Here is a 55,764-nt window from a genome sequence, read left to right on the forward strand (position 1 = left end):
GGTTCGACTCCTTCCAGCGGCGTGGCCGTGCTGCCGGCGCCGCTGTGCGCGGCCACGCCGCTGGAAGGAGTCGAACCGCTGTACGCGCCGCACGCCGGCATCCTGGTCTACACGCGCGAGCTGGGCGCGCGGGTGGCGCCGGGCGACGCCATCGCCGACCTGATCGACCCGGTCAGCGGCGACACCACGGTGATCCGCGCCGGCGTGGCCGGCGTGTTCTTCGCGCGCAGCGCGCACCGCCACGTGATCCGTGGCATGAACGTCGGCAAAATCGCCGGCGCCCAGGCCTACCGCGCCGGCGACCTGCTGAGCCAATAAGATGACCACCAAAAAATTCAAGCTGCCGCACACCTTCGTCCTGCTGTTCATCATCCTGGCGCTGATCGCCGGCGCCACCTGGCTGGTCCCGGGCGGCAAGTACGACACCCACCTGGTCAACGGCAAGCAGCTGATCGACCCGGCCAGCTTCCACTACATCGCCAGCGCGCCGCAGGGGCTGACGGCGCTGATGAAGGCGCCGATCAACGGCTTTGTCGACGCCGCGCTGATCATCGGCTTCGTGCTGATCGTCGGCGGCGCCTTCGCCGTGCTGCAAAAGACCGAGGCGGTCGACTCGATGATCAAGTCGCTGGCGCGCGCGCACGACAGCTCGGTGTTCATCCAGCGGGCGCTGATCCCGGTGTTCGTCACCATGTTCTCGATCGGCGGCGCCACCTTCGGCATGAACGAGGAAGCCATACCGTTTATACTGATTTTCGTGCCGCTGGCGCTGGCCTTGGGGTATGACACCATCACCGGCGTCTCGATCCCCTTCCTCGGCTCGCAGGTCGGCTTCTCGGCCGCGTTCCTCAATCCGTTCAACGTCGGCATCGCGCAAGGCATCGCCGGGGTGCCGGTGTTTTCCGGCTGGGCCTACCGGGTGATCGTGTGGGTGATCGCCACCGCCGTCACCATCGTGTTCCTGATGTGGTACGCCGCGCGCGTCAAGAAGACGCCGGAACTGAGCCCGACCTGGGCGCTGGACCAGGACAAGCGCCGCGAGCAGCCGCACGGCCTGGGCGAATTCCACGGCATGACGGGGCGGCACAAGCTGGTGCTGGCGATCTTCGTCGGCTCGCTGATCGTCATGGTGGGCGGCGTGGTGGGCTACGACTGGTACATCCACGAAATCGCCGCGCTGTTCCTGACGATGGGCATCGTCATCGGCCTGGTGGGCGGGCTCGACTCGAACCAGATCGTCGAAGGCTTCATCCAGGGCGCGCGCGATTTGGTGGGCACGGCGCTGGTGATCGCACTGGCGCGCGGCACGATGATATTGGCGCGCGACGCCCACATCATCGACACCATGCTACATGCGCTGATGCCGCTGGTGCAGTCGTCCAGCCCGATCTTCTCGGCGTGGAAGATGTTCGGCATCCAGACCGTGATCAACTTCTTCATCCACTCCGGCAGCGGCCAGGCCGCGCTGACGATGCCGATCATGGCGCCGCTGGCCGACCTGGTGGGCGTCACGCGGCAGACCGCGATCCTGGCGTTCCAGTTCGGCGAATTCACCACGCCGATGATCCCGACATCGGGCATCACGGTCGGCGTCCTGGCGCTGGCGCGCATCCCCTGGATCACCTGGGCCAAGTGGATGGTGCCGCTGCAACTGATCTACGCCGTGCTGGCGCTGGCCCTGCTGGTCCCGCCCTGCCTGATGAACTGGCAATAAAGCAATTTGGGGTCAAGTCTGACATTCGGACACGAGCTCTTCCGTAGCGGCCGCTACGGAAGAGCTCGTGTCCGAATGTCAGACTTGACCCCACTGTTTTTAGTTGCTGTAGATATTCGGGAAGTAGCGCTCCATCAGCGTCGCCGGCCGGGACGGCGCGGTGAAGCCGTACTGCGCGTACAGCCCGTGCGCGTCGCCGGTCGCCAGCGTGAAGCGGCGCAGGTTCTGCAAATCGGCATGCGCCAGCACCGCCTCCACCAGCTGCTTGCCGTAGCCGCGCCCGCGCACCTCCGGCAGCACGAACACGTCGACCAGGTTGGCGAAGGTGGCGCGGTCCGTCACCACCCGCGCGAAGCCGACCTGCCGCCCGTCCAGGTAGGCGCCAAAGCACAGCGAATGCTCGATCGCCCGCTCCAGCACCGCCAGCGGCATGCCGATCGCCCACGTCGACTGCTCGCTGATGAATTGATGGATCAGCGGCACGTCCAGGTCCGCTTTGTTGGTGCTGATGTGCAGAGTCGTCATGATTTCGGTGGGCAAAATGGTAATGTTGACATATTTTTGAGCAGCTGGCGGTTTATAATCGCTGCTGACATCAATCACCGCACACGCCTGCCCCACTATGACAGCACAACTTTCCAAAAAAAGCGAAGCCTGGTCGGCCCGTTTTAACGAACCCGTCTCGGACCTGGTCAAACGCTACACCGCTTCGGTCTTCTTCGACAAGCGCCTGGCCAAGGCCGACATCCAGGGCTCGCTGGCCCACGCAGAGATGCTGGCCGCGCAGGGCATCATCAGCGCCGCCGACCGCGCCGAGATCGAGCGCGGCATGGCGCAAATCGCCGCCGAGATCGAAGCCGGCCAGTTCGAATGGCTGCTGGACCTGGAAGACGTCCACCTGAACATCGAAAAACGCCTGACCGAACTGGTGGGCGACGCCGGCAAGCGCCTGCACACCGGCCGCTCGCGCAACGACCAGGTGGCCACCGACATCCGCCTGTACGTGCGCTCGGCCATCGACGACGTGCTCGAGCTGCTGGCCGCGCTGCGCGGCGCGCTGACCGACCTGGCCGAGAAGAACGCCGACACCATCATGCCCGGCTTCACCCACATGCAGGTGGCGCAGCCGATCACCTTCGGCCACCACATGCTGGCCTACGTCGAGATGTTCGGCCGCGACGCCGAGCGCATGGCCGACTGCCGCAAGCGCGTCAACCGCCTGCCGCTGGGCGCGGCCGCGCTGGCCGGCACCACCTTCCCGATCGACCGCGTGCGCGTGGCGCAGACGCTGGGCTTCGACGACGTCTGCCACAACTCGCTGGACGCCGTCTCGGACCGCGACTTCGCCATCGAGTTCACCGCCGCCGCCTCGCTGATCATGACCCACGTGTCGCGCATGTCGGAAGAGCTGGTGATCTGGATGAGCCCACGCGTGGGCTTCATCGACATCGCCGACCGCTTCTGCACCGGCTCGTCGATCATGCCGCAAAAGAAAAACCCGGACGTGCCGGAACTGGCGCGCGGCAAGACCGGCCGCGTGTACGGCCACCTGATGGGCCTGTTGACCCTGATGAAAGGCCAGCCGCTGGCCTACAACAAGGACAACCAGGAAGACAAGGAACCGCTGTTCGACACCGTCGACACCGTGGTCGACACGCTGCGCATCTTCGCCGACATGGCCGGCGGCATCAGCGTCAAGCCGGAAGCGATGCGCGCCGCCGCGCTGCAGGGCTACGCCACCGCGACCGACCTGGCCGACTACCTGGTCAAGAAAGGCCTGCCGTTCCGCGACGCCCACGAAGCCGTGGCCCACGCGGTGCGCGCCTGCGACGACCTGAAGATCGACCTGTCGGAAATGTCGCTGGACCAGCTGCGCGTCTACTCCACGCTGATCGACGACGACGTGTTCGCCGTGCTGACCTTGGAAGGCTCGGTGGCCGCGCGCGACCACGTGGGCGGCACCGCGCCGAACCAGGTGCGCAAGGCCATCGCGCGCGTGCGCGAACAGCTGGCCAAATAAAGGCCATGGCGCGCCCGACGCTCACCTACCGCAAACCGCAAGCGGGGCGCGACTACTGGGTCATCGACGACATCCTGCCGAACGCGCAGGAGGTGGCCCAACGCTGCTTCGCGCGCGAGGACTGGGAGCTGGGCGCGCCGCACCGCCCGGAACCGTGGCCAGGCATGCGCAGCAAGGGCGCGCTGCTGCCGGACGAACTGGCGCGGGTGGAAGCCTGGGTCAAAAAGGTCACCGGCGCGAAGAAGCTGTGGCAGGAAGCCACGCCGCAGGGCAGCACCCTCAACCACAACTACGTGCAGCTGGTGGGCGGCATCGAGTCGGGCCCGCGCCCGCACACCGATTCGCTCAAGCTGTGCCGCTACGCCGCCGTGATCTACCTGTCGCCCGATCCGCTGCCGGCGGCCGGCACCTCGTTCTACCGCCTGCGTTACCCGGACGGCACGCTGGGCGGCAACTACTGCAGCCCGCCGCACGCCAACCTGCGCGAGGCGCTCGGCGTGACCAGCCTGCCACCGCAGGCCTGGCACGAGGAGCAGCGCATCGACAACCGCTTCAACCGCATGCTGCTGTACCGCGCCAACCTGGTGCACTCGGCCAGCGGCTACTTCGGCTGCGACCACGGCGACAAGCGCATGACCGCAGTGTTCTTCTGGATGGCCTGAGCGGCCAGGCCGCCTACTGCGTCACGATCTTCGACAGTACAGAGAACGCCGCGCCGGTCTGGTTCTGCTCCAGCAGGATGGTCAGCTCGGTGTAGGTGCAGATCATGTTGACCAGGTTGATCTTGTCCCACGCCAGCTGCTTGAGGATGGCGTGATAGATGCCGGGCGTGCGGCTGGTGTCCGGATTCAGGTGCAAGGTCACCGCGTTCAGGTTGTCCTGGCGCGCCAATAGCCGCTCGCCGGCGAACACCTCCTCCACCATCGTGGTCAGCACGCGGCTGCTGATGACCATCACCTCGTTCACCCCGCGCGTGACCGTGACGAAGGCGCCGCGCATCGGCTCGGCCTTCGACAGCAGCCGCCGGTGGCATTCATTGGTGCTGTCCGAATAGCGGTAGGTGTACTCGGTCAGCTCGGTGCGGGTGGTCAGCTCGCCGGTCTTCTGCGCCAGCGCCAGCGGCTGGTTGCTGGCCTCGGGCAGGCGCTCGGCCACGCGGCGCAGCGCCATCACCACGGCCGCCTGGCCGACCGGCTTCCACATGTCGCTCTCGAGCTGCGGCTGCAGCTGGCGCGCCAACTCCGACAGATTGATCAGATTGCGCCGCAACCCTTCGGTGAGAAACGACGAATCCATGACGATGCGTTCAACTTTGGTAGCAATCGACAGCATACAAGCTCCCCCTGTCCGCGCGCCGGCGGACAAAAACTCAACTAACAGCAGGCGCTGCGCCGCGCGCCGCGCCGTGGTCGGCGCCCGCGCGGCGACGCAAACCGCTGCCGGCGCCCCGGATGGAGGCGCGGCGGCAGTCAGGATGCGGCAAGCGGTGACAAATGGAGGACGATGCTAGAGCGGTGGCGGCGCCGTGGTGTGGGCGGCGCGCAGTGCGCGGGCGGAACTGACATTGTGCGTTGGGTGTGCGGTCATTATTTTCTTCCTGTGGTTCCCGTTGCGCTTGTTACCAAGGGTCGTGCCCTGCGCTTTTTATATGCCAGTCACGAACCATAATTCGCGCTGGCGTCAATTAGTTTAATTCGCAATATTAGAATTCTGCAACCACGATTTGCTGAAAAATTGGGCATAGTGTTGCGTAGCCACCGAAAATAGAGCCCTGTGCCTAGTTCGTTGTTGATATAAGACAAAACGCTCCTATCGTGCGCAATCCTGCCGTCAACTTCTGGTATGCCAGCCACACCGTCCTCCGCGCCAGTGTCTCATTTCAGACATTTTTTTCTTCCGCGACTAATTTTCCAAGTTTTTTGACTTCGTGAGCGCGACAGGAATAGTGTCGCCCCTACTCGCCGTTTTAGCCGCACCAAAACGCCGCGCGGCCAACCGCCGCCGCGGCGCCGGGAACGCCGAGTTGGCCACCATCCCGGCCAAGGCCGCACCTAGCGAAAACAATCAGACCCCATGGAGAAGAGATGAATTTACGTATGACCCTACTCGCTGCATCCGTCGTCGCCGCATTGCCGATGATGGCGTCCAACGCAGCCCAAGCGGCGGCACAGCTCATGTCCGCGCCGGTGGCCCAGTCCTCTCCACAAGAGAGCGCCGGGCTGGTGGCCAGGATGACCGCGCTCGACAGCCAGCGCGGCCTGTCCGCCGACCACAGCTTCCGCATCGCCAGCCAGCACCCGGGCGTGGTGGGCGAGAAGATCACCCGCGCCGACCACACGTACAAGGGCCTGCGCGTGTTCGGTTCGGAATCGGTGATCGTCACCAACAGCGCCGGCGACATCATCAGCGAGTCGGTGGCGGACCGCCGCGCCGCGCTGGACGCGCCGGCCGCCGCGTCGCACGGCCGCTCGAGCACGGTCGCCCCGGCCGACTGGACGCCGACGCTGGGCGCCAACGACGCCATCGCGCTGGTGGTCAAGGCGGTCGCGCCGAGCGGCACCCACCGCTGGCAACCCAGCGCCGAACTGCTGATCTATCCGGTGATGAAATCGGTGCGCGTGGCCTCGGCCGTGAACAAGGCCGAGTCGGCGCTCAACGCCATGGACCTGGAGGAAGTGGTCGACCACTACGAGCTGGCCTACTACGTCAAGACCCGCATGGCCGACAAGGGCCGCTTGGTCTACTTCGACACCATGGTCAACGCCAAGACCGGCGCCGTGATCGCCCAGTGGAAGGCGCTGCAGACCGTGGTCGGCACCGGCAACAGCCAGTACAACGGCCAGGTGCCGATCCAGACCTCGCTGTCGGGCAGCACCTACAAGATGCTCGACTCCACGCGGGGCACCGGCGGCACCTACGGCGGCATGGCGATCACCAACGCCAACCACAGTTCGGCCGACAGCCCGAACGCCGGCAGCATCTACACCAACACCAGCAACACCTGGGGCGACGGCCAGCAATACATCAACGGCGGCAGCACCACCAACGCCAACGGCCAGACCGCCGCGGTCAACGCGCTGTGGGGCCTGATGAACACCTACGACGCGCTGAAGAACGTGCTGGGCTGGCAGTCTCTGGACGGTAACAACACCGCCACCTACATCGCCGCCCACGTCGACACACAGTACGACAACGCCTTCTTCGACCCGAGCTGCAAGTGCATGTACATCGGCGACGGCTCCAGCTTCTACAGCCTCGGCTCGATCGACGTGATCGGCCACGAGATGTCGCACGGCGTCACCGACGCCACCTCCAACCTGACCTACTCGGGCGAATCGGGCGGCTTGAACGAGTCGAACTCGGACATCGGCGGCGAGATGGTGGAAGCCTACGCGCGCAACGGCGGCACCGGCACCGTGATCCCGGCCTCCGGCAACGACTGGATGATGGGCAAGGAGATCAGCAAATCCGGCCAGCCGCTGCGCTGGATGTACAAGCCAAGCAAGGACGGCAGCAGCCCGGACGCCTGGAGCAGCTCGATCGGCAGCCTCAACGTGCACTACTCCAGCGGCCCGAACAACCGCATGTTCTACTTCCTGTCGCAGGGCTCGAACGCCAGCTCGACCAGCGACTACTACTCGAAATACCTGGTCAAGAGCCCGGCCGCGATGACCGGCATCGGCAACGACAAGGCGTTCCGCATCTGGTTCAAGGCCAACACCACCAAGTTCACCTCGTCGACCAACTACGCCGACGCCCGCAACAAGGTGCTGGCCGCCGCCACCGAGCTGTATGGCGCGGGGTCGAAGGAAGCGATCGCGGTGCAGCGCGCCTACGCGGCGATCAACGTCGGCGCCGACATCGACGAAACCGGCGCCACCGGCGGCGTGTCGATCACCACCCAGCCGTCGAACGTGAGCGTGGCAGCCGGCGCCACCGCCTCGTTCAGCGTGGGCGCCAGCGGCGGCACCTCGCCGTACACCTACAAGTGGTACCGCAACGGCGCCGTCATCAGCGGCGCCACCTCGGCCACCTACTCGCTGACGGCGCAGGCCACCGACAACGGCGCGGTGTTCAACGCCGTGGTCAGCGACTCGTCGTCGCCGGTCAAGACCGCCACGTCGGGCAACGCCACGCTGACCGTCGGCAGCACCGGCGGCACCACCGAGCGCGTGACCAACGGCGGCTTCGAGTCCGGCATCACCGGCTGGAGCGGCACCACCGGCGTGATCGGCAACTACAGCGGCCAGACCGCCTACGAGGGCAGCAAGTTCGCCTGGCTGGGCGGGAACGGCACCACCGCCTCGGAGACCATCACCCAGGCCGTGACGATCCCGTCGACCGCCACCGCGGCCACGCTGACCTTCGCGCTGCACATCGACACCGCTGAAACGGGCAGCACCGCCTACGACAAGCTGGTGGTGACCGTGAAGAACAGCGCCGGCTCGGTGCTGGGCACCCTGGCCACGTACTCGAACGTGAACGCGGCGACCGGCTATCAGGTCCGCACCTTCAACATGCTCGCGTACAAAGGCCAGACCGTCACGCTGTCGTTCGCGATGAACGAGGACTCGTCGCTGCAAACGTCGTTCGTGGTGGACAAGGTCAGCCTGATCACCCAGTAAATGTGGTAAGACAGTCCCCGCCTGACCCGACGGGGCTGTTTTTTTGCCGGGGCGGCAGTCCATCGCCGCCTCGTTTTTTTCCTGGCTGAGCAAGCGATGCAGTTTCATCTCCAAGTGCAGGGCGGACCGTCAGGCCCGCAAACCATAGCGATCGACGCCGCCAGCGAGGCGGAGGCGATCCGCCAGGCGGCGCGCAACGGCTGGCGCGTGCTGGCCATCGGCAGTACCGAATCCATGGGTGCGGGGGCGCGTGCGTCCGCGCGCCCGGGCCAGCAGGCCTTCCCGCTGCTGCAATTCAGCCAGGAGCTATTGGCCCTGCTGGAGGCAGGCCTGAACCTGGGCGAGGCCACCGCCACCTTGCTCAACAAGGAAACCCGCAGCGGCGCGCGCGCCACGCTGGCCGCGATCCAGCGCTCGCTGCAGCAGGGGAAAAGCTTCTCCGACACGCTGGCCGATTTCCCGGCCGTCTTCCCCGAACTGTATGTCGCCACCGTGCACGCGGCCGAGCGCTCGGGCAACCTGCCGGAGGCGCTGGCGCGCTTCGTCGGCTACCAGCTGCAGTTCGACGCCATCCGCAAGAAGCTGGTCTCGGCCGCCATCTACCCGGCCATGCTGCTGGTGGTGGGCACGCTGGTCACGCTGTTCCTGATGGGGTATGTGGTGCCCAAGTTCAGCGTGGTGTACGAAGGCTCGGGGCGCGAGATCCCGTGGGCCTCGCGCATGCTGCTGTCGTTCGGCCAGGCGCTGGCCGCGCATCCGTGGCTGTGCGCCGGCGCGCTGGCCGGCGTGTTGCTGGGCGTGGTGCTCGGCCTGGGCAACGCGGCGCTGCGCGGGCGGCTGGTGCTGGCCATCCTGCGCCTGCCGGTGCTGTCGGCCAAGGCCGCCGAGTTCCGCCTGGCGCGCTTCTACCGCGCGCTGTCGCTGCTGCTGCACGCCGGCATACCTTTATCGAAGGCGCTGGCGATGACCAACGCCATGCTGCTGCCGGCCCAGCAGGTGCAGCTGGTCCAGACGCGCCGCGCGGTGGAACAGGGGCTGCCGTTTTCCACCGCGCTGGAACAGAACGCGCTGGCCACGCCGGTGGCGCAGTCGCTGCTCAAGGTCGGCGAGAACACCGGCCGCCTGGGCGACATGCTGGAACGCTCGGCCAAGTTCCACGACGAGGAATTCGCGCGTTGGGTGGACTGGGCCTCGCGCCTGCTGGAGCCTGTGCTGATGACGGTGATCGGCGTGGTGATCGGCGGCGTGGTCGTCTTGATGTATATGCCGATCTTCGAGTTGGCCGGGAGTCTGTCATGAACGCACGCGAACCGGCTGTCCTCAGCCCCGAGATGCTGCACGGCGCGCGCGCCGCCGCGCTGGCGCAGGGCCGGCCGGCCATGGCGCTGCTGCAGGAAGCCTGCGGCCTGACGCCGGAAGAGCTCACGCGCCAATTGGCCGCGCTGTTCTGCTACCCGGCCTGGCCGATGAGCAGGCTGCAGGCGGCGCTGCCGGCGTTCGACCTGCTGTCCTACACCGACTGCGCGCAGCGCGACTGCGTGCTGCTGCGCGAGGGGGGCGAGGCCGTCGCCGCCGGCGCGGCGCCGGTGCTGGTGATCGGCAATCCCTTCGCCGAGGACACGCTGCAGTGGGCCGGCTACGCCATCGGCTGCGCCTACACGGTGGCGCTGGCCCATCCCGACGATCTGGCCGCCTACCTGGTGCAGCAGGAGAGCGTGCAGCAGGCCATGCAGGACATGATGGAGGACGGCAGCCATGGCGAGACGGCGGGCCTGGACCAGACCATCGAGGACATCTCGCTGATACGCATCAGCGAAGACAGCAGCCCTGTGGTCAAGCTGGTCAACTCCACCATCTACGACGCGCTGAAGTTCCAGGCCAGCGACATCCACCTGGAATGCGACGCCGCCAGCCTGGTGATCAAGTACCGCATGGACGGGGTGCTGGTGCAGGCCGGCACGGTGCAGGGCCTGCAGATGGCCGAGCAGATCATCTCCCGCATCAAGGTGCTGGCGGAGCTGGACATCGCCGAGCGGCGCGTGCCGCAGGACGGCCGCTTCAAGGTGCGCGTCAAGGGCAGCGAGATCGACTTCCGCGTCTCCATCATGCCCAACATCTTTGGCGAGGACGCGGTGCTGCGCCTGCTGGACCGGCGCGCGCTGACCGAGGCCGCCGCCGCGCTGCGGCTCGAGAGCCTGGGCCTGAACGACGACGCCATCGCCCAGATCCGCCGCCTGGCCGCCAAGCCGCACGGCATGCTGCTGGTGACCGGGCCGACCGGCTCGGGCAAGACCACCACGCTGTACGCCGCCATCACCGAGATCAACACGGGCAGCGACAAGATCGTCACCATCGAGGACCCGGTGGAATACCGGCTGCCGCGCGTGCTGCAGATTCCCGTCAACGAGAAGAAGGGCCTGACCTTCGCGCGCGGGCTGCGCTCCATCCTGCGCCACGATCCGGACAAGATCATGATCGGCGAAATCCGCGACGACGAAACCGCGCAGATCGCGGTGCAGGCCTCGCTGACGGGCCACCTGGTGTTCACCACGGTCCACGCCAACAACGTGTTCGACGTGGTGGGCCGCTTCCTGCACATGGGCGTGGACCCGTACAGCTTCGCGGCGGCGCTGAACGGCATCGTCGCCCAGCGGCTGCTGCGCCTGAACTGCGAGCACTGCGCGGTGGACGTGGCGCCGGATCCGCAGGACCTGGCCGACAGCGGCCTCACCGCCGGCGAGGTGCGCGAGTGGCGCTTCAAGGCCGGCAGCGGCTGCGGCCATTGCCGCGGTACCGGCTACAAGGGCCGCAAGGCGGTGGCCGAGGTGCTGATATTGAACGACGCCATGCGCGAGATGATCTGCACCCGCGCGCCGGTGAGCCGCATGAAGGAGGAAGCCGCCACCATGGGCTTCCGGCTGGCGCGCAGCGCCGGGCTGGATCTGGTGCGGCAGGGGGAAACGACTTTACTGGAGCTCAATCGTGTCACTTATTGAACGCTTTGCCGCACTGGTGCCACTGGCCCCGCTGGCACCGCTGTCGCAGCGCCGCCTGCGCGTGCTGCTGTCGCCGCAGCAGCTGTTGTGCGTGGTCCGCCACGGCCAGCGGCTGGTGGAGGGCAGCGCGCGGCAGATCGCCGTCGATGGCGCCGGCGGCCATTGGCAGACCGCCGTCGATGCGTTGCGTGCGCTGTTGCAGCAGCCGGACATCGCGGCGGCCAGGCTGCCGCTGGAGGTCAGCCTGTCGGGCCGCTGGAGCCAGCTGGTGTTGGCGCCGTGGAGCGACGCGCTACTGTCGGAACCATCGGCCAGCCGCTTCCTGCAAACGCAGCTGGCGGCGCTGTACGGCGACCACGCACGCGGCTGGAGCGTGACCGGCGACGATGCGCCTTATGGCCACCCGCGCCTGGTCTGCGGCATCGACAGCATGCTGCTGCAAGCGCTGAAGGACGTCGCCGCCGAATGCGGCCACGCCTGCCGCGTGATCGAACCGCTGCTGGGCACCGCCCTGCGCGCGATGGAGTCCCCATCACCGAAGCGGCCGCTCAAGGAGGCAGCTGCCACCTGCGCACTGGCGTTGATCGAACCAGGCCGCATCACCATGGCGGCGCTGCGCGACCGGCGCGTCGTCGGCATCCAGTCGCAGCCCGCCAGCGAGGCGTGGCGGCTCGAACTGCCGCAAGCCTGGCAACGTTGGACGCTGCGCGCGCCCGAACTGGCCGCCATCGAGCGGGTCGCCGTCACGGACCTGAGCACGCTGCCGCAATCCGCCGCCGCACTGCACCTTGTGCCGGCCGCGCTGCCTACGCGCTTCCATCTGATCGTCAATCCCTTCGGCAAGCACGCCACCGTCGCCGCGCCGGCAGCGCCACCATCCAGCACCACGCCGGAGGTGGCGGCATGACGCGCCTGAACTTCGTACCGAGCGCCGTCCGTCCGACCGGCTGGCGCCTGGCCCTGCTGGCCGTGGGCGTGCTGATGCTGCTGCCCGCCGCCGGCAACTGGATCTCGCAACTGCAAACGGTCAACCGGCTCACGGCGCGGCTGGACGCGCAAACGGCCGCCGCGCAGCCGAAGCACCTCACGCGCCCCGCACTGGCGCCAGCGCAGCAGCACGAGCTGGATCTGCAGGTCAAGGCGGTAGCCGAAGCAGTGCGTCAACTTAACCTGCCGGTCACGCGGCTGATCAAGGCCGTTGTCGCGCCGGCCGATGTGCGCGTGGCCCTGCTGGCGCTCGACCTGAACGGCCAACCGCCGCAGGATGGCGCCGACACCGCCACTCCATCCGGCGCGCTGAAGATCACCGCCGAAGCGGAAACCGCGCAAGACATGATCAACTACCTGGCCTTCCTCAACCAGCAGCCGATGTTCCGCTCCGTGTACCTGATCAAGCACGAGATGGCGGCCGGCGCCGGCGAACGTCCCTATCACTTCCAGCTGGAGGCCCAATGGCGGCAATAAAGTCCGGCGCGCAGCCCAAGCTGAAGCTCGCGCCCAATCTCGCGCCAAGGCTGGCGTGGCAAGCACGCCGCCTGCTGCGCCAGGCCGGTCCCGGCGCGGTGGCCGGCATCGCCTGCGCGCTGCTGGCCGTGCTGGCGCAATGGCACGCCACGCAGCTCGACCAGCGCCAAGCCACGCTAACGCGGCAGCTCAACGCCGCCGCCCGCGCAGCAGCCGCGCCGCACACACCCGCGCCAACAGCCGCCGGCGGCGTGGCCGCGTTCTACGCCTACCTGCCCGCGCATGATGCGATCCCCGACCAGCTCAAGGAATTGGTAAAGATGGCGCAGCAAAGCGGCATAGCGCTCAACAAGGCGGAATACAAGCCCGAGATGGACGCCAAGGCCGGCTTCCTGCGCTACCGCATCACGCTGCCGGTCAAGGCGGATTACGCGAGCGTGCAGGCCTTCCTTATCGGCGCACTGCAAGCGCTGCCGACGCTGACGCTCGACTCGGTCGCCTTCAAGCGCGAACAGATCGAGTCCGGCGATGTCGACACCCGCATCCAGTTCGTGCTGCTGGTACGACAGGAGGCGCGGCGATGAGAAAGATCGTGATCGGCGCAGCCGCCGTCGCCACCCTGCTGGCCGCATGGTTCGCGCCCGACCAGGACGGCGGCGTGGTCGGCCCGGCGGCCGCCACCACGCGCGAAGCCGCGCCGGCATCCGCCGCGCCAGCGCAGGTGGCGCCAGCCACCCCGCCAGCCGATACCGCAGCCGCCACAGTCCCTGGTGCGGACGGCATCGACCTGCAAATCCACCCGCGCGTCGCCGACGACGAGATGGGCAACGTCTTCGCCAAGCAAAGCTGGGCGCCGGAGACACCGAAGAAAATCATGATGGACCAGGCGCAGGCACAGCAAGCCGCGCAGCAAGCCAGCGCACCAGCCGGCCCGCCCGCCCTGCCCTTCCAGTTCATGGGCCGCTTCACCGACGAAGGCAAGACCGCCTACTTCCTGCAAGTCGACGGCCAGAACGTGGTCGCCCATCCCGGCGAAAAAGTCAACGACAGCTACCTGCTCGACAGCGTCAGCGGCAACACGATGAACTTCGTCTACCTGCCGCTCAACCAGAAACAAACCTTAGTCGTAGGGGACACCAATTGAAACCAACCGCCCACCGCCTGCACCTGCTGGCTGTCACACTGCTGCTGAGCGCCTGCGCCGGCAGCCAGACCTTCAAGGAAGGCAACGCCCTGCTGGACGCCGGCCAGGTCGACCAGGGCCTCGCCAAGCTGGAACAGGCCTCGCGTGATGATCCGCACAACGCCGAATACCGCATCGTCCTGCTGAACCGCAAGCTCAAGCTGGTCAACGCCATGAACAGCCGCGCCGACACGCTGCGCCTGAAAGGCCAGGCCGCCGAAGCCGGCGCGCTGTACGAACAGGCGCTGGCCATCGACCCGGCCAACCTGGTGGCGCGGCAAGGCAAGGCCATGCTGGCGCAGGACCAGCGCCACCAGCAAACGATGGGTGAAGCGGAAGCGCTGCTGCAACGCGGCGGCGACGCCAACCTGGCGCAGGCGCAGGAGCTGCTGCGCCCCCTGCTGGTGGAACGCCCGAACCAGCGCGACCTGCTGCGGCTCAAGACCCAGATCAACGACGCCCAGACCCGCCTGCGCCCCGCCAGCGGGCGGCTGGCGATGGCCTACCGCAAGCCGGTCACGCTGGAGTTCCGCGACGCGCCACTGCGCGCCGTGTTCGATTTCATCAGCAAGGTATCGGGCCTGAACTTCGTGTTCGACCGCGATGTCGATCCCAACCTGCGCGCCACCATCTCGGTACGCGACACCAGCATCGAGGAAGCCATCGGCATGCTGTTGAGCGCCAACCAGCTGGAGCAAAGCATCACCGGCGACCGCTCGATCACCATCTACCCCAACAACCCACAGAAGCAGAAGGACTACCAGCAGCTGCTGGTGCGCAGCTTCTTCCTCGCGAACTCCGACGTGAAGACAGTGGCCTTCTCGCTCAAGACGCTGCTGAAGGCGCGCGACATCGTCACCGATGAACGCATCGGCACCATCATCATGCGCGACACGCCGGAGATGATACGCATGGCCGAACGCATCATCGCCGTGCAGGACGTGGCCGACCCCGAAGTGATGCTGGAGGTGGAGGTGCTGGAAGTGAAGCGCTCGCGCATCCAGGAGCTGGGCGTGCGCTGGCCCGACACGGTCGGCCTGACCCTGCTGGGCAGCGGCCAATACGGTTCGCTGAACGTGGGCGACCTGCACAAGATCAGCGGCAGCACCATCGGCCTTGGCTTCGGCACCGTGTCCATCAACGCCAACAAGAACGACACCGACAGCAATATCCTGGCCAACCCCCGCATCCGCGTGCGCAACAAGGACAAGGCCAAGGTGCTGATCGGCGACCGCGTGCCGGTAATCACCGTCACCACCAACAACGGCGTCAGCTCGGACAGCGTGAACTACGTGGACGTGGGCCTCAAGCTGGACGTGGAGCCCAACGTCTACCTGGACGACGAGGTGGCGATCAAGATCAACCTGGAGGTCAGCAGCGTGGTCAAGGAGATCGTCAGCAAATCCGGCACGCAGGCCTACCAGATCGGCACCCGCAGCGCGGCCACGGTGCTGCGCCTGAAGGATGGCGAGACGCAGGTGCTGGCGGGCCTGATCAGCGACGAGGACCGCACGACCGCCAACAAGGTGCCCGGCGTGGGCGAGCTGCCGGTGCTGAGCCGTTTATTCGGCACACAGAAGGACGATTCCACCCGCAGCGAGATCGTGCTGTCGATCACGCCGCGCGTGCTGCGCTCCATCCGCCGGCCGGAATTGTCGGCGGCCGAGTTCAACTCCGGCACCGAAACCGATATCGGCGGCCGCAGCCAGATGGGCACCACGCTGGCGGCCGTCCCCGACACGGCGGCCGACATGGCGCCCACGCCGCGTGACGCCGCGCCGGCATTGGCGCCCGGCGGCTCGGCCATGACCGGCGGCTCCGGGATGACCGGCGGCGCCGGAGCGGCCGGCGGCGACGCCACGTCCGCGCCGCCATCCAAACCGCAACCGGTCAATCCCCTCCCCTACACGCCGCCGAAGAAAGGCCAGTAGCCATGCAGCGCAACGCCCAACGCGGCTTCACCTTCATCGAATTGATGATAACGCTGTCCATCCTCGCCACGCTGGCGATGGTGGCCGCGCCGATGGCGCAGGTGGCGCTACAACGCGAAAAGGAACACCAGCTGCGCGCCGCCCTGATCGAGATCCGCGAAGCCATCGACGCCTACAAGCGCGCCGCCGACAACGGCCGCATCAAACTGGCGATGGGCGATTCCGGCTATCCGAAAAAGCTGGAAGACCTGGTCGCCGGCGTGCCGGACCAGCGCAGCCCGCGCAAGCAGAATATGTACTTCCTGCGCCGCATACCGCGCGACCCGTTCGCGCCGGCCGACGGCAACGCCAACGGCTTCGCCAGCAGCGCAACCAGCGGTGGCTGGGCCGTGCGCTCCTACGCCTCGCCGCCGGACAATCCCACCGACGGCGAGGACGTGTTCGACGTCAGCTCCCGCTCCGCCGTCATGGGCCTGAACGGCATCCCCCTCAAACAATGGTGACGCCATGAAGCGCAACAAGGGATTCACGCTGGTCGAGCTGCTGGTGGTGTTGGCGATCATCTCGCTGCTGCTCACCATCGCGCTGCCGCGCTATTTCAGCTCGGTCGACAAATCGAAGGAAGTGGCGCTGCGGGAGAACCTGCAGGTGCTCCGCAGCGGCATCGACAAATACTACGCCGACAAAGGCGAGTACCCGGCGGCGCTGGCGGACCTCGTCACGCAGCGCTACTTCCGCAAGGTTCCGCTGGATCCGGTGACGGAATCGGCCACCACCTGGCTGCTGCTGCCGTCCGCCGACGCCGAAAAACCCGGCGTGGCCGACATCCGCAGCGGCGCCAAAGGAAAGACCCGCGATGGCACGCCATACGAACAGCTCTAAGCGCCAGCGCGGCTTCGCCTATCTGTGGACGCTGATGCTGGTGGCCTTCATGGGCGTCGGCCTGACCATCGCCGCAGACCTGTACACGACCGCCATGCGTCGCGACAAGGAGCGCGAGCTGCTGTTCATCGGCCACGAATTCCGCCACGCGCTGGAGGGCTACAATAAAGCCAACGGCGCCGGCCAGTATCCGCTGACGCTGGAGGAGCTGCTGAAGGACCCGCGCTTCCCCAGCGCCAAGCGCCACCTGCGCCGCCTGTACAACGATCCGATCACCGGCAAGCCCGATTGGGCGCTGGTGCTGCAGCAGGGCCGCATCGTCGGCATCCGCTCCACCTCCGCCCAGCGCCCCATCAAGCAGGATAACTTTGACGACGACGACGCCGGCCTGGCGAAAAAGCCGCGCTACGCCGACTGGCTGTTCACCTACCCGCACGACCTGTTCACCGTGCCGCAGAACGCGGATGCCAAACACTGACTGGTTGCGAAGTTATTGATCTTGGACAGAACGTCCCTCCCGTCCGCGATCTAGCGTGATTCATCCGCCACGCGGAATCGGCGACATCATTCGATGCCAGCTGGAACGGTTGAAATTGGGAGGATGAGATGATCCTGCGTACACGCCTGCTTACCGTCACCACCGCCGTCGCCGCCGCGACGTCGCTGCTGGCCGCCACCGCGACGCTCGCGGCAGACCAACTGATGGCCCCACCGGTCAACACGCTCACGCCGCAGGACAGCTCCGGCCTGGTGGCGAAGCTGACCGCCATGGAGTCCGCGCGCGGGGTAGCGCCGGAGCTGAGCTTCCGCATCAGCAGCGTCCATCCCGGCGCGGCCGGACAGAAGATCGTCCGCACCCGGCACACCTACAAAGGCTTGCCGGTATTCGGCTCGGAATCGGTGGTGGTCACCGACGCGGCGGGCAATATCGTCAGCGTCTCGACCGCCGACCGGCGCGGCCAGCTGGCCGCGGGCCTGGCGCCTTCCTCGCTCAGCGACACGGTGCCGGCGCTGAGCGCCGCAGACGCCATCGCCGTGGCGGCCAAGTCGGTCGCGCCGCGCGCCACCAACCGCTGGCCTCCCAGTGCCGAGCTGACGATCTACCCGGTCATGAAAACGGTGCGCATGCCCTCGGCCGCCGGCAAGGCCGACGCCGAACTCAATGCGCTGGACGTGGAGGAGGTGGTGGACCGCTACGAGCTGGCCTACTACGTCAAGCTGCGCCTGGCCGAAGACGGCAAGCCGGTCTACTTCGACACCATCGTCAACGCCAGGACCGGCGCCATCATCGCGCAGTGGCATGCGCTGAAGACGGTCGTCGGCACCGGCAACAGCCAGTACAACGGCCAGGTGCCGATCCAGACTTCGCAGTCAGGCAGCACCTACCAGATGCTGGACAACACGCGCGGCACCGGCGGCAAATTCGGCGGCATGGCGATCACCAATGCCAACCACAGCCCGGCCAGCAGCCCCGACCCCGGCACCATCTACGTCAACGGCACCAACGTCTGGGGCGATGGCCAGAACTACAGCGGCGGCAGCACCACCAACGCCAACGGCCAGACCGCCGCGGTCAACGCGCTATGGGGCCTGATGAACACCTACGACGGCTTGAAGAACACACTGGGCTGGCATTCGCTGGACGGGAACAACACCGCCACCTACATCGCCGCACATGTCGACACGTCCTACGACAACGCCTTCTACGACGACAGCTGCAAGTGCATGTACATCGGCGACGGCTCCAGCTTCTACAGCCTGGGCTCCATCGACGTGATCGGGCACGAGATGTCGCACGGCGTCACCGCGTCGACGGCGGACCTGGTGTACTCCGGCGAGTCCGGCGGCTTGAACGAATCGAACTCCGACATCGGCGGCGAAATGATCGAGGCCTACGCCCGAAACGGCGGCACCGGCGCGGTGATTCCGGCCACCGGCAACGACTGGATGATGGGGAAAGAGATCAGCAAGTCCGGCCAGCCGCTGCGCTGGATGTACAAACCAAGCAAGGATGGCAGCAGCCCGGATGCGTGGAGCAGCACCTTGAAATACCTGGACGTGCACTATTCGAGCGGGCCGAATAACCGCATGTACTACTTCCTGTCGCAGGGTTCCAATGCCGACCCGGCATCCGACTACTACTCGAAATACCTGGTCAAGAGCCCGGCCGCGATGACCGGCATCGGCAATGACAAGGCCTACCGGATCTGGTTCAAATCGCTGACCACCAAGTTCACCTCGACGACCAACTACGCCGACGCGCGCTCCAAGGTACTGGCGTCGGCGCAGGAACTGTACGGCGCCGGCTCGAAGGAAGCCATCGCGGTGCAGCGCGCCTACGCGGCGATCAACGTCGGCGCGGATGTCGACGAATCCGGCTCCACCGGCGGGGGCGACGTCACGATCACAACGCAGCCGGCCAGCGTGGCCGTGGCGCCGGGCGCCACCGCGTCGTTCAGCGTGGGCGCCAGCGGCGGCACGCCGCCCTACTCCTACAAGTGGATGCGCAACGACGCGCCGATAGCCGGCGCCACGTCGGCCACCTACTCGCTGACCGCGCAGCTGTCCGACAACGGCGCGATGTTCAACGCGGTCGTCAGCGATGCCTCATCGCCGCCGAAGAGCGCCACCTCGTCCAAGGCGACATTGACGGTGACCGCCGGCGGCGGCAACGAGCTGGTGACCAATGGCGGCTTTGAAGACGGCGCCACCGGCTGGCATGGCAGCACCGGCGTCATCGGCACCTTCTCCGGCCAGCAGGCCTACGAAGGCACGCGCTACGCCTGGATGGGCGGTAACGGCTTCTATGCGGTCGAAACGCTGACCCAATCGGTGACGATACCGTCGAACGCCGCGTCGGCGATGCTGACCTTCGCGCTGCATATCGACACCGACGAAACCGTCCACAAGATCTACGACCGGCTGACCGTCACCGTGAAGAGCAGCAGCGGTGCGGTGCTGCGCACGCTGGCCACCTGGTCCAACCTGGACGCCGCCGACGGCTACCAGATCCGCAGCTACGACCTGTCGGCCTTCAAGGGCCGCACGGTGACGCTGTCGTTCGCCATGCGCGAGGACAATGGCAAGCAGACCTCCTTTGTGCTCGACAAAGTCAGCCTGCTGGCGAAGTAATCAACGCAGGCTGACGAACACCGGGTTCGAATAGAACCACAGGCTGCGGTAGTTACGATCGTTGATGTCGTTGAAGCGCGCCGTGTTGTCGGTGGTGCCGGTGCGCTGGTCCGCCAGCGGTTCGCCGTCCTGGGTCAGGCCGGCGACGTCGGTGCCCAGGTTGGTGCCGCGCAGGCGGTAGTACTGGTTCTTGCTGGCGGTGGTTTCGTAGCTGATGCTGAAGTAGCCGTCCGCATCGACCTTCCAGTCCGCGCTGGTGAAGCGCTTCACCACGCGCGTGCTGGCGTTGGTGGCCACGCTGTAGGCGGCGCTGCCCGGCGTGGCCTTGGCGTTGACGTCGCCGGCGATCAGGTCGACGTGGTCGACCACCGGCTTGACGTTGGCCGCCGTGCCGCTGTCGACCGGCTTCTCGTAGTTGTTCTTCGCCGGCGACTTGAAGCGGATGGTGATCGTCACCTTGTCGCCGCTGGCGACCTTCAATTCGCCGCCCATCTCCTTGCGGTCATCCTTGCTGGCCAGGTTGAAGTCCAGCGCGTTGATCAAGTCCCCGTAGACCGAGAACATTTTTCCCGAGCGCAGGCCTTGCAGCAGGTCCTTCGCGGCCGGCTTGCCCTGGGCGCTGTTGAAGACGTAGTTCTTCGCGTACTCGCCGGGGAAGTAGCCGCTGCTGTTGCCGCCGACGATTTTGAAGTGGGTGTCAGAGTCGGTCAGGTTCCAGATGCGGCGGCCTTCGCCGAGCAGCGCATCCCACACGCCGCCGACCTTGGCGACGACGTAGTCGACGCCGCCGTAGGCGCGCAATGGCGCGTTCTCCGGCGTGTAGGCGGCCGTGTAGCCACCGCGGTCCTGCTCCATCTGGTTGCCGATCATGCCTTCGATGGCGAACACGATGTTCGGCGCGATGTCGTTGAAGCGGCGGAAGTCGTCGACGGTGTAGCTGCCCTTGTTGCGCGACGGGTGGTTGACCACGGCGTAGCTGGTGTCCGGGTAGTTGTCCTTCAACCAGCTGATGGCCTTGAGCGCGTCGTCGGCGCTGGCGTTGTAGCGGGTGGTTCCGTATTTGCTCTTCCACGCGGCGACATCGGCGGCGTCGAACAGCGCCGGGTCGCGGGTGGTGAACAGGTATTCGAATTCCTTCATGCCCTTGGTGCTGGAGGCCAGCTTGTCGCTGCCCTCGAACAGGCCGATGCCGATGTGGTCATGGGTCGGCATGTCCCATTCGAAGCCGGAGAAGATCAACTTGTCGGCGTAGGTGCCAGCCGCCTGCAAGGCCTGCACGTGCGGGATCTCGTAGCGTTCCACGCCGGTCGACAGCGGAATCCCCGCCGGCAGCGACGCGCCCTTCTCGTCACGCGACGACAGGCGCAGGTGGTTGCTGATCGCCATCCAGTCCAGGCCATAGCTGGTGAAGGCCTTGCCCAGCACCTTGTCCAGCGTCTGGCTCACGTCCGTGTCGGGCGACTGCGTGGTGTGGGTGTGCAGGTCGCCGGCGATCCAGCGGCCGGCCGGCAGCGGCGGCACGACGACGTCCGCGGGCTGGTCGCCGCCGCAGGCAACGGCGGTCAGCATGATGGCAATGGCGGTAGGGATCAGCAATTGGCGTGGGCGGAAATGGGAGACGAACGACATGATAAATGAGTCCTGAAGGTGGATGCGGAATTCGGCACACTAGCATCCGACTATTACCTGCCCATGACTTGGCGGCGCGTGCAAAACTGCTATGATCCTCGGCTGGCGCAGACCAAGATCCGCGCGGCCACGAAAATCACACCAGGGATATAAAAATGACTATTGGCGGAAAAACCATGGAAGAGGCACTGGCCTCGCTGTCCGACATGACCGGGGGCGCCATCCCCATCGGCAAGGACGAACACCTCCAGCGTCTGGCGCGCGCGCAGGCTTACATGCGCGACCAGGGCATCGCGGCGATCTACGTCAACGCCGGCTCCAACATGACCTACTTCACCGGCACCAAGTGGAGCGCCAGCGAGCGCATGGTCGGCGCCATCCTGCCGGCCAGCGGCGCGGTGGAGTACATCGCCCCCGCTTTCGAAGAGAGCACGCTGAAGGACTTCATGCGGGTCGAGGGTAACGTCAATACGTGGGATGAACATGAGAGCCCGTACCAGCTGTTCATCGATACGCTCAAGCGCATGGGCATCGCGCCGGCCGCCGCCGGCGGCACCGCTCCGCGCATCGGCATCTGCGAAAGCGCAGCCTTCTTCATCTACGACGGCATCCGTCCATTGGCCGATGGCTACGCGCTGGAGAACGCGCGCCAGGTCACGGCGCACTGCCGCACCCGCAAGTCCGCCAACGAAATCGCGCTGATGCAGCGCGCCAAGGACATGACGCTGGCCGTGCATGTGGCCACTGCCAGCATACTGCGTGAAGGGATCACCACCGTCGAAGTGGAAGAGTTCATCAACCGCGCGCACCGCAAGGTCGGCGCGTCCGGTTCGTACTTCGTGATCGTGCTGTTCGGCGAGGCCACCGCGTATCCGCATGGTGTGAGCTATGTGCAAACGTTGCAACGGGGCGACACTGTGCTGATCGACACTGGCTGCAAACTGCACAACTACATTTCCGACATCACGCGCACCTACGTGTACGGCGAGATCAGCGAGCGTCAGCGCTCGGTGTGGAACAGCGAGAAGGCGGCGCAGCTGGCGGCCTTCAACGCGGCGCAGCTGGGCGTGCCGTGCGAGCAGGTGGACATGGCGGCGCGCCGTTCGCTGGAGGCCGACGGCTTTGGTCCCGGCTACAAGCTGCCAGGCCTGCCGCACCGCACCGGCCACGGCATCGGCCTGGATATCCACGAGTGGCCTTACCTGGTCGGTGGCGACAAGACGCCGCTGGACGTAGGCATGTGCTTCTCGAACGAGCCGATGATCTGCATCCCCGGCGAATTCGGTGTGCGCCACGAAGACCATTTCTACATGACGGAAAGCGGTCCGAAATGGTTCACCGAACCGGCCCACAGCATCGACGATCCGTTCGGCCTGCGCAAGTAACGAGCCTGCTTGATCCTCCACAAACAAGGTAATACTATGTTTGACGGTTGCTTCGCTGCGGCCTAGTCTTACAGAGTATGACCTTTGTTGGAGGAATCATGGATGCAGAAGCCACCATACGACGTCAGGGCAATTCCATCGGACTGGCCCTGCCGCCATCCATTTTGCGGCACATGGGTTTCGCGGTAGGCCAGACAGTATCGCTGCAGGCGACTCCAGATGGCTTGCTCATCAAGGCGAAGCGCAGCCGTCTGACCGCCGCCGAGCTCAATGCCCAGTGCGATCCTAAAGCGCCTATGCCGGACGATCTTCAGGCATGGGAAAACATGCCGCCGGCAGGCTCCGAGCGATGAAGCGCCGCAGCCCCCGCCAGGGCGATATTTATCTCATATCGATGGATCCCACGATCGGTACGGAAATCCATGGCATGCGGCCGGCTTTGGTACTGTCCAACGCCGAGTCCAACAAACAGGGACGCGCGCTGATGGCGCCAATTACGCAAGGCGCAAACCTCGACCGGGTTCGCGGCTGGGCAACCACTTTGATGGGAACCGGCACCCGAACCCAGGGCGCCGCGATCATCAATCAGGCTCGTTTTCTAGACTATATGGCGCGCAAGGCCAGGTTCGTTGAAGGGACGCCGTCAGAAGTCTCGGACGACGCCATGGCAAGACTACTGGCGGCATTGGACGCCGAGGATAGGTCTTGATTGTAAACTTGCGAGGCGGCCGGCGGCCATTTTACAGTTGCCGGCGCTTTAGCGAGATGTAGAAGTGCAGCGGTACGGTGACGGGGATCTCGTCGCCGTCGATGGCGCCGATGACGATGCGGTTGGAGTCCCAGCTTAGCCAGCGCGGGCCTTTGGACTTGTAGATGCGCCCTTCCGGGCCTTCACCGGCAAGCACGAAGCCCGCCTGATCGACGCGGCCAAGAAAGGCGATGCTGCCCGTGGCCTTCACCGTGCCACGCACCGGCAATGAAGAGAACAGCGACGGCGACATGCCGATCAAGCCACCGATCAACACGGAAGGCCAGACCCCGGACGGCTGCCACCATTCCAGCAATTGCACCTCCACGAACAGGCTGGCGATGATCCCGGCCACGATGGCCCAGTCGCGCGCACTGCGCAGCGGGTTCATTCCGATCGAACGCCTGCTGATGGTACATGCCATGCCCACCCTCCGTCATTGCCAAGAAAGCAGCTATTCTGCACCGGCGTTCGCGGAAAAGCCAGCCCATGCCGATGTGCGTCACGCACATCCGCGAGCATAGGCCGGCACCTGCACCGTGCCGGGCACCGGCAGGCGCTCAGCCGCGCTTCATCACCAGCGTCAGGATGTCGTAGCTGGCCACCAGTTCGTCGTTCTGGTTGGTCACCTGCACGTCCCACGCGACCACGCCCTGGCCGACGCCCTTCTCGTCGGTACGGTTGCGGTCCACCTTGCGCTTGCAGGTCAGGCGCGCGCGGATGGTGTCGCCGATGGCCACTGGCGTGATGAAGCGCAGGTTGTCCAGGCCGTAGTTGGCCAGCACCGGACCGGGCGCCGGCGAGACGAACAGCCCGGCGGCGGCCGACAGCACGAAGTAGCCGTGCGCGATGCGCTTGCCGAACTGCGTGTCCTTTGCTGCGATGTCGTCGAAGTGCATGTAGAAGTAGTCGCCGGAGACGCCGCCGAAGTTGACGATGTCCGCTTCGGTCACCGTGCGGCGGTGCGTGAGCAGCGAGTCGCCCATCTTCAGGTCTTCGAAGTAGCGGCGGAATGGATGGACCTCGCTCTCCTGCACCTTGGCGCCTCGTACGTATTCGCCGGTGACGGCGGCCAGCATGGTCGGCGAGCCTTGAACGGCGGCGCGCTGCAGGAAGTGGCGCACCGCGCGGATGCCGCCCAACTCTTCGCCGCCGCCCGCGCGGCCAGGGCCGCCGTGCTTCAGCTGCGGCAGCGGCGAGCCGTGGCCGGTGGAGTCGACCGACGCTTCGCGGTCCAGGATCAGCACGCGGCCGTGCGAGGCGGCCGCCATCGGCACGGCGTAGGCGGCGATGGCCGGCTCCTTGGTCACCAGCGTGGAAACCAGCGAGCCCTTGCCGCGCGCGGCCAGCGCCAGCGCTTCGTCGATGCCGTTGTAGCTGATGATGGTGCTGACCGGGCCGAAGGCTTCGATGTCGTGCACCGCGTCGTTGCGCATGCCGTCCCGGCACAGCAGCAGCGTTGGCGAGAAGAAGGAGCCGTTGGCGACGCCGTCGCCGACCAGCTTGAAGCCGTCGCGTTCACTGAACAGCACCTCGTTGCCGCGCGCGAGCAGCTCGACACGCTCGGCGACGTCGCGCTGCTGGTCCTTGGAGGCCAGGGCGCCCATGCGCACGCCCTCCACCGACGGATCGCCGACGCTGACCTTGGCCAGCCGCTCGCGCAGGCGCGTGCCGACGGCGTCCACCATATTTTCAGGCACGATGATGCGGCGGATGGCGGTACATTTCTGGCCGGCCTTGCCGGTCATCTCGCGCGCCACCTCTTTGACGAACAAATCGAATTCGGCGTCGTCGGGCGTGACGTCCGGCGCCAGGATGGCGCAGTTGAGCGAATCCGCTTCGGCGGTGAACGGCACCGAGTTGGCGATCAGGTTGCGGTTGGTGCGCAGCTTGGCGGCGGTGTCGGCCGAGCCGGTGAAGGTGACGACATCGGCGCCGCCCAGGCGGTCCAGCAAGTCGCCGGTGCCGCCGATGACCAGTTGCAGCGCGCCTTCCGGCAGCAGGCCGGAATCGTTCATCATGCGTACCAGGGCTTCGGTCAGGTAGCTGGTGGCGGAGGCAGGCTTGCCGATGCACGGCATGGCGGCCAGGAAGCTGGGCGCGAATTTCTCCAGCAGGCCCCAGATCGGGAAGTTGAAGGCGTTGATGTGCACCGCCAGGCCGCCGCGCGGCACCAGGATGTGGGTGCCGGAGAAGCCGCCGTTCTTACCCAACGCCATGGCCGGGCCTTCGTGCAGCACGTTGGACGACGGCAGCTCGCGGCTGCCCATGCTGGCGTAGGCGAACAGCGTGCCGGTGCCGCCTTCGATGTCGACCCAGCTGTCGGCGCGGGTGGCGCCGGTCAGGTGCGAGATGGCGTACAGCTCTTCCTTGCGGCTGGCCAGGTACAGCGCCAGCGCCTTCAGGCGCGCGGCGCGCTGCTGGAAGTCCAGCTTCATCAGCGCCGGCACGCCGGTCTTGCGGGCGTACGTGACGGCTTCGTCGAAGTCGATCTTCTCGGCGTGGGTATGGTAGATCAGCGCGTTGTTCAAGGCGCTATGCAGCGGCGCGGAGGCTTCGGCGCCTATCCATCGGCCGCCGATCCAGCTTTGCAGGGTTGATGCCATGTTTGTCTCCGTTCTTATCTCGTTCGTTATGCTTGGGCGTTCTTATGCAGATGCAGCGGCAGCGAGCTTTCCCACTCGATGCGCTTGCGGTCCGGTTCCACTTCGGTCAGCGCTTCCACTTCGCGCATGGTGTTCATCGAGCGCACCGCCAGTTCCTGGTATTGGCCGGTGCCCTCGGTCTTCCATTTGATCTCGTCGTCGCGCAGTTCGCGCGCCACCTTGGCCGGCGTGCCGACCACCAGGCTGCGCGGCGGCACCTGCATGCCGGCGCGGACGAAGCTCATGGCGGCGACGATGCTGTCGGCGCCGATGACGGCGTTGTCCATCACCACACTGTTCATGCCGACCAGCGCGTTGCGGCCGATGCGGCAGCCGTGCAGCACGGCGCCGTGGCCGATATGGCCGTCGCGTTCGACCACCGTGTCGCAGCCGGGGAAGCCGTGCATGACGCAGGTGTCCTGCAGGTTGGCGCCCTCCTCCAGGATCAGGCGGCCGAAGTCGCCGCGCAGCGCCGCCAGCGGGCCGACGTAGCAGCGCGGGCCGACGATGACGTCGCCGATCAGCACCGCGCTGGGGTGCACGTAGGCGGTCGGGTGGACCACCGGGGTGACGCCGTTGATTTCGTAGACTTTGACCATGACGGCGCCCGCTTACACGCGTTCGATGACGAGAGCGATGCCTTGTCCCACGCCAATGCACATGGTGCACAGCGCGTAGCGGCCACCGGTGCGTTCCAGCTGGTTCAACGCCGCCAGCACCAGCCGCGCGCCGGATGCGCCCAGCGGGTGGCCGATGGCGATGGCGCCGCCGTTCGGGTTGACGTGGGCCGCGTCGTCGGCCAGGCCCAGGTCGCGCGTGACGGCCAGGCCCTGTGCGGCAAAGGCTTCGTTCAATTCGATGACGTCCATCTGTTCGATGGTCAGGCCGACCTGCGCCAGCACCTTCTTCGACGCCGGCGACGGGCCGAAGCCCATGATGCGCGGCGCCAGGCCGGCGGTCGCCATGCCCAGCACGCGGGCGCGCTTGCGCAGGCCGTACTGCTCGGCGGCGGCGGCCGACGCCAGCAGGATCGCGCAGGCGCCGTCGTTGACGCCCGAAGCGTTACCGGCGGTGACGCTGCCATCCGGCTTGACCACGCCTTTGAGCTTGGCCAGCATTTCAACCGTGGTGTCCGGGCGCGGATGCTCGTCGGTGTCGACGATCTTCGGATCTCCTTTTTTCTGTACCAGCGTGACCGGCACGATTTCGTCCTTGAACACACCGGCGGCATGCGCGGCGGCCCAGCGCTGCTGGCTGCGCACCGCGAACGCGTCCTGGTCGGCGCGGCTGATGCCAAATTCCTGGGCGACGTTTTCGGCCGTCTCCGGCATGCTGTCGATGCCATATTTGGCCTTCATCAGCGGGTTGACGAAGCGCCAGCCGATGGTGGTGTCCTCGATCTTGGCCGCACGCGAAAAGGCGCTGTCGGCCTTGCCCATGACGAAGGGCGCGCGGGTCATACTCTCCACGCCACCCGCGATCACCAGCTGCGCCTCGCCGGCCTTGATGGAGCGCGCGGCGATGCCGACCGCGTCCAGGCTGGAGCCGCACAGGCGATTGATGGTGTTGGCCGGTACGTCGACCGGCAACCCGGCCAGCAGCGCGGCCATGCGGCCGACATTGCGGTTGTCTTCGCCGGCGCCGTTGGCGCAGCCGTAGTAGACGTCATCCACCTTGGACCAGTCCACGCCGGGATTGCGGGCGATCAGCGCGGCGATGGGCAGCGCGGCCAGGTCGTCGGCGCGCACGCCGGCAAGGGCGCCGCCGTAGCGGCCGAATGGGGTGCGGATGGCGTCACAAATAAAAGCGTCGTTCACGGAATCTCCTTAATGTTTCGGGCGCTGGTCGACCACGCGGCGGGCCTTGCCCGTCAATGTGCGTTCGATGCCGTCGGGTGCCAGCAGGCGCACCTTGGTGCTGACGCCGACGTTGGTCTTGATGCGGTGTTCAAGCTCACGCGCCAGCGGCGCGATCTCGCCGTCGGCCACGCCGGGCCGCAGCTCGGCCAGCACGTCCAGCTTGTCGAGGTGGCCGTCTCGCGAGATGACCAGCTGGTATTGCGGCGCCAGCTTGGGCATCTTGAGTATCAGCTCTTCGATCTGCGACGGGAACACGTTCACGCCGCGGATGATCAGCATGTCGTCCGAGCGGCCGCTGATCTTGCCGATACGGCGCATGGAGCGCGAGGTGGCCGGCAGCAGCCGCGTGAGGTCGCGCGTGCGGTAGCGGATCACGGGCAGCGCTTCCTTGCTCAGCGAGGTGAATACCAGCTCGCCCTCCTCGCCATCCGGCAGCACCTCGCCGGTCTCCGGGTCGATGATCTCGGGATAGAAATGGTCTTCCCAGATGACCGGGCCATCCTTGCTCTCGATGCACTCGCTGGCCACGCCGGGGCCCATCACTTCGGACAGGCCGTAGATGTCCACCGCATCGATGCCGGCGCGCTGCTCGATCTCGCCGCGCATGGCGTCGGTCCAAGGCTCGGCGCCGAAGATGCCGACCTTGAGCGAGCTGGCGGCGGGGTCGAGGCCCTGGCGCTGGAATTCCTCGATGATGTTCAACATGTACGACGGCGTCACCATGATGATGGACGGCTTGAAGTCCTCGATCAGCTGCACCTGCTTTTCGGTCTGCCCGCCGGACATCGGCACCACCGTGCAGCCGAGGCGTTCCGCGCCATAGTGCGCGCCAAGGCCCCCGGTGAACAGGCCGTAGCCGTAGGAGATGTGCACCATGTCGCCGCGCCGGCCGCCGGCCGCGCGGATCGAGCGCGCCACCACGTTGGCCCAGGTATCGATGTCTTTCTGCGTGTAGCCCACCACGGTCGGCTTGCCGGTGGTGCCGCTCGATGCGTGCACGCGCACCACCTGCTCGCGCGGGACGGCGAACATGCCGAATGGGTAGTTATCGCGCAGTTCCTTCTTGCCGGTGAAGGGGAACTTCGCCAGGTCGGCCAGCGTGCGCAGGTCGTCGGGATGGACGCCGGCGGCGTCGAAGGCTGCGCGGTAGTGCGGGACGTTGTCATAGGCGTGCTTGAGCGACCACTGCATGCGTTGCAGTTGCAGTGCTTGCAGCTCGTCCTTGCTGGCGCGCTCGATCGGCTCCAGATCGGACGGCGCTGGAATACGTTGAACCATCGGTGTCTCCTGTTTATTATGCGTGCGGCGGGACGATATGCCCGCTGACCCGGTGCGACTTACCTCGGAACAGGGCGACGGTGCGGCCGTCCTGGTTGGTGATCTTGACGTCGTAGACGCCGCTCTTGCCGGCCAGCGCCTGCTCGCTCGCATCGGCGGTCAGCACATCGTGCAAACGGGCGGGCGCGAGGTAGTCGATGGTGCAGGCCGCGCCCACGGTTGTCAGGTTGTGGCTGTTGCAGGCGAAGGCGAAGGCGCTGTCGGCCAGCGTAAATATGAAGCCGCCGTGGCAGCTGCCATGGCCGTTCAACATGTCCGCGCGTACCGCCATCGACATGCGGGCGTGGCCGGGCGAGATGGCGTCGACCTTCATGCCCAGCCCCTGCGAGGCGGGATCGCTGTCGAACATGGCGGCGCCGACGGCTTGCGCCAGCGCTTGTGCTTCGCCGGCGCTGAGCGCGGGGGCGGCGGCCAGGGTTGCGGTCTTAGTCATGGAAGCGGCCTCCCGCAGCGTGCTTGCGGCGCAGCAGCGGCGACACGCGGTAGCGGTCCTCGCCATAGCCTGCGGCCAGGTTGGACAGCACGGCGACGATCTGGCCGATGCCCACCGCGTCCGCCCAGGCCAGCGGGCCGCGTGGATAATTGACGCCCTTCTGCATGGCGATGTCCGCTGCGGCCGCGTTGCAGACGCCCTGGTTGACGGCGTCCGCCGCCTCGTTGGCCAGCATGGCGACGGTGCGCATGACGGCCATGCCGGGCACGTCGTCCAGCCGCGTGACGGTGAAGCCGGCCGACTGGAACAGGCCGACCACGGCGTTGTACGCCTCGGCCGAACACTGGTCGGCGCGGCTGACGGCGATGCGCTTGGCGGTGGCGTAGTCCAGCGCCAGGTCGAACAGCACCGTGTCCGGATGATGGCTGTCGTGCGCGCGCTGGGTGGCGCTGCGGCCGTCGGTCAGGTAGACGGCGGCGCCGTTGCAGTGGAAGGCCGGTGCGTCGTCGGTGCCGGCGGCGTGGCTGCGCGGCTCCGGCGTCTTGCGGTACGAGACGTTGACGCCGGAGGCGCGCAGGCGGGCGGCCAGCGCGTCGCTGACGGCGCCGCCGATGGCGTGCGAAGGCCCGAGCGCAGCACCAGGTTCAATGGTGTAGCTGACGAATTCCGGCTTGGGCTGCGCGGCTTCGGCCTGCGGCTGCGGCATGGCGGGAGCGGCGTCGCCGTAATGGTAGAAGCCTCGGCCCGATTTGCGGCCCAGGAAGCCGGCGTTGACCATCTCCTGCTGCAGCACCGACGGCGTGAAGCGCGGGTCGTTGAAGTAGGCGCCGAACACCGACTGCGTGACCGAGAAGTTGACGTCATGCCCGATCAGGTCCATCAGCTCGAAGGGGCCCATGCGGAAGCCGCCGCAATCGCGCATGACGGCGTCGATGGTGGCGGCGTCGGCGGCCTGCTCGCTGAGCAGGCGCCAGCCTTCGGCGTAGAACGGCCGCGCCACGCGGTTGACGATGAAGCCCGGCGTGGACTTGGCGTGCACCGGCTGCTTGCCCCACGCGGCGGCGGTGTCGTACACGGTTTGCGCGACGGCGGGATCGGTGGCCAGGCCGCTGATCACTTCGACCAGCGCCATCAAGGGTACCGGATTGAAGAAGTGCATGCCGACCAGCCGCGCCGGCACACGCAGCTTGGCGGCGATGGCGGTAACGGAGATCGACGACGTGTTGGTGGCCAGGATGCAGTCGTCGGCGACGATGGCTTCCAGCTCGGCGAACAGGCCGCGCTTGATGTCGAGGTTTTCGACGATGGCCTCGACCACCAGCGCGGAGCCGGCGACGTCGTTCAGCGTGAGGGCCGCCTGCACGCGGGCGATGGACGCGGCGCAATCGACAGCGCTCATGCGCTCCTTGGCCACCAGCTTGTTCAGCGCGGCGGCGATGTCGGACATGGCCTTGGCGACCGCTTCGGGGCGCGTGTCAAACAGCCTGACGGTGTAGCCGGCGACGGCCGCCACCTGGGCGATGCCTGCGCCCATGGCACCGCTGCCGATGACGGCGATGGCGCGGTCGGTGTGGAGTGCTGCCATATTATTTCCCCTTGAATTGCGGCGCGCGCTTTTCCATGAAGGCGGCCACGCCTTCGCGGTAGTCGTCGCTGCGACCCAGTTCGCTCATCATCTCGCACTCCAGCGCCAGCTGCTGTTGCAACGAATTGTGCGCACTGCAGTGCAAGGCTTGCTTGGTGAAGGCCAGTCCCTTGGTCGGCGCGGTGGCGAAGTGGCGCGCCATCGCCTGCGTTTCGGCGGCCAGTTCCTCGTCCGGCACGGCCCTCCAGATCAGGCCCCAGGACTCGGCCTTCTCGGCGCTGAGTTTATCGCCCAGCATGGCCAGGCCCATGGCGCGCGCGCTGCCGACCAGGCGTGGCAGGAAGTAGGTGCCGCCGGTGTCGGGGATCAGTCCCAGTTTGCAGAACACTTCGACGAAGGACGCCGATTTCGCGGCCAGCACGATGTCGCAGGCCAGCGCGATGTTGGCGCCCGCGCCGGCGGCCACGCCGTTGACGGCGCAGATCACCGGCATCGGCAAGGCACGCAGCGCCAGCACCAGCGGGGCGTAGTTCTTTTCCACCGAGTCGCCCAGGTCGACCGGACGGGCGCCCGGCTCCACCGCGCGGTCCGACAAGTCCTGGCCGGCGCAGAAGCCGCGGCCGGCGCCGGTCAGCACCATCACGCGCACGCTCTTGTCGTGGCTGATCTTGTGCATGGCGTGGCGCACTTCCTCGTGCATGGCCTGGGTGAAGCTGTTGAGCTTATCGGGGCGGTTCAGCGTCAGCGTGGCGACGCCGTCGGTGATGTCGAAGAGGATGTTCTCGTAGTTCATGGCGTCTCCGGTGGGATGGTTCTTATTCGGCCTGGTCGAAGTCGATGACGACTTTGTCGGTGATGGGGAAGCTCTGGCAGCTCAGCACATAGCCGCGCGCGATTTCGTAGTCTTCCAGTGCGTAGTTCACGTCCATGTCGACTTTACCTTCAATCAGCTTGCAGCGGCAGGTAGAGCACACGCCGCCCTTGCAGGAGTAGCGCATGTCGATGCCGGCCTTGAGGCCCGCGTCGAGCAGCGACTCCTTGTCCTGGTCCATGGTGAAGCTGGTGGCGTTGCCGTCCAGGATAACCGTGACTTCGGTTTCGTGGCGGCCGGCTTGCGGATCGACCGCGCGCGGCTTGTGCTGGTGCTTGGGAATGCTGGCGGCGAACAGCTCGATCTTGATCTGCGATTTCGGCATGCCGGCTTCCTGCAGCGCTTCCGAGACGCCGTGCATCATGTCTTCCGGGCCGCAGATGAAGGCGACGTCGATGTCTTCCGCGCGCACCCAGTGCTTGAGGAACTGGGCGGCCTTCTCCTTGGTGATGCGGCCGTTGAACAGTTCAATGTCCTGCTGTTCGCGGCTCATCACGTAGGCCAGCTTGAGGCGTTCCATGTAGGTGTCCTTCAGGTCGGACAGTTCGTCCTTGAAGATCACCGACGACGAGGCGCGGTTGCCGTAGAAGAGCGTGAAGCGGCTGTGCGGCTCGGCCTCCAGCGTGGTCTTGATAATCGACAGGATGGGCGTGATGCCGCTGCCGGCGGCGAAGGCCAGGTAGTGCTTGTGGTTGGCGGCGTCCAGCGGCACGTTGAAGTGGCCCATCGGCGGCATCACGTCGAGCGTGGCGCCGGGCTGGATGGTGTCGTTGGCCCAGCTGGAGAACAGGCCGCCCTGCGTGCGCTTGATGGCCACGCGCAGCGCGCCTTCCTGCACGGCGGAGCAGATCGAGTAGGAGCGGCGCACGTCTTCGCCGCCGATCTGCGCGCGCAGCGTGAGGTGCTGGCCTTGCTGGAATTTGAAGCTCTCTTGCAGTTCGGGCGGCACGGCGAAGGTGACGGCGATGGTGTCGCGCGTTACCTGGCGCACTTGCGAGACGGTCAGCGGGTGGAATTTGCTCATGATCTTTTTAGTGGCACTTGAAGTAGTCGAAGGGCTCGCGGCAGTCCAGGCATTTGTAGAGCGCCTTGCAGGGCGTGGAGCCGAACTGGCTGGTGATTTCGGTGTGGGTGGAGCCGCAGTTGGGGCAAGCCACCGTCAGGCGCGGTTGCGCGCGGCGCGAGATGGCGGCGCCGGAGTGCAGGCCGCTGATGTCGATCACCTGCTGCGCCGGCGGGGCGATGCCGTAGCCTTTCAGCTTGGCCTTGCCCTCCTCGCTCATCCAGTCGGTGGTCCATGCGGGCGAGAGCTGGTTTTGCAGGCGCACGTCTTGCAAACCGTGTGCGTGCAGGGCGTTGGTGATGGATTCAGCGATCACCTGCATGGCCGGGCAGCCGGAGTACGTGGGCGTGATGGTGACGGTGCAGGCGCCATCGGCGTCCAGCTGCACGTCGCGCACGATGCCCAGGTCGACGATGGAGATGACCGGGATTTCGGGGTCGGAGACCTCGGAGAGCCAGGCCCAGATTTGCTCGGCGTGGATTCCCGCTTTCGCGGGAATGACGGTCTCGGAGGCTGTGGTCATTGCCGGCCTCTTACCAGGTCGCGCCGGGATAGGCGCGCTGCAGGAACTGCATCTCGGCCAGGATGTAGCCCAGGTGCTCGCTGTGGCGGCCTTGCTTGCCGCCGCTTTGCATCCAGGCGTCGGCCGGCGGCATGGTCAGCGTGGCTTCGGCGAAGATCTCGGCCACGTGCGCCAGCCATTGCGCGCGCAGGTCGGCGGCGGCGGGGGCCACGCCTTCGGCCACCATCGCTTCATCGACCGCGTCGTAGGCGAACACTTCGCCGCTGTACATCCACAGGTCGTTGACGGCGGCCTGCGTCTTGGCGTGGCTGACCTCCGTGCCGTCGCCCATGCGCACCACCAGGTCGCCGCTGCGGCGCAGGTGGTAGGTCACTTCCTTCAGCGATTTCTCGGCGATGGCGGCGATGCGCGCGTCGCTGCTGCGCGTCAGGCCGACGATCAGGAAGTAGTGCCAGGCGTCGAAGAAGAACTGGCGCACCATGGTGTCGGCGTAGTTGCCGTTCGGTTGCTCCAGCAGCAGGCAGTTCTTGAAGTCGTGGGCGTCGCGATGGTAGGCCAGTTTGTCCTCGTCGCGGCCCGCGCCTTCCAGCTCGCCCGCGTACTCGTACCACAGGCGGGTCTGGCCCAGCAGGTCCAGCGCCACGTTGGTCAGCGCCATATCCTCTTCCAGCGCCGGGCCCTTGCCGCACAGCTGGCACAGTTGCTGGCTCAGGATCAGGGCATTGTCGCCCAGGCGCAGCAGGTAGTTTACTTTGGTCTGCACGTTGGACTCCGCTTACAGGTTCTTGACTTCTTCCGGCATCGGGAAGAAGGTCGGATGGCGGTACACCTTGCTGTTGGACGGCTCGAACAGCGCGCCCTTGTCGCCTGGGCTGCTGGCGACGATGTCGGCCGCGCGCACCACCCAGATGCTCACGCCTTCATTGCGGCGGGTGTAGACGTCGCGCGCGTTGTTGACCGCCATCTCGGCGTCCGGCGCGTGCAGGCTGCCGACGTGTTTGTGCGCCAGCCCGTGCTGGCTGCGGATGAAGACTTCCCACAGTGGCCATTCTTTGCTCATCTTGATCTCCTTATGCTGCCTTGGCGGCGGCGTGTTTATCGGCGTGTGCCACCAGCGCTTCGCGGAACCAGGCGCCGTCCTCCCAAGCCTTGACGCGGGTGCGCAGGCGCTCGCGGTTGCACGGGCCGTTGCCCTTCAAGACGTTGTGGAATTCGCTCCAGTCAATGGCGCCGAATTCGTAGTGGCCGGTATCGGCGTTGAATTTCAAATCGGGATCGGGGATGGTCAGGCCCAGGTACTCGGCTTGCGGGACGGTCTGGTCGACCATGCGCTGGCGCAGTTCGTCGTTGGAGAACAGCTTGATGCGCCACTGCGCAGACTGCGCGCTGTTGACCGATTCCGCGTCGGACGGGCCGAACATCATCAGCGACGGCCACCACCAGCGGTTGAGCGCATCCTGCGCCATGGCTTTTTGTTCGGGCGTGCCGCGCGCCAGCGACATCATGATGTCGTAGCCCTGGCGGGCGTGGAAGGATTCCTCCTTGCAGACGCGGATCATGGCGCGCGCGTACGGGCCGTAGGAGCAGCGGCACAGCGGGATCTGGTTGATGATGGCCGAGCCGTCCACCAGCCAGCCGATGGCGCCCATGTCGGCCCACGACAGGGTCGGGTAGTTGAAGATGCTGGAGTACTTGGCCTTGCCGCTGTGCAGGGCGGCCAGCAGCTCGTCGCGCGACACGCCCAACGTCTCGGCGGCGCTGTACAGGTACAGGCCGTGGCCGGCCTCGTCCTGGATCTTGGCCAGCAGGATGGACTTGCGTTTCAGCGTAGGCGCGCGCGTCACCCAGTTACCCTCGGGCAGCTGGCCGACGATTTCCGAGTGCGCGTGCTGGGAAATCTGCCGGATCAGGGTCTTGCGGTAGGCGTCCGGCATCCAGTCCTTGGCCTCGATCTTGACGCCTTCATCGATGCGGGCCTGGAAGGCGCGCTCGTCGGCGGCCATGTCGTCCGCCGTGCGGACCGTGCTCAGGCCCGTCTCCACCATTTGTGCATACATCGCTGTCTCCTCATCGCTGATGATCAATAATACGATACATATTTTTCTTTGACTACGTTTTTTTTGACTCAAATCGTAAATCAGTATCCCATCGACAAGGGACGTGAAATAAATGCTGCGCCGATGGTCAGGCAAAGTAAACTCTTGTCTGTGTGTATAGAAAGAGATGTTCGCCCATGAATTGCAACGACTGGATAGCCGGATTTTTGGCCAGCGACCCGCCCCGCTCGAAATCGCTGGTGGTGACCATTTTCGGCGACGCCATCGTGCCGCACGGGGGCATGGTGTGGCTGGGCAGCCTGATCGAGCTGCTGGCGCCGTTCGGCGTCAACGACCGGCTGCTGCGCACGGCGGTGTTCCGGCTGGCGCAGGAGGGTTGGCTGGGCGCGCAGCGGGACGGGCGCCGCAGTTCGTACGCGATCACGGCGCCGGCGATGGCGCGCTTCGTGCACGCCTACCGCCGCATCTACGCGCCGCTGAATGTGCACTGGGACGGCAGCTGGACCTTGATCCTCAACGGCGACGGCGCGCTGGACGCAGCCGAACGCAGCGCGGTGCGCAAGGAGTTGCTGTGGGAAGGTTATAGCGTGATCGCGCCCGGCATCATGGGCCATCCGGCGGCCGACGGCCCGGCGCTCGACGAGCTGCTCAAGCGGCTGGGGGTGGACGGCAAGCTGTACGCGGTGCAGGGCAAGGCCATGCGCCAGGTCAGCGGCCGGCCGTTGAGCGAGCTGGTGGCGGCGGGCTGGGATCTGAGCGGCGTGGCGCAGGGCTACCAGCACTTCATCTCGCAGTTCGGGCCGCTGCTGGCGGCGGTGCAGGCGGCCGCGGCGGACGGCGGATTGGCGCCGCAGCAGGCCTACGTGATCCGCACCTTGCTGATCCACGCCTACCGCCGGGTGCAGCTGCACGATCCGCAGTTGCCGGTCGAGCTGCTGCCGACGCCGTGGCCGGGCGCGCTGGCCTACGAGCTCACGCGCGCGATCTACCTGGCCGTGTTCGCGGCGGCCGAGCAGCACATCGACACCACGCTGCGCCGCGAGGACGCCAGCGCCCCCGCCGCCGAGCCCGCCTTCTTCGACCGCTTCGGCGGGCTGGCTTAGCGCCGGGCTCCAGACCCTGTATCATGTCGCCACTGCGCCACAAGCGCAAACAAACTTCTTACATAGAATTTACCGGGATTCAGCCATGTCTATCAAAATCAGCCAGCAATTCGACGCCGGCGCCATCGAGGTCCTGCGTGCCGACGATCCGGCCGCCATCGACCTGAACATCCGCAAGGACTCCCACGCGGACATCACCCAATGGTTTTATTTCCGCGTGCAAGGCGCGCAGGCCACGCCGCTGTCGCTGCGCTTCCTGAACGCCGGCAGCGCCGCCTATCCGGACGGCTGGAAGGATTACCAGGCCGTCGCCAGCTACGACCGCGACAACTGGTTCCGCGTGCCGACCACCTATGACGGCAAGGTCATGACCATCAACCACACGCCGGAATACGACAGCGTCTACTACGCCTACTTCGAGCCGTACTCGTGGGAACGCCACCTGTCGCTGCTGGACAATGCGCAACTGTCGCCGCTGGTCAAGCTGGTCGACCTGGGCAGCACCGTCGACGGCCGCGACCTGAACATGCTGGTCATCGGCGATCCGGAAGCGGATCAAAAAGTCTGGGTCATCGCGCGCCAGCATCCGGGCGAGACGATGGCCGAGTGGTTTGTCGAAGGCATGGTCGAGGCGCTGCTGGACCCGGCCAATCCCTTCGGCCGCCAGTGCCTGAAGGAAGCGGTGTTCTACGTGGTGCCGAACATGAATCCGGACGGCTCGGTGCGCGGCAACCTGCGCACCAACGCGGCCGGCGCCAACCTGAACCGCGAGTGGCTGAACCCGACCATGGAACGCAGCCCCGAAGTGTTCCTGGTCAAGAACAAGATGCTGGAAGTGGGTTGCGACCTGTGCCTGGACATCCACGGCGACGAAGGCCTGCCTTACGTGTTCGTGGCAGGCAGCGAATCGCTGCCGAACTTCACGCCGGACCAGGCCGAAGCGCAGCAATACTTCATCGACAATTTCCTGATCGCCAGCCCGGACTTCCAGGACGAGCACGGCTACGGCGAAACCCCGTACACCGACGAGACGTTGACGATGGGTTCGCCGCACATCACCCACGCCTTCGGCTGCCTGTCGCTGACCTTGGAGATGCCGTTCAAGGACAACGCCAACGATCCGGATCCGGAGACCGGCTGGAACGGCGCCCGCAGCGCCGAACTGGGCAAATCCATCCTGCAGCCAGTGCTGCAATCGCTGGTGGCACAGCAATAAGCCTTGGCTGAGCCCTTCCCTGCGGCGCGACAAGGTCGCCGCCGCAGGGAAAAATACACTGGACCTCATCGGCGCATTCGCGCGCCGCCACTGGAGGTTCAGCATGAATACCCTGACTCAAACACGCCGCGCACTGTTGCTGATTGTGCTGACGCTGTGCGCCTGCTCCACGCCCTACCGTCCGCCGCAGCCGCTCGACGCCAACACCAGCTTCCCCGGCCTGATCGACCTGGCCGCCCGCGCCGGCGGCAAGTCCGCCGATGTGCTGCTGGTGCACGGCATCTGCACCCACGACACCAGCTGGGCCGGCGTGGTCGTATCGCAACTGATGCAGCCGATCACGGCCGCCACCACCCCCACCTCCGCACGCGCGGCGGGCACGGGCGGACCGCAGATCCAGATCGTCTCGTCCAACGTGGCCACGTCGGCCGGCAAGCTGCGCTTCGACGCGCTGATCTGGTCGCCGCTGACCACGCCCCTCAAGCGCCAGCTGTGCTACGACCAGACCGGCAAGTCCTCCATCTGCGAAGGCGCGCCGCCGTTCACGCCGGCACGCGCGCGGCTCAACGCCCGCTTCAAGGACGGCCTGATCGACGACTGCCTGCCCGACGCGCTGGTCTACCAGGGCGTGGCGCGCGACGACATCCAGCGCCGCATGCGCGATGCGATCCTGCAAGTGATGGGGACAAGCGAGACCTCGTCCGAGGTGCCGCTGGTGGTGATTTCGCATAGCATGGGCAGCAAGATCCTGTTCGATACCTTGCTGCGCATGTCGGAGGAAGCGCCCGGCTCGCCGGCGGCGCTGGTGGCGCAGCGCGCCGTGAACCGCCTGCGCCTGCTGGTGATGGCGGCCAACCAGATTCCGCTGCTGTCGCTGGCGGACCAGCAGATCGGCGCCGCGCCGCTGGCCGCGGCCGGCCCGGACAGCCTGCAACGGCTGCTGCAAAAGCGCCTGCCCGCCAGGCGCGCGGTGGCGGACCGGCGGCTGACGCTGGTGGCCTTCACCGATCCCAATGATTTACTGTCGTACACCTTGCCGGCGGATCGATACGCCGGCGAAGGGGTGGTGGTCTACAACATCCTGGCCTCCAACGCGCCGACCTATTTCGGCCTGCTGGAGCGCCCGGACTACGCCCACCTGAACTACCTGACCAACCCCGGCGTCGGCCGCCTGATCACCTGCGGCCTGCCGTCAAGCACCTTGTGCAAGCGCTGAGTAGACTCAGCCGCCCGCCACCACCATGTTCTCGATCAGGATGGAGCCGGTCTGCTTGGTGCCGCGCACCAGCACATCGGCGCCCACCGCGACGATCTGCGCCAGCATGTCCTTCATGTTGCCGGCGATGGTGATCTCCTCCACCGGATACTGGATCACGCCGTTCTCCACCCAGTAGCCCGATGCGCCGCGCGAGTAGTCGCCGGTCACGTAGTTGGTGCCCTGGCCCATCAGCTCGGTCACCAAGAGGCCGGTGCCCATCTTGCGCAGCATGGCGGCGAAGTCGTCGCCCTTCTTGGTCAGCGACGAGGTCAGCGACAGGTTGTGCGAACCGCCGGCGTTGCCGGTGGTCTTCATGCCCAGCTTGCGCGCCGAATAGGTCGACAGGAAATAACCCTGCACCACGCCATCCTTGACCACGTCGCGCTTGACGGTGCGCACGCCCTCCTCGTCGAACGGCGCCGAGCCGACGCCGCCGATCACATGCGGATCTTCCTTGATCTGGATATGCTTGGGCAGTACCTGCTTGCCCAGCGAGTCCAACAGGAAGCTGGACTTGCGGTACAGCGAACCGCCCGAGGTCGCCTGCACGAAGGCGCCCAGCAGGCCCGCCGCCAGCGGCGCCTCGAACAGCACCGGGCAGGTGCGGGTGTCGATGGTGCGCGCGTTCAGGCGCGCCAGCGCGCGCTCGGCCGCGTAACGCCCGATCGCTTCCGGCGCGGACATCTGCTTGGCGTCGCGCACCGAGGTGTACCAGTCGTCGCGCTGCATCTTCGCGCCCTTGCCGGCGATCATGGCCACCGACAGCGTGTGGCGCGAATATGGATAGCCGCCGATGAAGCCGCGCGAGTTGGCCGCCACGAAGTGCGACTGCTGCACGTGCACGCCGGCGCCCTCGGAATTGGTCACGCGCGGATCGACCGCGAAACCGGCCGCCTCGGCGCGCTGGGCCAGCGCCACCGCGTCGGCGGTGCTGATGTCCCACGGATAAAACAGCTTGAGGTCGCGCGGCGCCATTTCCAGCTGGTCGGCGTCGGCCAGGCCGGCGCAATCGTCGTCCGAGGTGAAGCGGGCGATGTTGTAGGCCGCCTCCACCGTCGCCTTCAGCGCGGCGGGGGAAAAGTCCGAGGTGCTGGCGTTGCCGCGGCGCTGGCCGATGAACACCGTCACCCCCATGCCCTTGTCCTTGTTTTGCTCGATGGTCTCGATCTTGCTCTTGCGTACCGACACCGACAGGCCGCTGCCCTCGCTGATTTCGACGGCGCAATCGGTGCCGCCTTGCGCCTTGGCAAACGCCAGCACGTCGCGTGCGAGCTGCTTCAACTGGTCCTGGGTGTGGGTGAAATGGGTATCGCTCATGGGCTGTAATCTTCGGGTGGGCGCTAAAACAGGTATCATAGCAGTCGTTTACAGTTTACAGGTGCGGCCACGCGCCTGACAGAAAGTTAATATTATGGTAAATCCCAATCGCGGCAGCGGCGGCGTGGGCTTCAGCTCCACCGAATTCGAGCAAGAGTACGAACGTCCTTCCAAATCCGAACTCAAGCGCCAGTCCGACGCCCTGCAGAAAATGGGCGAGACCCTGGTCGAAGCGCCCCGCGACCGCGTCAAGCGCGTGCCGATGCCCGAGGACGTGCGCGACGCCATCCTCGAGTGCCAGCAGATCACCAACCACGAAGGCCGGCGCCGCGCGCTGCAATTCGTCGGCAAGAAGATGCGCACCCTGGACGAGACCGAAGTGGCCGTGATCCAGCAAGCCATCGATTCGTGGAAAGGCGCCTCCAAGTCCGAGACCGCCGCCATGCACGCGCTGGAGCGCCGCCGCGACAAGCTGCTCACCGACGACAAGGCGCTCACCACGCTGCTGGCGGAAAATCCGGAACTGGACGTGCAGCACCTGCGCACCCTGATCCGCAACGCCCGCAAGGAACAGGCCGAGAACAAGCCGCCGAAGGCCTACCGCGAGATCTTCCAGATCCTTAAGCAGATCGAAGCGGGCAAGAACAAGCCTGCCGCCGCCTCCGCCGACGATGAGCAAGACAGCGAGTCCGATGACGAGTAACTCCGACACCCTGGTCATCGGCCTGGTATCGGTGTCCGACCGCGCCAGCGGCGGCGTCTACCAGGACCTCGGCCTGCCCGCGCTGCAAGACTGGCTGGCGCGCGCGCTCACCACTCCCTACCGTGTTGAAACCCGCCTGATCGCCGACGAGCGCGCGCAGATCGAAGCCACGCTGACCGAGCTGGTCGACGTGGCCCGCTGCCACCTGGTGCTGACCACCGGCGGCACCGGCCCGGCGCGGCGCGACGTCACGCCCGAGGCCACGCTGGCTATCGGCACCAAGGAGATGCCCGGCTTCGGCGAGCAGATGCGCCAGATCAGCCTGCATTTCGTGCCGACCGCCATCCTGTCGCGCCAGACCGCCGTGATCCGCGAGACCGCCGACCACGCCGCGCTGGTGCTGAACCTGCCGGGCCAGCCCAAGGCCATCGCCGAAACGCTGGGCGGCCTGAAGGACGCGGCCGGCGCCACGCTGGTGGGTGGCATCTTCGCCGCCGTGCCCTACTGCGTCGACCTGATCGGCGGCCCCTACATGGAAACCGATCCGGCCGTGTGCAAGGCTTTCCGCCCCAAATCCGCGCTACGCCCCCAACCCTGAGGACGCCCATGAGCACCCTGCTGCAAACCATTGAAAAAGAAACCGGCGCCAACCCGAGCGTGGCCATCATCTGGATGCACGGCCTGGGCGCCGACGCCAACGACTTCGTGCCCATGCTGCACGAACTGGACCTGCGCGGCCTGCCGGCCATCCGCTTCATCTTCCCCAACGCCGACACCATGCCGGTGACCATCAACAACGGCTATGTGATGCGGGCCTGGTACGACATCGTCGCCAGCGACCTGGGCCGCCAGGAAGACGAGGCCGGCCTGCGCGCGTCGCAAGCCAAGGTCGAGGCGCTGATCGAGCGCGAGAAGGCGCGCGGCATTCCGGCCGAGCGCATCATCCTGGCCGGCTTCTCGCAGGGCTGCGCGATGACGCTGCAGACCGGCATGCGCCTGCAGGAAAAGCTGGCTGGCCTGATGTGTTTATCGGGCTACGTGCCGATCGCCGCCAAGGCCGCCGCCGAGCACACGCAAGCGAGCCTGGCCACGCCGATCTTCATGGTGCACGGCCGCATGGACCCGGTGATCCCGGTGGCCCGCGCCGAACAGTCGCGCGACCTGCTCAAGCAGCTCGGCTACCAGGTGGAATGGCACGACTACGCGATGCAGCACTCGCTGTGCCAGGAAGAAGTGGACCACATCAGCGCCTGGCTGAAAAAGGTCTTGGCCTAAGCCAGCGCAGCCGCCACCAGCGGCTCCAGTTCCGGCTGTGCGCGGTCGGAATTGGCCAGCTGGATCACCGACATGCGCAATTGCGGCAAGCGCAGGACCATCGTATTGAAGCCCCACAGGCAGCCGCCGTGGAACACCACGTCGTGTTCCTGGCGCCGCACCCACTCCAGCCCGAAGCGGTAATCAGGCACCGTGCCGTCGGCCAGCGGGGACGGCTGCAGCAACGCGTGCAGCAGGCTGTCCGGATCGGCCCACTGCCGGTGCCACGCGCGTTCCCACAGCACCAGCTCCTGCGTGCTGGCGTACATGCCGCCGTCGCCTACCGTGTTGGCATTGCCCAGATGCTGGCGGTAGCCGCCCGGCCGCTGCGGATCGATCTCGTAGCTGCACACGCGATGCGGCAGCACGTTCTGGCGGTCGTCGTCGAAGCCCATGCGCGTGATCCCGAGCGGCAGCAGCAGCGTCTCGCGCAGATAGCGCGCGGCCGGCATGCCGCTCAGGCGCTCGACCAGCGCCGCCAGCAGGATGTAGTTGCTGTTGCTGTAGCGGTGCCCGGCGCCGCCATCGACCGTGTCCATGTGCGCGATGACGCGCAGGATGTCCGCGTTGTTGAAATAGTCCGCCTCATGCCTGCCCGGCTGGCAGCGCAGGAACTGGAAGTAGTCCGGGATGCCGCTGCTGTGATTGAGCAGGCTGCGCAAGGCGAACGGCTGCTCGAAGCCGGCCAGCTCCGGCAACAGCGCACACACATCGTCGTCCAGCCCGATCTTCCCGGCGCGCACCAGCGCCAGCACGGCAGCCGCCGTGAACTGCTTGGATTCCGACGCCAGGTAATACGCCGACCGCGCCGACAACGGCACCTCCAGCTCCAGCGACGCCAGGCCATGATGCAGCTCGAAGGCCACCTCGCCATCGCGCACCACCAGCGCGCTGAAGCCCGGCCCGTCGGCGGGCAGCGCCGCTTGCAGGCGCAAAAAATAATCTCTCAGTTGATTCATCCGTCTCTCTTGATCGTCAATCCGGCAGCGGCGTGGCGGCGGACGCCGGCACCGCCGTCTGCGCCGCGTTCATCACCATCGCCAGGAAGGTGTAGTAGCCGTTGATGCCCATCAGGTCCACCACCCCGTGCTCGCCGAAGGCCGCCAGCGCCGCCGCGTAGGTCTCGTCGTCGACACGCTGCCGCTGGTGCAGCTGGATGCAGAAGTCGTGCACCAGCGCCTCGTCGGCCGCCATGCCCTCCGGCCGCCGCCGTGCCGCCACCGCCGCCACCACCTCGTCCGCGATGCCGTACTGGCGCGCGATCGGCTCGTGGATCGCCCACTCCACCTGCTGGCTCCACTGCCGCGCCGTCACCAGGATCGCCAGCTCCGTCAGCCGCGTGCCGATCGCGCTGCGGTAGCGCAGGTACTCGCCCATGCGCTGCGCCGCCGCCATCAGCTCCGGGCTGCGGATCAAGGGCACGAAGGGCCCGTACAAGGCTCCGCGCGGCCCGTCGATCACGGCCTGCGCCGCCACCTGCTGGGCGGCAGTCATGTCGGCAAACGGTATAGCTCCCAAACGATCATCCATGGCACGCATCCTTAAACAATATTCGCTCATGGTGCGGCATAGATCAACAGAACACAAGCCGATCACGGCTATCGTCTGCTCTTCGTCACCCCGATTGAAAGGACGCCATGAGCCACATCATCCACCGCAACCTGCGCCGCATCCCGCCGCTGGCCGTCAGTGCCGCCGGCCTGACTGTGCGCGACAGCCAGGGCCGCAGCTATCTCGATGCCAGCGGCGGTGCCGCCGTCTCCTCGCTGGGCCATGCCCATCCCGACGTGCTGGCCGCCATGCATGCGCAGATCGACCGCAACGCTTACGCCCATACGGCCTTCTTCACCTGCGACGCCGCCGAGGAACTGGCCACCCGCTTGGCCAACGATGCTCCCGGCGACCTCGATCACGTCTACCTGGTCTCGGGCGGCTCGGAGGCGATGGAGACCGCGCTCAAGCTGGCGCGCCAGTACTGGCTCGAAGCCGGCCAGCCCGATCGCAGTGTGTTCATCGGCCGCCGCCAGAGCTACCACGGCAACACGCTGGGCGCGCTGGCCATCGGTGGCAACGAGTGGCGCCGCCGCCCGTTCGAACCGCTGCTGATGGAGGTGCCGCGCGTCTCGGCCTGCAACGAGTACCGTGGCCGCGCCGACGGCCAGAGCACCGAGGACTACACCGCCGCCCTGCTGGCCGAACTGGAGGCGACCATTCTGGAACAAGGCCCGCAGAACATCATCGGCTTCGTCGCCGAGACCGTGGTCGGCGCCACCGGCGGCGCGGTGCCGCCCACGCCCGGCTACTTCCGTGGCGTGCGCAAGCTGTGCGACCAGTACGGCATTTTGCTGATCCTCGATGAAGTCATGTGCGGCATGGGCCGCACCGGCACGCTGTACGCGTTCGAACAGGATGGCGTGGTGCCGGACCTGGTGGTGCTGGGCAAAGGCCTGGGCGCCGGCTACCAGCCGATCGGAGCGGTGCTGGCGCGCGAGCACATCGTGCGCCAGCTGCGCGACGGCAGCGGCGCTTTCCTGCACGGCCATACCTACATGGGCCATCCGGTGGCCGCCGCGGCCGCGCTGGCGGTGCAGAAGGTGATACAGAGGGATTGCCTGCTGGGCGCCGTCACGGTGCGCGGCGCGGCCTTCCGCCGCATGCTGCGCGACGCTTTCGGCAGCCATCCGCACGTGGGCGATATCCGCGGGCGCGGCATGCTGCTGGCGCTGGAGCTGGTGCGCGACCGCGACAGCAAGCGGCCCTTCGATCCGGCCTGCCAGCTGCACGCGGCGGTGAAGGAGCAGGCCATGTCGCGCGGCCTGATGGTCTATCCGATGGGGGGCACCATCGATGGCCGCAACGGCGACCATATCCTGCTGGCGCCGCCGTTCATCGCCACCGAGGCCGAACTGGCGGAGATCACCAGCCGGCTGGCCGACGCGCTGACCCGCGCGCTGACCAGCGCGACGTAATTACTTCGGCGCGGTCCAGGCGACAACGTCCTGCTGCTGCTCGCCCAATCCGGCGATGCCCAGCCGCAGGACATCGCCTTTCTTGAGGAAGCGCTGCGGCTTGCGGCCCTGGCCCACGCCCGGCGGCGTGCCGGTGGCGATCACGTCGCCGGGCTCCAAGGTCATGAACTTCGACAGATAGCTGACGATCTGCGCCACCGAGAAGATCATGGTGTCGGTGCAGCCGGTCTGCATGCGCTTGCCGTTCAGCTCCAAGTACAGGTCCAGCTTCTGCACGTCGTAGATGTCCTCCGGCGTCACCAGCCACGGGCCGACCGGGCCGAAGGTGTCGCAGCCCTTGCCCTTGTCCCACTGCGGGCCGCGCTCCAGCTGGAACGAGCGCTCCGACACGTCGTTGACCACGCAATAGCCGGCCACGTATTTGAGCGCGTCCTCCTCGCTGACGTACTGCGCGCGCGTGCCGATCACCACGCCCAGCTCCACTTCCCAGTCGGTCTTCTTCGAGCCTTGTGGCAGCATGATGGGATCGTCCGGGCCGGACAGGCAGGAAATCGCCTTCATGAAGACGATGGGTTCCTTCGGGATCGGCATGCCCGATTCGGCCGCGTGGTCCGAGTAATTGAGGCCGATGCCGATGAATTTGCCGACGCGCGCGATCGGCACGCCGTAGCGCGGATTGCCGCGCACCAGCGGCAGCGAGGCGTGCGGGATCTTCTCCAGCTTGCGCAGCGCCTTGGGCGCCAGCTGCGCCGCGTCGATGTCGGCGATCACGCCGGACAGGTCGCGCAGCTTGCCTTCGTCATCGATCAGGCCTGGTTTCTCTTTGCCGGGACGGCCGTAACGAACGAGTCTCATGGGGTTCCTAGGTTAAAAGCGGTGGGTCCAAGCCCGCCATTCTAACCGTAGCGCCCTTGCCTGAGCCATTTGTTGGCGATGATCTTGGTGCCGCTGACCACCGGCGCGCCGCCGTGCAAGGTCTGCTTGTCCGGTTGATGATTGACGTCGGTGTTGAGGAACCACAGCGCGCTGCCCTTCTTCGGATACACCTCCAGCCCCAGGCCGGGGAACACCGTGCCGCCGCCCTGCTCCACGTCGCTCAGGTAGAGGATGAAGGTGGCCAGCCGCTGGCCGCCGCGCGCCAGGTGGCTGCGATGGCCGCTGCTGTCCGGGTCCAGCCAGTCGTAGTGGGGGCGGTACTCCTGCGTCACGCCATACTTCTGCAGCTGGAACGGCTCGCCGCATTCGGCCGGCCAGTGCGCCAGCTCCGCCAGCCGCTGCTCGATGCGCTCGGCCACCTCGGCCTCGCCGCGCTGGATGAAGGCCATCTCGCTGGTGCGGCCCTCGTGCACCACGCTGGCGCCGTCGGCCTCGCCGGTGACGGTGGAGCGGGTGTAGCGCGTGCCGCAATGGGCGACGATGGCGTCGCACTCCTCGTCGCTGAGCACATTCCCCAGCAGGATGATCTGCGGCTGCTTCAGCACGAACAGCACTTCCACCATGCGGTCCTGCACCGCGATCAGGTTGCGTTCCAGGTCGATGTAGGGCATCTGCTGCGGCGCCACGAACACGCTGGCCGGCGGCGCCTGCCCTTCCGCGGCGCGCAGCGCCAGCGCCTCGTCGATGGCGGCGCGCGCCACCGCCATGCTGTGCTGGCCGGAGGCGGCCATGCTGTTGGCCATGTCCAGCGGATTGCAGGCGCGCGCCAGGTTTTCCATGATCCAGTCCCGCCACACGGCCGGCAGGGAAGCAAAGGGGGTGGACGGAGAAGTCATCGTGTGATCGGAGGGCTGGTTGCCGGATTCCCGGACGGATAGTCGATTCTACCGGATTGCGGCGCCGTACCCCAGCGCCGCCGCGCGAACAGGAACAGCCCCCGCAACTGCAGCAGCACCAGCACCCCGAACGCCACCTGGTAGGCCTGCGCCGGATAGTGCTGCAAGGCGTCGGGCCGCCAGCAGCCCAGCACCAGCCCGAAGCCGGCCTGCATCGCGAACGCGCCCAGGAAGATCAACAGGTTCAGGCAAGTGGCGCCGCGCCCCGTCAGCGACGGCGGCAGGCTTTGCGCGACGATCGCGTATTCGATGCCGGTCACCGTGCCCACCAGCGTGAACACCACCGACAGCAGCTGGAAGCTGGGCGCCCAGTTCAGCACAAAGCCCAGCTGCACCGCGATGAACAGCGCCACGCCGGCCGCCGCCACGCTGACCGGCGCCACGCCGCGCCGCCCGGCCCACTCGGTGATCATGCCGACCGCGATGGCGCCGAAGATCACCGCCGCCATGCCCAGGTACAGCAGGTAGGTCACCGCCGCCTCGGAAAAGCCGGCGACGTCGCTCAGCCAGCGGCTGATCCACAGGCCCTGTATGCCGAAGAACACCATGTGCGGCACCATGACCAGCTGCGCCACCTCGCGGAAGGCCGGATGCCTGAACACCTCGCGCAGCACCGACACGCTGGCCGGCCGCGCCGCCGACGACGAGGATGACGATGACGACGGCGGCGCGGAGGGCGCCACCAGCCGTATCAGCAGCGCCAGGCAGGCCGCCGCCGCCGCCAGTCCGACGAACAGGCCGCGCCAGTCGGTGTAGTGCAGCGCCAGCCGCACCGGCAGCGTGGCCGACGCCGCGCCCAGTCCACCGGCCGCGATCAGGTAGCCCTGCACAGACGGCAGCCGCGCCGGCGCGACCCAGGTCGATACCGCCTTCACCGCCGACATGAAGCAGCCGCCCAGTCCCAGCCCGATCAGCGCGCGCGCCACCAGCAGCTCGGCGAAATCGCGGCCGCCCGAAAAAGCCAGCGCGCCCAACGCCGCCAGCAGCAGCATCGGCGGCTGCACCCGCGCCGGGCCCCAGCGGTCGAGCGCCATGCCGACCGGCAGCTGCGCCAGCGCGAACGCCAGGAAGAAGGCGCTGGTCAGCAGGCCAAGCTGGCCGGGGGTCAGCGCCAGCGCCGCCATCAGCTGCGGCGCCAGCGTCGCGTTCACGGTACGGATCAAACTTGATAGATAGTGGCCCAGCGCGAACGGCAGGAACACCAGCACAAACACCGCGCGGCCGGACATGGCGCCACCTACGCCGAATTGTGGGCGCCGCAGCCGGCCGCCGCGCCGCCGCGCTGGCCGTCGTCCTGGCGCGCCGCGATCAGCGGGATCACCTTGCGCTGGCCCGGCGGCTCGGCGCCGTACTCGCTGCGGCTGCCGCCCTCCTCCTCGAAGAAGAACTTGTCCTTGCCGAAGGCCGGTTTCAGTTCGTCCATCCAGGTCGCGTTGGGATCGAACCTGGCGTAGAACGGCTTGCGCACCCAGTCGGGATTGCGGGCCTGCAGGAACTGCAGCGCGAACACCTTCTCGCCGCCGATGGTGACGATCCCGTCGATCACCACCTTGCCGGGGAAGGCGCTCATCGACGGCCCGCGCACGGTGCGCGACAGGCCGGACACCATCTGGTAGGCCTGCTGGAAGATCTCGTGCGCGCGCGCCAGCGGCAGCTGGAAGTACTCGCGCGGCCCGGTGTCGCGCTCGACGAACATGTAGTACGGGATGGCGCCCAGCCGCACGCCGGTCTGCCACAGTTCGGCCCAGCTGTGCGGGTCCTCGTTGATGTGGCGGATCAGCGGCCCCTGCATGCGCAAGGTGGCGCCGGTGCCGACGATGCGCTTGACCGCCTGCTGCGCGATCTCCGGGCGCAGCTCCACCGCGTGGTTGTAGTGGCCCATGATGGCCATGTTCTTGCCGCTGTCGACCACCCGCTCGAACAGGCGCAGCAAGTCGTCGGCGTCGCGGTCGGTGACGAAGCGCTGCGGCCAGTACGCCACCGACTTGGTGCCGATGCGGATGTTCTGGATGTGGGCCAGGTCCGGCGCCAGCAGCGGCTCGATGTAGGCTTCCAGCGAGCGGGTGTTCATGATCAGCGGATCGCCGCCGGTGATCAGCACGTCCGTCACCTCGGGATGCAGGCGCAGGTAGTCGGCCAGCTGGTGCGACTCCTTGGCGTCGAACTTCATGTCGTCCATGCCGACGAACTGCGGCCAGCGGAAGCAGAAGGTGCAGTAGGCGTGGCAGGTCTGGCCGGCGCTGGGGAAGAACAGCACCGTCTCCTTGTACTTGTGCTGCAGGCCCTTGAGCGGCGCGTCGTTCACGCGCGGCACGTTGTGCGTCATCTGCCCGGCCGGATGGGGATTCATGCGCAGGCGGATGCGCCGCACCAGCTCGGTCAGCGCCTGCTGGTTGGCGCGGCCCAGCACCAGTTCGCGCAGCTGGGCGTAGTCGTCCGGCGCCAGCATGTCGCGGTGCGGGAAGGTCAGGCGGAAGATCGGATCGTCGGGGATGTTGCTCCAGTCGATCAGGTGGTCCATCACGTATTCGTTGGTGCGGAACGGCAGCACGTGCGACACCACCTGCACCGCCTCCTGCAGGTCGGGCGTGAGCCACTCCCACTGGCGGGAATGGGAGATGGTCTGGCGGATGAAGGGCTTGAACTTGGGCGCCTGGGCGCCGGCGCTGTTCCAGGAAGCTGTCGGAGTAGAGGTCATCGCTGGTTCCTATCGCAATAAAAGGGGAGGACGGAAACTGCATGCTAGGCCGCCCGCCAAAAACGCGATTGCCGAAAATCAACTGACACACGGAAATACATTTTCCCTTGACGCAGAGCGCGTGCAAAATTGCCACACGGCCAGAACTTGCGGCAGCGCAATTCCCGGCGGCGGCAGCGGCGTACAGTTCGTGGGAGCAAGCCCCTCCTCCTCCCCAAACAAGGAACCGCCATGAGACTGACCGCCCTGCTGGCCGCTGTCGCCGCCACGCTGTTGCACACCACCGCCGTCGCCGCCGAGCCCACCGAGAAGGACGCCGTCGCCCTGGTGGAAAAGAGCGCCGCCTACCTCAAGGCCCACGGCAAGGAAGAGCTGATGAAGAAGGTGGCGGCCAAGGACGCCGAGTTCGTGCAGGGTTCGCTGTACGTCGACCTGCGCGACCTGGCCACCGGCGTGGTGCTGGCGCACCCGTTCAACCCCTCCATCGTCGGCAAGGACCTGACCGACGTGCCCGACGCCAGCGGCAAGAAGTACCGGCGCGAGATCATCGACGTGGCGGCCAAAAAAGGCCACGGCTGGGTCGACTACCAGTACAAGAACCCCGGCAGCGGCAAGATCGAACCCAAGACCACCTACGTGCTGCGGGTCGGCGACGTGGTGCTGGAAGCGGGCATTTACAAAAAATAGCGGCGGGAGAGCACCATGCTGAACAAACTGCGTATCGGTCCCAAACTGTTGCTGGCGCCCGGCCTGGTGCTGCTGCTGCTGGTCGTCACGGCCGCCGCCGCCTACTACGGCATGGTGCGCCAGAACGCCTCGCTGGAAAACCTGGTGCAGGTGCGCGCGGCGCGCCTGCGCCTGGCCGCCGACATCACCGGCGAGACGCGCTACGCCCACGCCCACATCTACCAGTTGCTGGCCTGGGTCAACGGCAGCTTCTCGCAGGCCCGGCTGGACGCATTGTCGCGCCAGCTCAAGGCCGGCCACGTCGTCATCGAGGGCCAGTTGCGCCAGCTGGCGGCGCAGACCACGGCCGGCGAAGACGCCGCCGAGCACAAGATCGCCGGACAGCTGCTGCAGACGCTGGCGGCCTACCGCAAGGCGGTGCAGGACACCATGGAGATGGCCAGCATCGACCAGAGCATCGCCACCAACGCCATGGGCATCGGCGAGAAGCAATTCCTGCTGTTCAACGAGCAGCTGGCGCAGTTGTCGGCGCTGGAGAAAGACCTCAGCGAAGAGGCCTACGCGCGCGCGCGGGCCGAGTTCCATTCGCTGGGCAACAGCATGGCGCTGATGGTGCTGCTGTCGATCGCGCTGTCGCTGGGCGTGACGATGGCGGTGCGCGGCGCCATGCTGCGCGACATCCGCGCCATCGCCGACGTGGTGGTGGCGCTGGCGGCCGGACGGCTGTCGGCCGGCCAGGGCAACCACGGCCGCGACGAGATCGCCGACACCGCCCGCATGCTGGACCACACCATGCACAACCTGACCCAGACGCTGAGCGCCATCCTGGCCTCGGTCAAGGCGATCGACTGCGCCTCGCATGAAATCGCCAGCGGCAACCTGGACCTGTCGACCCGCACCGAGATGCAGGCCAGCTCGCTGGAGGAGACCGCCAGCGCCATGGCCAGCCTGACCAAGGCGGTGCAGAACAACGCGGCCGGCGCGCGCCAGGCCTGCGAGCTGGCGGCCGGCGCCGCCGACCTGGCCCAGCACGGCGGCGCCGCCGTGCGCCAGGCGGTGCAAACCATGGCCTCGATCCGCGCCAGCTCGCGCCAGATCGTCGACATCATCGGCGTGATCGACGGCATCTCCTTCCAGACCAACATCCTGGCGCTGAACGCCGCCGTGGAGGCGGCGCGCGCCGGCGAACAGGGCCGCGGCTTCGCCGTGGTGGCTTCCGAGGTGCGCACGCTGGCGCAGCGCTCGGCCGCCGCCGCCAAGGAGATCAAGGCGCTGATCGCCACCTCGGTGGCCACCATCGACAGCGGCAGCGCCTCGGTGCAGCAGGCCGGCGAGCGCATGGAGGCCATCGTCGCCTCGGTGCAGCAGGTCAACGAGGTGATCGCCCGCATCAGCGACGCCAGCGCCGAGCAGGCCCAGGGCATCGCCGAGGTCAACCATGCGGTCGGTCAGATGGACGACGTGACGCAGCAGAACGCCGCGCTGGTCGAGCAGGCGGCCGCCGCCGCGGCCAGCCTGCAGGAGCAGGCGGTGCAGCTGTCGCAGGCGGTGTCGGTGTTCAAGGTGGAAGCGCCGTCAGCGCATGGGCTTGCTCAGAAAGCGCGAGCCGGCCAGGCCGAAGCGCCACGGCAGCTCCACCGCCTTGCTGATGCCGATGCGCGGGCCGGCTAGCACCTCGAGCGCGGCGCCGGCGTCCGGCGCCAGCAGCGCGAACGGCGGCGCGTCCAGCGCCAGGTTGTTGAACTCGCGCGTGACGCCCAGCGCCTGGCACAGCCGCCCCGGCCCCGAGCACAGCAGGCGCGGGTCGTCCAGCCCGCGCCGCTCGCGCATCCGCTCCAGGCCGGCCAGCGGCTCCAGCGCCCGGATCAGCACGCCGGCGCCGTGGCCCTCCTCCCGGCACACGAAGTTCAGGCACCAGTGCAGGCCGTGCGAGCGGTACACATAGCTGCGCCCCGGCGGCCCGAACATGGAGAAATTGCGCGGCGTCGGGCCGTTGTAGCAGTGCGCGGCCGGCTCGGTGCGGTCGTAGGCCTCGGTCTCGACGATGCGCCCGCCCACCCCGTCCACCAGCACGGTGACGCCGATCAAACGCCGCGCCACCTCGGCCGAGGGCGCGCTGAAATCGATACCAGCCAGATGCTTGTCCATCCGGGTATTGTAAAGGGCAATCTGGACCGCACGCTCACGAAAGGCGTGACAAATGATTATCGAAACGGCGCCCGCCACGGTTTTTAGCGACAAAATATGGCGGCCCCGGCAGAAAATCGGGAGAAATTCGTGCGCACCGCCCGCGCTTGCGGCGATAATCTTGTGAGGCACGCCCGGCACGCGCCGGCGCGCTGGTTTATAGTATCACCTTGGCAATGCCCGCCCTTACCCCCTGAAGAAGACAATGACGACAGCAGCAGCCCCAGCCATGCCAGTAGAAAACGCGGTGGAAGAAGCGCTGATGCGCTCCATCCGTATTCCGCCCCGGCCCAGCCTGCTCGTCGACCTGCAGCGCGAGCTGGCCCAGCCCGACCCGTCGCCGCGCCGCATCGCCCGCATCATCGGCAACGACGTCGGCATGTCCGGCGCCCTGCTCAAGCTGGCCAACTCGCCGTTCTTCGGCGCCGCGCGCAAGGCCAAGTCGGTCGAGCAGGGCATCAATTTCCTCGGCATCAACCAGTGCGCGGCCCTGCTGACCGGGCTGCTGGCGCGCCAGGCCATCGAGGGCAAGGAAGCCGACCTGAACGCGTTCTGGGAAGTGTCGGCGCGCCGCGCCCAGGCCGTGGTGTTCTTCTCGCGCAAGCTACGCATCGCCCCGCCGGACATCGCCCACACCTTCGGCCTGTTCTGCGACATCGGCGTGCCGCTGCTGATGAACCGCTTCACCGACTACGCCGCCACCTACGCCGACGCCTGCGACGACGCGGTGCACACCTTCACCGCGGTCGAGGACAGCCGCTACAGCACCAACCACGCCGCCATCGGCTGCCTGCTGGCGCGCAACTGGGGGCTGTCGCCGGACGTCTCCTGGGCCATCCTGCTGCACCACGACTACCGCGTGCTGGACGACCCGGCCACCGACGACGCCGTGCGCTCGCTGGTGGCGCTGGCGCTGCTGGCGGAAAAAGGCATCGCCCGCTTCCACAGCCGCCAGCTGTCCTACGAATGGGAAAAAGGCGGCGACCAGGCCTGCCGCCACCTGGGCCTGTCCGAAGACGAAACCGCCGACCTGCTGGACGAACTGCACGAAGCCTTCCACACCGAACGATAAGAAAAACATGCCGAAAAATAAGCGCCCCGTACCGCGCAAATCCGCCAATTCCCCGGAACTGAAAGACGAACAACACACCACCGAACTGTGCGCGCTGGCGCTGGACCTGGCCGACGGCGAGTTCAACCACGACATCGTGGCCGACAGCACCCGCGCCGAGCTGGCGCAAAAAGGGCTGGACTTCCAGCGCCTGCTGCGCAAGCTGCTCAACCAGGGCAAGGACGAGGTGCTGTACGGCGCCGTCGAGCTGGCCCGCGACGAGTCGCGCGACGGCTACCGCTACCTGCGCAACGCCATCGAGGAAGGCGCGGCCAGCGTGATCCTGCGGCGCGAGGGCGCGCCCGAGATGGAGATCGACGCCTTCGCCATCCCGGTGTTCGTGCACAGCCAGGGCGGCCTGGACCCGGCCCACGACTTCCAGGACGGCGCCGCCTACGACGCCCTGCTCGACAGCTTCACCGACGCCGGCCTGGAAAGCCCGAAAGCCAGGGTGGTGCTGGTCAGCCACGCCTACGACCTGGACGAGTTCGAGCGCGTCACCTACGGCCAGCTGCACGCCATGGTGCGCGAGGCGGCGCAGTCGCTGACCGAGAAAAAGATCACGGCCGCGCCGGCGCTCGAGCGCAGCATGGCGGCCGGCTGGTCGGCCACCGGCTTCGGCCCGGACGACGCCGCCGTCGAGCTGCGCTTCCTGCTCGGCTTCGCGATGAAGCGCGCCGACGATCCGTTCTACAAGGTGCCGGCCGGCGAGAAGGCGGCCGACGCCTACTTCGCCCAGCGCGCCGCGCGCTACCAGAAATGGACCGGGCAACACGCGCCGCTGGTGGCGCGCTGCCTGGGCCGCGGCCGGGGAGCAGCCCCGCTGCGCCTGAACTTCCTGTACCAGGACCTGTTCTTCGGCGCCCGCGAGCAGGGCCAGTCCGAATACGCGACGCTGCAGCTGCTGTCGGCGCTGAACCAGGCCATCGGCGCGCGCGCGCCGGACCGGCTGAGCGCGGTCATCGCCCCGTTCGACGTCGACGACGAGATGGTGCTGCGCGTGCAGCTGAGCGAGGGCGCCACCGTGCTGGCTCACGGCGACAAGCCGCTCGACCTGGGCGCCGACCTGGAACTGGAGGTCGACGACCTGCGCGACGCGCTGGCCAGCATCGGCGTGGCCGAGGTGCTGGTGGCGCTGCGTTTCAACGCCGATGGCCAGCCGGTGGAGCCGCGTCCGCTGGCCTGAGGCCAACGCCAATTCCCGTTTGACATCGCCCCGGGAGCCGAGGATACTTTCCTCAAGCGGAACACAGAATCCGCTGCCTGGTGCGGCGCCGGCTTGTGCT

Annotated in this window: 53 protein-coding genes and 1 pseudogene; 30 read left to right on the forward strand and 24 right to left on the reverse strand. The window is 66.9% G+C overall.

The genetic code is table 11. The features are described from left to right. Together GTP90_RS20815 and GTP90_RS20820 are read left to right on the forward strand one after the other, a co-directional pair. Nucleotides 1–318, forward strand: a pseudogene (locus GTP90_RS20815) (deacylase); the annotation flags it as partial. A 1-nt stretch (nt 319) separates the two neighbouring features. Next, complete coding sequence (locus GTP90_RS20820) at nt 320–1,714, forward strand: YfcC family protein (RefSeq protein WP_161085334.1); 1,395 nt, start codon at nt 320–322, stop codon at nt 1,712–1,714. Between the two features lie 99 nt (nt 1,715–1,813). Here GTP90_RS20820 and GTP90_RS20825 read toward each other — a convergent pair whose 3' ends face one another. Then, nucleotides 1,814–2,239, reverse strand: a complete 426-nt coding sequence (locus tag GTP90_RS20825) for a GNAT family N-acetyltransferase (protein WP_161085335.1) — start codon at nt 2,237–2,239, stop codon at nt 1,814–1,816. A gap of 97 nt (nt 2,240–2,336) precedes the next feature. On the opposite strand from GTP90_RS20825, the gene argH reads away from it, so the two are divergent. Next, nucleotides 2,337–3,734 (forward strand): argininosuccinate lyase, encoded by a 1,398-nt coding sequence (gene argH / locus GTP90_RS20830; protein WP_161085336.1) that lies wholly within the window; start codon nt 2,337–2,339, stop codon nt 3,732–3,734. A 5-nt stretch (nt 3,735–3,739) separates the two neighbouring features. After that, nucleotides 3,740–4,396: a DUF6445 family protein gene (locus GTP90_RS20835; protein ID WP_161085337.1), complete on the forward strand. Its 657-nt coding sequence runs from the start codon at nt 3,740–3,742 to the stop codon at nt 4,394–4,396. A gap of 13 nt (nt 4,397–4,409) precedes the next feature. Here GTP90_RS20835 and GTP90_RS20840 read toward each other — a convergent pair whose 3' ends face one another. Next, on the reverse strand, nt 4,410–5,066 hold the full coding sequence (locus tag GTP90_RS20840) for a hypothetical protein (RefSeq protein ID WP_161085338.1): 657 nt from the start codon (nt 5,064–5,066) through the stop codon (nt 4,410–4,412). Nucleotides 5,067–5,818: 752 nt separating this feature from the next. Here GTP90_RS20840 and GTP90_RS20845 point away from each other — a divergent pair. The 12 genes from GTP90_RS20845 to GTP90_RS20900 all read left to right on the forward strand — a co-directional run bounded on the left by GTP90_RS20845 (nt 5,819) and on the right by GTP90_RS20900 (nt 19,947). Then, complete coding sequence (locus GTP90_RS20845; protein WP_161085339.1) at nt 5,819–8,359, forward strand: M4 family metallopeptidase; 2,541 nt, start codon at nt 5,819–5,821, stop codon at nt 8,357–8,359. 96 nt (nt 8,360–8,455) lie between these two features. After that, entirely contained in the window at nt 8,456–9,658 is a 1,203-nt protein-coding gene (locus GTP90_RS20850; RefSeq protein WP_161085340.1) for a type II secretion system F family protein, read from the forward strand. Next, nucleotides 9,655–11,355, forward strand: coding sequence for a GspE/PulE family protein (locus GTP90_RS20855; RefSeq protein ID WP_161085341.1), 1,701 nt, complete (start codon nt 9,655–9,657; stop codon nt 11,353–11,355). Before GTP90_RS20850 ends, GTP90_RS20855 begins: the two co-directional genes overlap by 4 nt. Then, nucleotides 11,342–12,262 (forward strand): hypothetical protein, encoded by a 921-nt coding sequence (locus GTP90_RS20860; RefSeq protein WP_161085342.1) that lies wholly within the window; start codon nt 11,342–11,344, stop codon nt 12,260–12,262. The genes GTP90_RS20855 and GTP90_RS20860 overlap by 14 nt, the downstream gene beginning before the upstream one ends. Further along, entirely contained in the window at nt 12,259–12,819 is a 561-nt protein-coding gene (locus GTP90_RS20865) for a hypothetical protein (protein ID WP_161085343.1), read from the forward strand. Before GTP90_RS20860 ends, GTP90_RS20865 begins: the two co-directional genes overlap by 4 nt. Beyond that, entirely contained in the window at nt 12,807–13,403 is a 597-nt protein-coding gene (locus GTP90_RS20870; protein WP_161085344.1) for a type 4a pilus biogenesis protein PilO, read from the forward strand. The genes GTP90_RS20865 and GTP90_RS20870 overlap by 13 nt, the downstream gene beginning before the upstream one ends. Further along, the gene (locus GTP90_RS20875; protein ID WP_175048168.1) at nt 13,400–13,963 is read left to right on the forward strand and encodes a hypothetical protein; all 564 of its coding nucleotides are present in this window, start codon (nt 13,400–13,402) and stop codon (nt 13,961–13,963) included. Before GTP90_RS20870 ends, GTP90_RS20875 begins: the two co-directional genes overlap by 4 nt. Continuing rightward, a complete protein-coding gene (locus GTP90_RS20880; RefSeq protein ID WP_161085345.1) occupies nt 13,960–15,933 on the forward strand; it encodes a secretin GspD/PilQ domain-containing protein in 1,974 nt (657 codons plus the stop codon). The genes GTP90_RS20875 and GTP90_RS20880 overlap by 4 nt, the downstream gene beginning before the upstream one ends. A 2-nt stretch (nt 15,934–15,935) precedes the next feature. Continuing rightward, nucleotides 15,936–16,436 carry a type II secretion system protein gene (locus GTP90_RS20885; RefSeq protein ID WP_161085346.1) on the forward strand — a complete coding sequence of 167 codons (501 nt, stop codon included), beginning with the start codon at nt 15,936–15,938 and terminating at the stop codon, nt 16,434–16,436. A gap of 4 nt (nt 16,437–16,440) precedes the next feature. Further along, on the forward strand, nt 16,441–16,815 hold the full coding sequence (locus tag GTP90_RS20890) for a type II secretion system protein (protein WP_161085347.1): 375 nt from the start codon (nt 16,441–16,443) through the stop codon (nt 16,813–16,815). After that, nucleotides 16,790–17,293, forward strand: coding sequence for a type II secretion system protein (locus tag GTP90_RS20895; RefSeq protein ID WP_175048169.1), 504 nt, complete (start codon nt 16,790–16,792; stop codon nt 17,291–17,293). Before GTP90_RS20890 ends, GTP90_RS20895 begins: the two co-directional genes overlap by 26 nt. Before the next feature lie 128 nt (nt 17,294–17,421). Continuing rightward, nucleotides 17,422–19,947, forward strand: a complete 2,526-nt coding sequence (locus GTP90_RS20900) for a M4 family metallopeptidase (RefSeq protein WP_161085348.1) — start codon at nt 17,422–17,424, stop codon at nt 19,945–19,947. Here the strand turns inward: GTP90_RS20900 and GTP90_RS20905 are convergent, their stop codons facing one another. After that, on the reverse strand, nt 19,948–21,576 hold the full coding sequence (locus GTP90_RS20905) for a CehA/McbA family metallohydrolase domain-containing protein (RefSeq protein WP_161085349.1): 1,629 nt from the start codon (nt 21,574–21,576) through the stop codon (nt 19,948–19,950). Between the two features lie 155 nt (nt 21,577–21,731). Here GTP90_RS20905 and GTP90_RS20910 point away from each other — a divergent pair, with 155 nt between their 5' ends. The 3 genes from GTP90_RS20910 to GTP90_RS20920 all read left to right on the forward strand — a co-directional run bounded on the left by GTP90_RS20910 (nt 21,732) and on the right by GTP90_RS20920 (nt 23,670). Continuing rightward, nucleotides 21,732–22,961 (forward strand): M24 family metallopeptidase, encoded by a 1,230-nt coding sequence (locus GTP90_RS20910; protein ID WP_161085350.1) that lies wholly within the window; start codon nt 21,732–21,734, stop codon nt 22,959–22,961. A 98-nt stretch (nt 22,962–23,059) separates the two neighbouring features. Continuing rightward, nucleotides 23,060–23,314 (forward strand): AbrB/MazE/SpoVT family DNA-binding domain-containing protein, encoded by a 255-nt coding sequence (locus GTP90_RS20915; RefSeq protein ID WP_161085351.1) that lies wholly within the window; start codon nt 23,060–23,062, stop codon nt 23,312–23,314. Further along, nucleotides 23,311–23,670, forward strand: coding sequence for a type II toxin-antitoxin system PemK/MazF family toxin (locus tag GTP90_RS20920; protein ID WP_161085352.1), 360 nt, complete (start codon nt 23,311–23,313; stop codon nt 23,668–23,670). The genes GTP90_RS20915 and GTP90_RS20920 overlap by 4 nt, the downstream gene beginning before the upstream one ends. Before the next feature lie 31 nt (nt 23,671–23,701). Here GTP90_RS20920 and GTP90_RS20925 read toward each other — a convergent pair whose 3' ends face one another. The 13 genes from GTP90_RS20925 to paaA form a co-directional block, all read right to left on the reverse strand. Beyond that, complete coding sequence (locus tag GTP90_RS20925; RefSeq protein WP_161085353.1) at nt 23,702–24,133, reverse strand: hypothetical protein; 432 nt, start codon at nt 24,131–24,133, stop codon at nt 23,702–23,704. A 136-nt stretch (nt 24,134–24,269) separates the two neighbouring features. Next, nucleotides 24,270–26,315, reverse strand: a complete 2,046-nt coding sequence (paaZ, locus tag GTP90_RS20930; protein ID WP_161085354.1) for a phenylacetic acid degradation bifunctional protein PaaZ — start codon at nt 26,313–26,315, stop codon at nt 24,270–24,272. Between the two features lie 26 nt (nt 26,316–26,341). After that, on the reverse strand, nt 26,342–26,953 hold the full coding sequence (gene paaY, locus GTP90_RS20935) for a phenylacetic acid degradation protein PaaY (protein ID WP_161085355.1): 612 nt from the start codon (nt 26,951–26,953) through the stop codon (nt 26,342–26,344). A gap of 12 nt (nt 26,954–26,965) precedes the next feature. Then, the gene (pcaF, locus tag GTP90_RS20940) at nt 26,966–28,171 is read right to left on the reverse strand and encodes a 3-oxoadipyl-CoA thiolase (RefSeq protein ID WP_161085356.1); all 1,206 of its coding nucleotides are present in this window, start codon (nt 28,169–28,171) and stop codon (nt 26,966–26,968) included. Nucleotides 28,172–28,180: 9 nt separating this feature from the next. Next, a complete protein-coding gene (gene paaK, locus GTP90_RS20945) occupies nt 28,181–29,491 on the reverse strand; it encodes a phenylacetate--CoA ligase PaaK (protein WP_161085357.1) in 1,311 nt (436 codons plus the stop codon). A gap of 16 nt (nt 29,492–29,507) precedes the next feature. Continuing rightward, nucleotides 29,508–29,984 (reverse strand): hydroxyphenylacetyl-CoA thioesterase PaaI, encoded by a 477-nt coding sequence (paaI, locus tag GTP90_RS20950; protein WP_161085358.1) that lies wholly within the window; start codon nt 29,982–29,984, stop codon nt 29,508–29,510. Further along, a complete protein-coding gene (gene paaH, locus GTP90_RS20955) occupies nt 29,977–31,569 on the reverse strand; it encodes a 3-hydroxyacyl-CoA dehydrogenase PaaH (RefSeq protein ID WP_161085359.1) in 1,593 nt (530 codons plus the stop codon). The genes paaI and paaH overlap by 8 nt, the downstream gene beginning before the upstream one ends. 1 nt (nt 31,570) lies before the next feature. After that, nucleotides 31,571–32,362, reverse strand: a complete 792-nt coding sequence (paaG, locus tag GTP90_RS20960; RefSeq protein ID WP_161085360.1) for a 2-(1,2-epoxy-1,2-dihydrophenyl)acetyl-CoA isomerase PaaG — start codon at nt 32,360–32,362, stop codon at nt 31,571–31,573. Nucleotides 32,363–32,384: 22 nt separating this feature from the next. Next, on the reverse strand, nt 32,385–33,464 hold the full coding sequence (gene paaE / locus GTP90_RS20965; protein WP_161085361.1) for a 1,2-phenylacetyl-CoA epoxidase subunit PaaE: 1,080 nt from the start codon (nt 33,462–33,464) through the stop codon (nt 32,385–32,387). A gap of 7 nt (nt 33,465–33,471) precedes the next feature. Beyond that, complete coding sequence (gene paaD / locus GTP90_RS20970) at nt 33,472–34,026, reverse strand: 1,2-phenylacetyl-CoA epoxidase subunit PaaD (protein WP_161085362.1); 555 nt, start codon at nt 34,024–34,026, stop codon at nt 33,472–33,474. A gap of 10 nt (nt 34,027–34,036) precedes the next feature. Beyond that, nucleotides 34,037–34,789: a 1,2-phenylacetyl-CoA epoxidase subunit PaaC gene (paaC, locus tag GTP90_RS20975; protein ID WP_161085363.1), complete on the reverse strand. Its 753-nt coding sequence runs from the start codon at nt 34,787–34,789 to the stop codon at nt 34,037–34,039. 12 nt (nt 34,790–34,801) lie between these two features. Then, on the reverse strand, nt 34,802–35,086 hold the full coding sequence (gene paaB / locus GTP90_RS20980; RefSeq protein ID WP_020701068.1) for a 1,2-phenylacetyl-CoA epoxidase subunit PaaB: 285 nt from the start codon (nt 35,084–35,086) through the stop codon (nt 34,802–34,804). Between the two features lie 10 nt (nt 35,087–35,096). After that, nucleotides 35,097–36,083 carry a 1,2-phenylacetyl-CoA epoxidase subunit PaaA gene (paaA, locus tag GTP90_RS20985; protein ID WP_161085364.1) on the reverse strand — a complete coding sequence of 329 codons (987 nt, stop codon included), beginning with the start codon at nt 36,081–36,083 and terminating at the stop codon, nt 35,097–35,099. A 176-nt stretch (nt 36,084–36,259) separates the two neighbouring features. Here paaA and paaX point away from each other — a divergent pair, with 176 nt between their 5' ends. From paaX to GTP90_RS21000, 3 genes are all read left to right on the forward strand, one after another. Next, entirely contained in the window at nt 36,260–37,186 is a 927-nt protein-coding gene (paaX, locus tag GTP90_RS20990) for a phenylacetic acid degradation operon negative regulatory protein PaaX (protein WP_161085365.1), read from the forward strand. Between the two features lie 85 nt (nt 37,187–37,271). Next, nucleotides 37,272–38,402 carry a M14 family metallopeptidase gene (locus GTP90_RS20995; protein WP_161085366.1) on the forward strand — a complete coding sequence of 377 codons (1,131 nt, stop codon included), beginning with the start codon at nt 37,272–37,274 and terminating at the stop codon, nt 38,400–38,402. 103 nt (nt 38,403–38,505) lie between these two features. Next, complete coding sequence (locus GTP90_RS21000) at nt 38,506–39,618, forward strand: hypothetical protein (protein ID WP_161085367.1); 1,113 nt, start codon at nt 38,506–38,508, stop codon at nt 39,616–39,618. A 6-nt stretch (nt 39,619–39,624) separates the two neighbouring features. Here GTP90_RS21000 and pmbA read toward each other — a convergent pair whose 3' ends face one another. Beyond that, on the reverse strand, nt 39,625–40,977 hold the full coding sequence (gene pmbA, locus GTP90_RS21005) for a metalloprotease PmbA (protein ID WP_161085368.1): 1,353 nt from the start codon (nt 40,975–40,977) through the stop codon (nt 39,625–39,627). 94 nt (nt 40,978–41,071) lie between these two features. On the opposite strand from pmbA, the gene yjgA reads away from it, so the two are divergent. From yjgA to GTP90_RS21020, 3 genes are read left to right on the forward strand one after another with little or no spacing between them, the layout of a single operon-like run. After that, nucleotides 41,072–41,680 (forward strand): ribosome biogenesis factor YjgA, encoded by a 609-nt coding sequence (gene yjgA, locus GTP90_RS21010; protein ID WP_161085369.1) that lies wholly within the window; start codon nt 41,072–41,074, stop codon nt 41,678–41,680. Continuing rightward, on the forward strand, nt 41,670–42,278 hold the full coding sequence (gene mog, locus GTP90_RS21015) for a molybdopterin adenylyltransferase (RefSeq protein ID WP_161085370.1): 609 nt from the start codon (nt 41,670–41,672) through the stop codon (nt 42,276–42,278). Before yjgA ends, mog begins: the two co-directional genes overlap by 11 nt. Before the next feature lie 8 nt (nt 42,279–42,286). After that, nucleotides 42,287–42,955, forward strand: coding sequence for an alpha/beta hydrolase (locus GTP90_RS21020; RefSeq protein ID WP_161085371.1), 669 nt, complete (start codon nt 42,287–42,289; stop codon nt 42,953–42,955). On the opposite strand, the gene GTP90_RS21025 is transcribed toward GTP90_RS21020, so the two are convergent. After that, nucleotides 42,952–43,953: a serine hydrolase domain-containing protein gene (locus GTP90_RS21025; RefSeq protein ID WP_161085372.1), complete on the reverse strand. Its 1,002-nt coding sequence runs from the start codon at nt 43,951–43,953 to the stop codon at nt 42,952–42,954. The two genes, GTP90_RS21020 and GTP90_RS21025, sit on opposite strands and share 4 nt — an antisense overlap. Before the next feature lie 16 nt (nt 43,954–43,969). Next, nucleotides 43,970–44,524, reverse strand: a complete 555-nt coding sequence (locus GTP90_RS21030) for a carboxymuconolactone decarboxylase family protein (RefSeq protein ID WP_161085373.1) — start codon at nt 44,522–44,524, stop codon at nt 43,970–43,972. Nucleotides 44,525–44,631: 107 nt separating this feature from the next. On the opposite strand from GTP90_RS21030, the gene GTP90_RS21035 reads away from it, so the two are divergent. Next, nucleotides 44,632–45,963 carry an aspartate aminotransferase family protein gene (locus GTP90_RS21035; RefSeq protein ID WP_161085374.1) on the forward strand — a complete coding sequence of 444 codons (1,332 nt, stop codon included), beginning with the start codon at nt 44,632–44,634 and terminating at the stop codon, nt 45,961–45,963. Here GTP90_RS21035 and GTP90_RS21040 read toward each other — a convergent pair whose 3' ends face one another. The 4 genes from GTP90_RS21040 to GTP90_RS21055 are packed head-to-tail and all read right to left on the reverse strand — an operon-like array spanning nt 45,964 to nt 50,493. After that, a complete protein-coding gene (locus GTP90_RS21040; RefSeq protein WP_161085375.1) occupies nt 45,964–46,818 on the reverse strand; it encodes a fumarylacetoacetate hydrolase family protein in 855 nt (284 codons plus the stop codon). It lies immediately after the preceding gene. 41 nt (nt 46,819–46,859) lie between these two features. Next, entirely contained in the window at nt 46,860–47,735 is an 876-nt protein-coding gene (locus GTP90_RS21045; RefSeq protein WP_254451970.1) for a 2OG-Fe(II) oxygenase, read from the reverse strand. Next, a complete protein-coding gene (locus GTP90_RS21050; RefSeq protein ID WP_161085376.1) occupies nt 47,732–49,024 on the reverse strand; it encodes an MFS transporter in 1,293 nt (430 codons plus the stop codon). The genes GTP90_RS21045 and GTP90_RS21050 overlap by 4 nt, the downstream gene beginning before the upstream one ends. Before the next feature lie 8 nt (nt 49,025–49,032). Beyond that, on the reverse strand, nt 49,033–50,493 hold the full coding sequence (locus tag GTP90_RS21055) for a KamA family radical SAM protein (protein WP_161085377.1): 1,461 nt from the start codon (nt 50,491–50,493) through the stop codon (nt 49,033–49,035). Between the two features lie 231 nt (nt 50,494–50,724). On the opposite strand from GTP90_RS21055, the gene GTP90_RS21060 reads away from it, so the two are divergent. Then, nucleotides 50,725–51,180, forward strand: a complete 456-nt coding sequence (locus tag GTP90_RS21060) for a cache domain-containing protein (RefSeq protein ID WP_161085378.1) — start codon at nt 50,725–50,727, stop codon at nt 51,178–51,180. Between the two features lie 15 nt (nt 51,181–51,195). After that, complete coding sequence (locus tag GTP90_RS21065; protein WP_161085379.1) at nt 51,196–52,851, forward strand: methyl-accepting chemotaxis protein; 1,656 nt, start codon at nt 51,196–51,198, stop codon at nt 52,849–52,851. Here the strand turns inward: GTP90_RS21065 and GTP90_RS21070 are convergent. Then, nucleotides 52,756–53,328 (reverse strand): DNA-3-methyladenine glycosylase, encoded by a 573-nt coding sequence (locus tag GTP90_RS21070; RefSeq protein WP_161085380.1) that lies wholly within the window; start codon nt 53,326–53,328, stop codon nt 52,756–52,758. The genes GTP90_RS21065 and GTP90_RS21070 overlap by 96 nt on opposite strands. A gap of 244 nt (nt 53,329–53,572) precedes the next feature. Here GTP90_RS21070 and GTP90_RS21075 point away from each other — a divergent pair, with 244 nt between their 5' ends. Together GTP90_RS21075 and GTP90_RS21080 are read left to right on the forward strand one after the other, a co-directional pair. After that, nucleotides 53,573–54,439 carry an HDOD domain-containing protein gene (locus tag GTP90_RS21075; RefSeq protein WP_161085381.1) on the forward strand — a complete coding sequence of 289 codons (867 nt, stop codon included), beginning with the start codon at nt 53,573–53,575 and terminating at the stop codon, nt 54,437–54,439. A gap of 7 nt (nt 54,440–54,446) precedes the next feature. Continuing rightward, complete coding sequence (locus GTP90_RS21080) at nt 54,447–55,664, forward strand: DUF2863 family protein (protein ID WP_161085382.1); 1,218 nt, start codon at nt 54,447–54,449, stop codon at nt 55,662–55,664. The last annotated feature ends 100 nt before the right edge of the window (nt 55,665–55,764 follow it).

It is taken from the genome of Duganella vulcania, from assembly GCF_009857655.1.
GTDB lineage: Bacteria > Pseudomonadota > Gammaproteobacteria > Burkholderiales > Burkholderiaceae_D > Rugamonas > Rugamonas vulcania.

Excerpts from the sequence above, each read along its gene's own strand:
- GTP90_RS20840 (WP_161085338.1), bottom strand. The coding sequence starts at position 5,066 with ATGCTGTCGATTGCTACCAAAGTTGAACGCATCGTCATGGATTCGTCG.
- GTP90_RS21030 (WP_161085373.1), bottom strand. The coding sequence starts at position 44,524 with ATGGATGATCGTTTGGGAGCTATACCGTTTGCCGACATGACTGCCGCC.
- GTP90_RS20920 (WP_161085352.1), top strand. The coding sequence starts at position 23,311 with ATGAAGCGCCGCAGCCCCCGCCAGGGCGATATTTATCTCATATCGATG.
- GTP90_RS20875 (WP_175048168.1), top strand. The coding sequence starts at position 13,400 with ATGAGAAAGATCGTGATCGGCGCAGCCGCCGTCGCCACCCTGCTGGCC.
- paaI (WP_161085358.1), bottom strand. The coding sequence starts at position 29,984 with ATGACTAAGACCGCAACCCTGGCCGCCGCCCCCGCGCTCAGCGCCGGC.
- GTP90_RS21040 (WP_161085375.1), bottom strand. The coding sequence starts at position 46,818 with ATGAGACTCGTTCGTTACGGCCGTCCCGGCAAAGAGAAACCAGGCCTG.
- GTP90_RS21035 (WP_161085374.1), top strand. The coding sequence starts at position 44,632 with ATGAGCCACATCATCCACCGCAACCTGCGCCGCATCCCGCCGCTGGCC.
- GTP90_RS20905 (WP_161085349.1), bottom strand. The coding sequence starts at position 21,576 with ATGTCGTTCGTCTCCCATTTCCGCCCACGCCAATTGCTGATCCCTACC.
- GTP90_RS21075 (WP_161085381.1), top strand. The coding sequence starts at position 53,573 with ATGACGACAGCAGCAGCCCCAGCCATGCCAGTAGAAAACGCGGTGGAA.
- GTP90_RS21050 (WP_161085376.1), bottom strand. The coding sequence starts at position 49,024 with ATGTCCGGCCGCGCGGTGTTTGTGCTGGTGTTCCTGCCGTTCGCGCTG.
- paaD (WP_161085362.1), bottom strand. The coding sequence starts at position 34,026 with ATGACCACAGCCTCCGAGACCGTCATTCCCGCGAAAGCGGGAATCCAC.
- GTP90_RS20835 (WP_161085337.1), top strand. The coding sequence starts at position 3,740 with ATGGCGCGCCCGACGCTCACCTACCGCAAACCGCAAGCGGGGCGCGAC.
- GTP90_RS20890 (WP_161085347.1), top strand. The coding sequence starts at position 16,441 with ATGAAGCGCAACAAGGGATTCACGCTGGTCGAGCTGCTGGTGGTGTTG.
- GTP90_RS20850 (WP_161085340.1), top strand. The coding sequence starts at position 8,456 with ATGCAGTTTCATCTCCAAGTGCAGGGCGGACCGTCAGGCCCGCAAACC.
- GTP90_RS21055 (WP_161085377.1), bottom strand. The coding sequence starts at position 50,493 with ATGACCTCTACTCCGACAGCTTCCTGGAACAGCGCCGGCGCCCAGGCG.
- GTP90_RS21000 (WP_161085367.1), top strand. The coding sequence starts at position 38,506 with ATGAATACCCTGACTCAAACACGCCGCGCACTGTTGCTGATTGTGCTG.
- GTP90_RS20910 (WP_161085350.1), top strand. The coding sequence starts at position 21,732 with ATGACTATTGGCGGAAAAACCATGGAAGAGGCACTGGCCTCGCTGTCC.
- paaE (WP_161085361.1), bottom strand. The coding sequence starts at position 33,464 with ATGAGCAAATTCCACCCGCTGACCGTCTCGCAAGTGCGCCAGGTAACG.
- GTP90_RS20870 (WP_161085344.1), top strand. The coding sequence starts at position 12,807 with ATGGCGGCAATAAAGTCCGGCGCGCAGCCCAAGCTGAAGCTCGCGCCC.
- paaZ (WP_161085354.1), bottom strand. The coding sequence starts at position 26,315 with ATGGCATCAACCCTGCAAAGCTGGATCGGCGGCCGATGGATAGGCGCC.
- GTP90_RS20885 (WP_161085346.1), top strand. The coding sequence starts at position 15,936 with ATGCAGCGCAACGCCCAACGCGGCTTCACCTTCATCGAATTGATGATA.
- GTP90_RS21060 (WP_161085378.1), top strand. The coding sequence starts at position 50,725 with ATGAGACTGACCGCCCTGCTGGCCGCTGTCGCCGCCACGCTGTTGCAC.
- pmbA (WP_161085368.1), bottom strand. The coding sequence starts at position 40,977 with ATGAGCGATACCCATTTCACCCACACCCAGGACCAGTTGAAGCAGCTC.
- GTP90_RS21080 (WP_161085382.1), top strand. The coding sequence starts at position 54,447 with ATGCCGAAAAATAAGCGCCCCGTACCGCGCAAATCCGCCAATTCCCCG.
- GTP90_RS20995 (WP_161085366.1), top strand. The coding sequence starts at position 37,272 with ATGTCTATCAAAATCAGCCAGCAATTCGACGCCGGCGCCATCGAGGTC.
- paaY (WP_161085355.1), bottom strand. The coding sequence starts at position 26,953 with ATGGTCAAAGTCTACGAAATCAACGGCGTCACCCCGGTGGTCCACCCG.
- paaA (WP_161085364.1), bottom strand. The coding sequence starts at position 36,083 with ATGTATGCACAAATGGTGGAGACGGGCCTGAGCACGGTCCGCACGGCG.
- yjgA (WP_161085369.1), top strand. The coding sequence starts at position 41,072 with ATGGTAAATCCCAATCGCGGCAGCGGCGGCGTGGGCTTCAGCTCCACC.
- GTP90_RS20820 (WP_161085334.1), top strand. The coding sequence starts at position 320 with ATGACCACCAAAAAATTCAAGCTGCCGCACACCTTCGTCCTGCTGTTC.
- GTP90_RS20915 (WP_161085351.1), top strand. The coding sequence starts at position 23,060 with ATGGATGCAGAAGCCACCATACGACGTCAGGGCAATTCCATCGGACTG.
- paaB (WP_020701068.1), bottom strand. The coding sequence starts at position 35,086 with ATGAGCAAAGAATGGCCACTGTGGGAAGTCTTCATCCGCAGCCAGCAC.
- GTP90_RS20895 (WP_175048169.1), top strand. The coding sequence starts at position 16,790 with ATGGCACGCCATACGAACAGCTCTAAGCGCCAGCGCGGCTTCGCCTAT.
- paaX (WP_161085365.1), top strand. The coding sequence starts at position 36,260 with ATGAATTGCAACGACTGGATAGCCGGATTTTTGGCCAGCGACCCGCCC.
- mog (WP_161085370.1), top strand. The coding sequence starts at position 41,670 with ATGACGAGTAACTCCGACACCCTGGTCATCGGCCTGGTATCGGTGTCC.
- paaK (WP_161085357.1), bottom strand. The coding sequence starts at position 29,491 with ATGGTTCAACGTATTCCAGCGCCGTCCGATCTGGAGCCGATCGAGCGC.
- argH (WP_161085336.1), top strand. The coding sequence starts at position 2,337 with ATGACAGCACAACTTTCCAAAAAAAGCGAAGCCTGGTCGGCCCGTTTT.
- GTP90_RS21020 (WP_161085371.1), top strand. The coding sequence starts at position 42,287 with ATGAGCACCCTGCTGCAAACCATTGAAAAAGAAACCGGCGCCAACCCG.
- GTP90_RS21065 (WP_161085379.1), top strand. The coding sequence starts at position 51,196 with ATGCTGAACAAACTGCGTATCGGTCCCAAACTGTTGCTGGCGCCCGGC.
- GTP90_RS20925 (WP_161085353.1), bottom strand. The coding sequence starts at position 24,133 with ATGGCATGTACCATCAGCAGGCGTTCGATCGGAATGAACCCGCTGCGC.
- GTP90_RS21070 (WP_161085380.1), bottom strand. The coding sequence starts at position 53,328 with ATGGACAAGCATCTGGCTGGTATCGATTTCAGCGCGCCCTCGGCCGAG.
- GTP90_RS21045 (WP_254451970.1), bottom strand. The coding sequence starts at position 47,735 with ATGACTTCTCCGTCCACCCCCTTTGCTTCCCTGCCGGCCGTGTGGCGG.
- GTP90_RS20900 (WP_161085348.1), top strand. The coding sequence starts at position 17,422 with ATGATCCTGCGTACACGCCTGCTTACCGTCACCACCGCCGTCGCCGCC.
- GTP90_RS20825 (WP_161085335.1), bottom strand. The coding sequence starts at position 2,239 with ATGACGACTCTGCACATCAGCACCAACAAAGCGGACCTGGACGTGCCG.
- GTP90_RS20865 (WP_161085343.1), top strand. The coding sequence starts at position 12,259 with ATGACGCGCCTGAACTTCGTACCGAGCGCCGTCCGTCCGACCGGCTGG.
- GTP90_RS20845 (WP_161085339.1), top strand. The coding sequence starts at position 5,819 with ATGAATTTACGTATGACCCTACTCGCTGCATCCGTCGTCGCCGCATTG.
- paaH (WP_161085359.1), bottom strand. The coding sequence starts at position 31,569 with ATGGCAGCACTCCACACCGACCGCGCCATCGCCGTCATCGGCAGCGGT.
- paaG (WP_161085360.1), bottom strand. The coding sequence starts at position 32,362 with ATGAACTACGAGAACATCCTCTTCGACATCACCGACGGCGTCGCCACG.
- GTP90_RS20855 (WP_161085341.1), top strand. The coding sequence starts at position 9,655 with ATGAACGCACGCGAACCGGCTGTCCTCAGCCCCGAGATGCTGCACGGC.
- GTP90_RS21025 (WP_161085372.1), bottom strand. The coding sequence starts at position 43,953 with ATGAATCAACTGAGAGATTATTTTTTGCGCCTGCAAGCGGCGCTGCCC.